The following is a 56223-nucleotide window of genomic DNA, read 5'->3' on the forward strand; positions in this document are numbered from 1 at the left end:
CAGCGGGACGCCGACCCGGCCGAGATCAGCCGTGCGCTGCACGCCTCCTCGGCGATGGCCGTGCGCTACGAGGGCGCCCGGCCATCGCCGGCGGCGGGGGAGGGCACCTGGCTGGTGCTCAGCGCGGAGAGCACCGGCCTGCCCGACGGCGCACTGCGTTCGATCATGGAGGAGGCCCTGGCCGACACCTCCGACCGCGCCCTGGTGGCCGGCTCCGGGAGCACCGCGGTCGGCGTGCTGCCCGCCATGGACGCCCCGGTGCCCGCCGACGCGCTGCGCGAGCTGCTCGCCCCGCTGGAGGCGGGCCTGGGCTCGGAGGGCCGGATCACCGTCGGGGTCTGCGCCCCGGCCGCCGAGGCCGGCGGCCTGCGCGGCGCGCTGGAGGAGTCCCGGCACGCCCGCCGGATCGCCGCCGCCCGGGTCGGCCGGGTCTGCGTGGCCGGCCCCGAGGAGCTCGCCTCGCACGTGCTGCTGCTGGCCGCCGTCCCGGACGAGGTCCGGCGGGCCTTCCGCAGCCGGCTGCTGGACCGGGTGATCGGGTACGACATCGAGCACCAGGCCGACCTGGTGCGGACCCTGGAGGCGTTCCTGCGCTCGGACGGCTCCTGGACCCGCTGCGCCGCCCAGCTGCACGTGCACGTCAACACGCTGCGCTACCGGATCGGCCGGATCGAGGAGCTGACCGGGCGTGACCTGTCCCGGCTGGAGGACCGGGTCGACTTCTACCTGGCGCTCGAACTCGCCTGAGGGCCGCTCAGCGGGTACCCGAAGCCCCGCTCGGCGGCGGCCTTGGTGACCGCCGCCGCCGCGGCGGCGGAGCTGTCCACCCGCCAGTCGGTCAGCTGCGAGCTGCCCGGCCACTTCTTCTGCAGGTCGTACCAGACCAGGCCGATCAGCCCGTCCGTCCCGGCGGCGCCGGTGAACAGGTCGGCGATCTGGGCGGTCTTGCGCGGGCCCTCGGCCACCCCGGTCTCGGTGATCAGCAGCGGCTTGCGGGAGAGCGTGCGCAGCACCTTCACGGTCGGGGCGAACAGATGGCGGTAGTCGGCGCCGTCCTGCGGCCCGTAGTAGCCGACCAGGCCCAGCCAATCGACGTACTCGTCCCCGGGGAAGTACGGCGGCAGCGCGGTGGGAGCCCCGGAGTCGGTGACGTGGGGTGCCCACACCCAGAGCACATTGGTCGCCTTCCGGTCGCGGAACACGTCGTGGACGTGCTGCCAGGCCCGGACGTAGTCGTCGGCGGAGGCGTGGCCGGGCCCCCAGGGGTTCCAGGGTCCGTTCATCTCCTGGGCGAAGCTGATCGCCAGCGGCCCCTGGTAGGACCGGACCTGGTCGGCGAACCGGCCGAGGTAGTCGTCCTGCGAGCCGGAGGCGATCGCGGGGAGCGCCGTGCCGGTCGGGTCCCAGGAGAGCAGCGGCAGCTGCCCGTGGCGCCACAGCTTGGTGTTCTCGTCCGGGTCGAAGTCGTCGCCCCACTCCTGGTAGTACTCCCGCAGGTCCGGCTGGTGCCCGGCCTTCGCGGCGAACGCGTTCACCGGGTCGAGGTCGTCGGGCGAGCCCGCCGAGGCCACCCCGAGCAGCCGGCCGCCGGGGCTGCGCAGCGCCGAGACGTCGTACGGCGCCGCGGGGGAGGGCGAGGCCGCGGTGCCGGAGGGCGCGGCGGCGTCGGTGCCGGCGGGGGTGCCGGTGGAGGTGCAGGCGGTGAGCAGCAGCGCGGCGGACGCCAGCAGGAGGGCCGGCCGGGGCAGGCGGGGTGCGCGGGCTGCGGTGGGGCGACTGATCACGGGTGGCCGTTCCTGAACGGGTTCCCCGGCCGGCTGCGGCCGAGCGTTCGGGCATCCTACGAGGTCGCCGAGTGTGAGCGCGCAGAGGGGGGCCGGACGTGGACCGACGATTTCGATCAGGTCACGGGAGACGGTCAGAACCACCCAAACCGAACATTGATGCCAATTCAGGGAGCGCTGGTGCACTACGGTCCCTATGACATCCCCGCGGTCTGCGCTGGTCCCGGAAAGGCCCGATCACTTCAGTGGCACCTTCACTCCTGCGGTCCGGCCGCCGTGAACGCGCGGTCGCGGTTCCCAGTGCCGGCCCGGCGCCGGTCTTCGTCGACCAGTCGGGCACCCGCGGGCGCCGGATGCGCGGTGTCGGCTGGCTGATCGGCGTGCTCACGGCGGTGCTGGCGGCCACCATGACCACCGGCCTGGTCGGCATGCAGTCGCAGGCACCGGCCCTGCGGATCCCGGTCCAGCCGACCCCTGGCGGCGCGGAGCCCGGTGCGTCCGCGCTCCCGGCGACCGTCCCGAGCGCCTCGCTCTCCCCGTCCCCCGCCACGTCGGGCTCGGCGTCCTCGCGGTCGGCGACCCCTCCCTCCGGCAAGGCCACCGGGCGGAGCTCCGCGACCGGCTCCGCCTCGGCCACCGGAAGCCGGGCCACCGCTCCGGTCGCCGGCAAGACCACGATCGCCCCGCCGGGCGCAGCAGCCACCCACACGGCTGCGACCGCCCGGTCCGGCAACCACTGACCCGCGTCACCGCCCGGCTCCAGGAACCGCCATGTCCCGCCATCAGCGCCCCAGACAGTCCGCCCGCCGGTCACGCCGCCTCGCCGCCCCGCCACTGAGGTTCTTCCTCCCGGTGACGGTGCTGGTCTTCCTGCTCGCCCTGCTCGTGCTGCGCGGCATGGCGACCAACGAGGTGTTCCACGACAACCAGATCGCGGTGTCGGTGGACAAGACCACCGTGCCGCCGAACCTGCTCACCGGCGGTCCGATCGTCGACGCGCGGGGCAAGCTGAACAACGCCCCGGTCAGCTACTCGATACCCGACCGGACCGTCGTCCTGAGCTTCGACGACGGTCCGGACCCGGTCTGGACCCCGAAGATCCTCGCCCTGCTGGCCGAGCACCACATCCACGCCAGCTTCTTCGTCACCGGCGCGATGACCGCGCGCCACCCGGACCTGATCCGCCAGATCGTGGCCGGCGGCCACGAGATCGGCCTGCACACCTTCACCCACCCCGACCTGGCGCTGCAGTCCCGCACCCGGCTGAGCTGGGAGCTGGGCCAGACCCAGCTCGCCCTGGCCGGCGTCGCGGGCGTGCACAGCTCGCTGTTCCGTCCGCCGTACTCCTCCACCGCGGACGCGCTGGACGACTGGACCTGGCCGGTGGTGAAGGAGGTCGGCCAGCGCGGCTACCTGACCGCCTTCATCGACGCCGACACCGACGACTGGCAGCGGCCGGGCGTGGACTCCATCGTCCGGACGGCGATGCCCAAGCAGCCGGGCAAGGGCGAGATGATCCTGCTGCACGACGCGGGTGGCGACCGCTCGCAGACCGTCGCGGCGCTCTCCCAGATCATCGACAAGCTGGAGGCCCAGAACTACCGGTTCGCCAGCATCGGCGAGGCCCTGGGCTCCTCCAACACCACCGTCCCGGTGCACGGTTACCAGCTCTGGGCCGGCCGGGCGTTCATCGCCGGCACCCAGCTCGCGGTCAACGTCCTGCCGTGGCTGATCGACCTGCTGGCCGTGGTCGGCGTGCTGGTGTTCGGCCGCTTCGCGCTGATGATCGTGCTGGCCACCCGGCACGTCCGCCGGACCAGGCGGGCGGACTTCGGCTGGGGGCCGCCGGTGACCGAGCCGGTCACCGTCCTGGTGCCGGCGTACAACGAGCGCGAGTGCATCGCCAACACGCTGAACTCGCTCGCGGCCAGCGACCACCCGATCGAGATCATCGTGATCGACGACGGCTCCACCGACGGCACCGCGGACATCGTCGAGGAGATGAACTTCCCGAACGTCCGGCTGCTGCGGCAGCCGAACGGCGGCAAGCCCGCGGCGCTCAACAACGGCATCGCCAACGCCTCCCACGACATCGTCGTGATGATGGACGGCGACACCGTCTTCGAGCCCTCCACCGTGCGCGAGCTGATCCAGCCGTTCGCCGACCCGGGCGTCGGCGCGGTCGCCGGCAACGCCAAGGTCGGCAACCGGGACACCCTGATCGGGGCCTGGCAGCACATCGAGTACGTGATGGGCTTCAACCTCGACCGCCGGATGTACGACACGCTCAACATCATGCCGACCATCCCCGGGGCGATCGGCGCCTTCCGCCGGGCGGCGCTGCTCGAGGTCGACGGCATGAGCGACGACACCCTGGCCGAGGACACCGACGTCACGATGGCGCTGCTGTGCCAGGGCTGGCGGGTCGTCTACGCGGAGAACGCCCGGGCCTGGACCGAGGCGCCGGCCTCCATGCAGCAGCTCTGGTCGCAGCGCTACCGCTGGAGCTACGGCACCATGCAGGCGATGTGGAAGCACCGGCACGCGGTCCTCGACCGCGGCCCGGCCGGCCGGTTCGGCCGGGTCGGCCTGCCGGTGGTCACCCTGTTCGGCGTGATCACCCCGCTGCTGGCGCCGCTGATCGACCTCTTCCTGCTGTACGGCGTGCTGTTCGTGGACGCCTCGCGCACGCTCTCGGCCTGGCTCGCCGTGCTGCTCGTCCAGGGGGCGCTGGCCTGGTACGCCTTCCGCCTGGACAAGGAGAAGCCCTGGCACCTGGTGACCCTGCCGATCCAGCAGGTGGTCTACCGGCAGCTGATGTACCTGGTGCTGCTCCAGTCGTCGATCACGGCCCTCACCGGCGGCCGGCTCCGTTGGCAGAAGTTGCGGCGCACCGGTGAGGTCGCGGCACCGATCGTGGAGGTCTGACGATGCCCGCTCCCACCGAGCCGCGCGGGCCGGTCGGCTTCGACGCCTTCCGGCGCCTGCCGCCGCCCCAGGACGAGACGATGCAGTTGCGGGTCCTGCGGCCGGGCGAGGCCGAGCGGGGCGGCTCCGAGGACGCCTCGGTGGCCGCGTCGGTGGCCGCCTTCGAGGCGGCCTTCGCCGCCAAGGACGCGGTGGCGCCCGCGGCGGGCCCCGAGCTGGTCGCCGACCCCGAGGCCGGGCCCGACCTCGAGGCCGAACCCGCCGCCGAGGCGCCGGTGCGCCGCAAGAGCGGCCGGGACCGTTACCTCGACCTGCTGCGCGCCCTGGCGCTGGTCCGTGTGATCCTCTACCACAACTTCAGCTGGGGCTGGCTGCCGCTGGCGTTCCCGTCCATGGGCGTGATGTTCGCGCTGGCCGGCTCGCTGATGGTCCGCTCGCTCAGCCGGCCGGCGCTCAGCGTCATCCGCGGCCGGCTGCGGCGCCTGCTGCCACCGATGTGGCTGTTCGGCGCGGTGCTGACCGGCTTCATGCTGCTCGACGGCTGGGGGCCGAACTCCGAGGGCCACCCGGGCTGGTGGTGGGGGCACCTGGCGTTCTGGGTGCTGCCGCTGAGCAACCCGCCGTACGGCGCCGACCTCTCCGGCTTCCACGGCATGCTGGAGCACAGCTGGGCCGAGAACGTCGCGGTGCCGCTCTGGTACCTGCGCGCCTACCTCTGGTACGTGCTGCTCTCCCCGCTGATGCTGCGCTGCCTGCGCAAGCAGCCGCTGCTGACGGTGCTCGCCCCGCTGGCCCTGTCGTGGCTGATCAACTCCGGGCTGTTCAGCCATGACGGCAGGATCGGCGAGGCCGCCACCGACTTCACCACCTTCGGCGCCTGCTGGCTGCTCGGCATGGCGCACCAGGAGGGCATCCTGCGCAGGATGCCGCAGTACCTCGCGCCCTCGCTGGCCCCGCTGATCATGGTCGCCGGGCTCTGGTGGCTGCTCAGCCGGCCGATCGAGGACCCGACCCTGATCGGGGACCTGGAGAGCGTGCCGTTCGCCCAGGCGATCTGGTCCTTCGGCTACGTCCTGCTGCTGCTCCACCTCAGCCCGTCCTGGGAGACCTGGCCCCGGCCGCTGGAGCGCTGGGACGGCTGGATCACCCTGCTCAACGCCCGGGCGGTGAGCGTCTACCTGTGGCACGTCCCGGCGCTGACCCTGGCCGTCCCGATCATGGACAACCTGTGGAACATCGACTTCCTGTTCGACCACGGGCAGTGGCTGCTGCGCAGCCACTGGACCCCGCTGCTGATCGCGCTGCCGCTGCTGGCCGGGCTGGTGCTCTGCTTCGGCTGGATGGAGGACCTGGCGGCCAAGCGCTCGCTGCGGCTCTTCCCCTACCCCCGGCGCTCCCGGGGCCGGCGCCGCGCGGCCTGACCCGCCGATGAGAACGGCCCGCTCCCGGGTGAACCGGGGGCGGGCCGTTTCGGCTTGCCCTGCGCGTCGTGCTGGCCGGTCGGTGCTGGACCGGTGGCAGTGCTGGACCGGTGGCAGTGCTGGTCGGTCAGTGCTGGTCGGTCAGTGCTGGACCGGGATGACGCCGGTCAGCCACTTGAACATGTCGGGGACCATCGGCCGCCAGACGTCGCTGGCGTGCGGGCCGGTGGTCTCCACCGCGGTGACGGTGGTCGGCGCCTTCGCCGCCTGCTTGAACGCCAGCGCGTCCTCGTAGCCGTCGCCCTTGTTGCCGCTGACGAACAGTGCGGTCTTCGGCGGGGTCTGGGCGTTCTTGAGGATGTTCAGCGGGTTGGACTTCTCCTTGAGCGCCGGGTCCTTGGCGGTCAGCGAGTGCGGCTCCAGCCCCGGGTCGTTGTAGCCGGAGAGGCTGACGCCGGCCCGGTAGCGGTTGGGGTGCTCCAGGGCGAGCTTGGCCGCGCAGTGGCCGCCGGCCGAGTAGCCGGCCACCGCCCAGCGGTCGGCGGACGGGTCGGCCCGGAAGTTGTCCAGGACCATCTGCGGCACGTCCCGGGAGAGCCAGGTGTCCGCGTTGACCTTGCCCGGGACGTCCGCGCAGCCGGTGTCCACCTCGTCGCCCAGCAGGTTGGTGCGCGGCGACACCAGGATGAACGGCGCCACCTCCCCGCGCTCCATCATCGGCTTCAGCTGCTCGGAGACCTTCAGCGTGCCGTACCAGGTCTTGGACGAGCCCGGCCACCCCGGCAGCAGCTCGACCACGGGGAAGTTCTTGTCCTTGTACGCCGGGTTGTTGTACTGCGGCGGCAGCCAGACCAGCACCTCGCCGTCGACCCCGGACAGCTCGCCCTTGAGCTCGGTGTGCTGCACGTCGGCCGGCACCTTCGGGTCGCCGACGCCCTTGAAGGACTGGATCACCTTGGCCCGGGTCTTGTTGTCCGAGCCGGGCCCGTTGTCCGCCGGGACCTTGGGGATGGCCCGCACGTGCTCGCCGGTGCCGAGCAGATCGTCCCAGTTGCCGTAGATCAGGTTGGCGTTGTTGACCATGACGAAGACCGTCGTGACAGCCGTGACCTGGCAGAACAGGATCATGGCGAGTCTGGACAGGACCTGCACGGGCTTGGGCCCGCGCACCCGCCCCCAGAGCAGCAACGCCGCCGCGATGGAGATCGGCACGAGGAAGATCGTGACGATGAGGAAGGGGGTGCCAGTCAGTTGCATGAAGGTTTTCTCGTATCCGGGTTTGCGTTCGCCGCGGGCTTCTGGGCGCCCGAGACGGGCTCCGAAGGATCAGACGGGGTGGGACGGGCGATCAGTTGCTGGGTGGACCCTGAGAGGAACATCACATTTCTGTGAGCTTCCGCCAAGCAACCACCCAAGTCTGCCACCCGACCGGACCAGCATTTGGATCGGACCCGATCCTTCCCCGTGCCCGTCCCGAGCTGGCCGAACACCGCCCGATCGGCTGGTGCTCCGTCAGCGCGTCTCACCCGGGCGGCCCTACGCGATCTCGACCCGCCGCCCTGCGGCGCCGACACTGGTAGCCATGGCCGGGCGAACAGGGTGGAGCGTCACAGTGCGGGCACGGACGAGGTGAGGGCGCGGACGGCGACGGTGCTGCTCGTGCTGCTCCTGCTGGCCACCGCCTGCAGCAGCACCGGGGGCCGCCGGGCCGAGCAGGCCAGGGCGCGGTCGGCCACGGCCGGCGGCGCGGTGGACACCCCGCGCTGGAAGGTCGCGATGGTGACCCACGCCGGGGCCGGCGACTCCTTCTGGGACACCGTCCGCAAGGGCGCCGAGCAGGCCGCCGCCAAGGACAACATCACCTTCCTCTACTCCAACGACGCGCAGACCCAGAACCAGGTCCAGCTGGTCCAGGCCGCGATCGACCAGCGGGTGGACGGGCTGCTGGTCACGCTGGCCAAGGGCGAGGCGATGGCCGAGGTGCTGGGCAAGGCCGCGGCGGCCGGCATCCCGGTGATCAGCATCAACTCCGGCCAGGAGTTCTCCGCCCGGTTCGGCGCGCTCACCCACATCGGCCAGGACGAGTCCACCGCCGGCCAGGCCGCCGGCCGCGCACTGGCCGGCCGCTCGCGCACCGCGGTGCTCTGCGTGATCCACGAGCAGGGGAACATCGGCCAGGAGCAGCGCTGCTCCGGTGCCCGGTCGGCCTTCGGCGGCACCTTCCAGACCCTGTACGTCGACGGGGTGAACCTGCCGGACGCCCGGGCCGCGATCACCGCCAAGCTCCAGGCCGACCCGTCGCTGGACACCGTGCTCACCCTCAGCGCCCCGCTGGCCGCCACCGGCCTGCAGGCCGTCCAGGACGCCCGCCGCCCGGTCGAGCTGGACACCTTCGACCTGGGCACCCAGGTGGTGGCCGGACTCCAGGCGGGCACCGTCGGCTTCGCCGTCGACCAGCAGCCCTACCTCCAGGGGTACGAGGGCGTCGACCTGCTCTGGCTGTACCGCTACAACCTGGACGTGCTCGGCGGCGGCGGCCCGGTGCTCACCGGCCCGCAGGTGCTGACCAAGGAGGACGCCGCCGCGCTCGCCCAGGACGTCGCCCGGGGCACCCGGTGAGCGCCCCGGCCGACCTGCTGGCGGACGGCCGGACCCGCCGGCACCGGCTGCTCGCCCGGCCGGAGTTCGGCGCCCTGCTGGCGGCGGCCGCGGTGTTCGTGTTCTTCGCCCTGACGGCCGACAGCTTCCTGCGGCTCTCCTCGCTGGGCACCGTGCTCTACGCGGCCTCCACCATCGGGATCATGGCGGCGCCGGTGGCGCTGCTGATGATCGGCGGCGAGTTCGACCTCTCGGCCGGCGTGCTGGTCACCACGGCCGCGCTGACCTCCTCGATGGTCTCCTACCAGCTCACCGCCGTGACCTGGGTCGGGGCGGCGGTCTCGCTGGCGGTGGTGCTCGCGGTCGGCGCGTTCAACGGCTGGATGCTCGCACGCACCCGGCTGCCCAGCTTCATCGTCACCCTCGGCACCTTCCTGATGCTGACCGGCGCCAACCTGGGCGTCACCAAGCTGGTCTCCGGCACCGTGAGCACCAAGCCGATCGGGGACATGCAGGGCTTCGCCTCCTGCCGCTGGCTGTTCGCCTCCGAGGTCACCGTCGGCGGGCTGACGGTCCGGGCCACCGTCTGGTGGTGGCTGGGGCTGGTCGCGGTCGGCAGCTGGGTGCTGCTGCGCACCCGCTTCGGCAACTGGGTCTTCGCGGTCGGCGGTGACGCGGCGGCGGCCCGCGCGGTCGGCGTGCCGGTCGCCCGCACCAAGACCTGCCTCTACCTGGGCGTCGGCTTCTGCGCCTGGGTGCTCGGCCAGCACCTGCTGTTCTCGTTCGGCACCGTGCAGTCCGGCGAGGGCGTCGGCAACGAGCTGATCTACATCGTCGCGGCGGTGATCGGCGGCTGCCTGATCACCGGCGGGTACGGCTCGGTGGTGGGCTCGGCCCTGGGCGCGCTGATCTTCGGGATGGTCAGCAAGGGCATCGTGTACGCCCAGTGGGACCCGGACTGGTTCAAGTTCTTCCTGGGCGCGATGCTGCTGCTGGCCGCCCTGCTGAACTCCTGGGTCAAGCACCGGGCCGAACTGGGGAGGGCCTGATGCCGCTGCTGGAGCTGGCCGAGGTCGGCAAGTGGTACGGCCCGGTGCGGGCGCTGGAAGGGGTCTCGCTCACCGTGGCGGCCGGGCGGATCAGCTGCGTGCTGGGTGACAACGGGGCCGGCAAGTCCACCCTGATCAAGATCATCTCGGGGCTGCACCAGCACGACGAGGGCCGCTACACGGTGGCCGGCCGCGAGGTGCGGCTCGGCTCCCCGCGCGAGGCCCTCGACCTCGGCATCGCGACCGTCTTCCAGGACCTCGCGGTCGTCCCGCTGATGCCGGTCTGGCGGAACTTCTTCCTCGGCGCCGAGCTCGGCTCGCTGCGCCTGGACATCCCCCGGATGCGGGCCGTCGCCCGCGACGCACTGGCCCGGATGGGCATCGAGCTCGCCGACGTCGACCAGCCGATCGGCACCCTCTCCGGCGGCCAGCGGCAGTGCGTGGCGATCGCCCGGGCGGTGCACTTCGGGGCGAAGGCGCTGATCCTGGACGAGCCGACGGCCGCGCTCGGCGTCAAGCAGTCCGGGGTGGTGCTCACGTACGTGGCCGCCGCGCGGGAGCAGGGCCTCGGGGTGGTCCTGATCACCCACAACCCGCACCACGCCTACCTGGTGGGTGACCACTTCACCCTGCTGCGAAGGGGGAAAATGGCGGGTAGCCACCCGCGCGCGGAGATCAGCCTCGAACGGCTCACCACCGAGATGGCGGGCGGTTCGGACCTGGCCGAGCTCAGCCACGAACTCGGCCGTCCCGACGACCCGAAGGAGCGTCCACCCCAGTGACCACCCCGAACGACAGCGCGCGGCCGCCGGTCCTGCCCACCCTGTTCGGCCTCGGCCCGCGCGGGGCCGACCGCCGTCGGCGCACCCTGCCCGCCGGGGTGCTGCGACTGCCGACCATCGGCGTCGACATCGGCGGCACCAAGGTGGTGGCCGGGGTGGTGGACGGCGAGGGAAGGGTGCTGGACCGGGTGCGGACCGAGACCCCGGACAAGAACAAGAGCGCCCGGGTGGTCGAGGACGTCATCGTCGAGCTGGTGCTCGAGCTCGCCGACAAGCACGATGTGCACGCGGTGGGCGTCGGCGCGGCCGGCTGGGTGGACGCGGACCGCTCCCGGGTGCTCTTCGCCCCGCACCTGAACTGGCGCAACGAGCCGCTGCGGGACGCGCTCAGCGAGCGGCTGCGGTTCCCCGTGGTGGTGGAGAACGACGCCAACGCGGCCGCCTGGGCGGAGTGGCGGTTCGGCGCCGGGCGGGGCGAGGACCACATGGTGATGATCACCCTGGGTACGGGCATCGGCGGCGCGGTGGTCCGCGACGGCTTCGTCGACCGGGGCAAGTACGGGCTGGCCGGCGAGTTCGGCCACATGCAGGTGGTGCCCGCCGGGCACCGCTGCCCGTGCGGCAACCGGGGCTGCTGGGAGCAGTACTCCTCCGGCAACGCGCTGGTCCGCGAGGCCCGCGGGCTGGTGGAGGAGGAGTCCCCGGTGGTCGAGCCGCTGCTGGCCAGGGCCGGCGGCACGGCGGCCGGGATCACCGGCCCGCTGGTCACCGAGGCGGCCCGGGACGGCGACCCGGTCGCCATCGAGCTGCTCTTCGAGGTCGGGCACTGGCTGGGCGTCGGCATCGCCAACCTGGCGGCCGCGCTGGACCCCGGGCGGTTCGTGATCGGCGGCGGCGTCTCGGAGGCCGGCGACCTGCTGCTCGCCCCCGCCCAGGAGGCCTTCCGGCGCACCCTCACCGGCCGGGGCTTCCGGCCCGAGGCCGGCATCGTGCCCGCCGCCCTGGGCAACGAGGCCGGCCTGGTCGGCGCGGCCGACCTGGCCCGCCAGGTGGCCCGCCGCTTCCGCACCGTCAAGCGCCGCCGGGCCGAGCGGGCTTCGCTGCGGTAGCCGCGGGCCGGCCGGCAGGGAGCCGGCAGGGGGCGGTGCGGGGGGCGCCCGCGGATCGGGTAATGTTCTCCACAAGCACTCGGGCGCGGGTGGCGGAATAGGCAGACGCGCTGGATTCAGGTTCCAGTGCCCGAAAGGGCGTGGGGGTTCAACTCCCCCCTCGCGCACCACACAGGCCGGTCGGATTTCTCCGACCGGCCTTGTCGTTTGCCGGGACTACTGGCCGGTAGTGCGACGATGCGCGGTTGTCCTGTCCACCACAGGTGTGAAAGAACGGGAAGCTGACGCCGCCTCAGGAGGTCCGTATGAGAGTCCTGGCCCGTTCCGTACCCGCCCTGGCCATCGCCGCCGCCCTGGTCTGTGCCGCGGTCACCCCGGCCACGGCCGCCGCGCCCCCACCGAAGACCCCTGAGGCCACCGGCTACGGCGGAGCCGTCGCCAGCGTGGACGCGGACGCCACCGCCGCCGGCATCGAGGTGCTCCGCAACGGCGGCAACGCGGTGGACGCGGCGGTCGCCGTCGCCGCCGCGCTGGGCGTCACCGAGCCGTACTCGGCCGGCATCGGCGGTGGCGGCTACTTCGTCCACTACGACGCCCGCACCGGCCGGGTCAGCACCCTGGACGGCCGGGAGGTCGCCTCCCGCCGCTCCGACGAGACGCTGTTCCTGGAGAACGGCAAGCCGCTGGCCTTCGCCGACGCCGTCACCAGCGGGCTGTCGGTCGGTGTCCCCGGCACCCCGGCGACCTGGGAGAAGGCGCTGCAGCTCTGGGGCACCCGCTCGCTCGGCGAGGTGCTGCGCCCGGCCGAGCGGATCGCCGACCGGGGCTTCACGGTCGATCAGACCTTCCAGGACCAGACGGCGCTCAACCGGGCCCGCTTCCAGGACTTCCCGGCCACCCGGCAGCTCTTCCTGCCGAACGGCGCGCTCCCGGTGGTCGGCTCCCGCTTCCGCAACCCGGACCTCGCCGCCACCTACCGCGAGCTGGGCCGCAAGGGCACCGACGCGCTCTACCGCGGCCCGATCGGCGCCGACATCGTGCGCACCCTCCAGCACCCGCCGGTCGACCCGGCCTCCGGGCGCAACGCCCGCCCCGGCCAGGTGACCACCGCCGACCTGGCCTCCTACCAGGCACTGGTCCAGCAGCCCACCAAGGTCGCCTACCGGGGGCTGGAGGTGAACGGCATCGCGCCCTCCTCCTCCGGCGGCACCACCGGCGGGGAGGCGCTCGGCATCCTCGCCCACAGCGACCTCGCCACGCTGGACGACACCCAGTACTACCACCGCTTCCTGGAGGCCAGCCGGATCGCCTTCGCGGACCGCGGCCGCTGGGTCGGCGACCCGCGCTTCGTCCAGGTGCCCACCGCCCAGCTGCTGTCGCCGGCCTTCGCCGCCGCCCGGGCCTGCCTGATCGACCCGGACCACGCGCTGACCAGCCCGCTCGCCCCGGGCGACCCGTACCACCCGGCCGCCTGCGCGAGCAGCGGGCCGGCCGTCGCCGAGAGCTACGAGGGGCCCAGCACCACCCATCTGACGGTCGCCGACCGCTGGGGCAGCGTGGTCTCCTACACCCTGACCATCGAGCAGACCGGCGGCAGCGGCATCACCGTCCCCGGCCGCGGCTTCCTGCTCAACAACGAGCTGACCGACTTCTCCTTCGCCCCCGCCACCCCCGGGGTGCCCGACCCCAACCTGCCGGGCCCGGGCAAGCGGCCGCGCTCCTCGATCTCGCCGACCATCGTGCTCAAGGACGGCCGGCCGCTGTTCGCCACCGGCTCGCCCGGCGGCTCGACCATCATCACCACCGCGCTCCAGGTGGTGCTCGGCCGGATCGACCGCGGCCTGACGCTGGAACAGGCGATCGCCGCCCCGCGCGCCAGCCAGCGCAACACCGCCGCGACCAGCGCCGAACCCGCCTTCCTGGCACTGCCCGAGCGGGCCCGGCTGGAGGCGCTCGGGCACGTCTTCGTGGACGGCGGGGAGATCGGCGCGGCCACCGGCGTCGAGCGGCTGCCGGACGGCCGCTGGCGGGCCGCGGCCGAGCCGGTCCGGCGGGGTGGCGGCTCGGCCGCCGTGGTGCGGCCCAGCCGCTGACGGACCGGCGGCCGACGGCCCGGCGCCGGGCTGAGCCTGCCGGTGTTGTCGGTGCCGGACGGTATGTTCGGGGTGGGTGCCCGGTGGTCCGCCCGCGCGGGCCGGTCCGGGCGCCCACCCCCTCGTTCCGTACCACCCCGGGAAGGCCGCCAGCCGTGACAGTCCGCATCGCCACCTGGAACATCAACTCCGTCACCGCCCGGCTGCCCAAGCTCCTGGAGTGGCTGGAGAGCGCCCGGCCGGACGTGCTCTGCCTCCAGGAGCTGAAGTGCTCCACCGACGCCTTCCCGTACGAGGCGGTCAAGGAGCTCGGCTACGAGACGGCCGCGCACGGCACCGGGCGGTGGAACGGCGTCGCCGTCGTCTCCCGGATCGGCCTGGACGACGTGGTGCGCGGCCTGCCCGAGCAGCCGGGTTACCTGGCCGACGGCGCGCTGCTGCCCGAGGTCGAGCCGAGGGCGATCGGCGCCACCTGCGGCCCGGTCCGGGTCTGGTCGGTCTACGTGCCCAACGGGCGCGAGGTCGGCCACCCGCACTACCAGTACAAGCTGGACTGGCTTGCCGCCCTGCGCGAGACCGTCCTGGCGGACGCCGCCGGCCCCCGCCCGTTCGCCGTGCTCGGCGACTACAACGTGGCGCCGACCGACGAGGACGTCTTCGACGTGGCCGCCTTCGAGGGCCTCACCCACGTCACCGCGCCCGAGCGCGCCGCCCTCGCGGCCCTCGCCACGGCCGGCCTGCAGGACGTGGTGCCCCGCCCGCTGAAGTACGACCACCCGTACACCTACTGGGACTACCGCCAGCTCGCCTTCCCCAAGAACCGGGGCATGCGGATCGACCTCACCTTCGCGAACAAGGCCTTCGCCGACGCGGTGACGGACAGCTACGTCGACCGCGAGGCCCGCAAGGGCAAGGGCACCAGCGACCACGCGCCCGTGGTGGTCGATCTCGACCTCTGAGCCGCCCGCCAGGGCCGGCCACCCGGTGACGCACCGTGACGGTATGGACCCGAACGGGCTCCGCCGGGTGGCCGCCCGGCGTGGCGCTGCCTAGCGTCGCGGGTAACCAGGTGTAGCTGTTCGATCACGCGGACGTCGGAGTCCGCCCGCTGCACCGGAGAACCTTGGAGGTACGGCATGCGCCGCACGTGTACGGCCGCCACAGCCCTGCTTGGCGCGACCACCCTGCTCGGCCTCGCCGGGCCGGCTGCCCAGGCCAAGGACGTCGCACCCGCCTGGGTCAGCCCGGCGGAAGGTGCCCCGGGCCAGACCGTGACCGTCAGCGTCACCTGCGACACCAGCTCCGTGAAGACCGTCACCGCCGCTTCGCAGGCCTTCACCGGTGGCTCCGCCACCCTCACGGTCGGCCCCGACGGCAAGTACAGCGGCCCGGCCAAGCTGGTCGCCCAGCAGGACCTGGTCGGCACGGTGAAGAAGGCGCTCCAGGGCAACTCCTGGGGCATCGACGGCAAGTGCCCCAACGGTGACACCTTCACCGGCGCGGTGGCCGTCACCGGCTCGGGCTCCTGGGGCGGCGGCACGCCTTCCGAGGGCTACAAGCCGTCCGCCCAGCCCGCCCAGTCCGTCCGGCCGGCCCAGCCCGCCGAGCCGGAGGAGCCGCACGGGGCGGTCAAGACCGGCCTCGGCGGCTCGATCCACACCGACGGGCGGGAGCTCGCGGCCGGCGGCGTGCTGGTCGCGGCCGGCATCGCGGGCTTCTGGCTGCTGCGCCGCCGGCCCGCCGACGGGCAGCAGTCCTGATGCCCGGACAGCCGACCCCTGCTCAGCGCCCCGTGGTCACGCCGGGGCGCTGAGCCGTGCGCCGGCTGCGCCGGTGTACTCGTCCCCGGGCTTGTCCGCCTCCTCCCCGGTGGGCTCCAGGGCCCCGAGCGCGCCGGTGGCCAGCAGGTACTGGGCGGCGATGTAGGTGGACATGATGAGCAGCTCGTGGCCGGGCAGCTCCTTCCAGCCGGCCAGCCGGGTGGCGATCAGGGTGTCCGAGAGCAGGAAGAGCGCTCCGCCGAGGCCCGTCCGCCAGCCCCGCCCGGCCGAGGTGACGGCGGTGGAGGCGAGCAGCAGGCTGTAGCCGGCCACCGGGATCTTCAGGTCGCCGAGGTCCGGCCAGAGCTGACCGATCATCGTGGCCCAGGCTGCCGCGTAGGCCGCCGCGACCAGGGCGGTGCGCCGCCGGTCGTCGAGCGCGCCCTGCTGGACGAACATCGTCACATAGCAGACGTGCGCGGCCGCGAAGGAGCCCATCCCCGCCAGGAAGGCGGTGTCGTCCCCGAGTTGGAGCGCCACGTCGCCGCCCGCGCTCAGCAGCAGGGCCGGCGCCAGCAGCTTGGGGGCCTGCGGGCTGCGGGCCAGGGTCTGCGCCGCGAGCAGCGGCATCAGGGCCGGCTTGGTGGCGTGCCGGAGCACGGAGGCACCGGTCGCGATCGCGCCGAGGTGGACGGCCGAGGTGGCGGCGAAGCCGGTCAGCAGGCCGCGGGCGGTGCGCAGGCGTCGGGTGATGGTCATACGGCGGTGCCCTCCGGGCGGTCGGTGGCGCCGGGCTGCCAGCCCGGCCCCTTGATGAGGTGGCGTACGCGGTCGCCCCAGCCGGCGGCGCCGGCGATGTCGCGGGCGATCGCCACGTACTCGTGGGTGGCCACTCGCAGCGGGTTGTAGGTGTGCAGGTTCTTCGTCAGGCCGTACACCGGCCTGGTGGTCTCCGGGGTGAAGCTGCCGAACAGCCGGTCGAAGACGATCAGGATGCCGCCGAAGTTGCGGTCCAGGTAGCCGCCCTGCGAGGCGTGGTGCACCCGGTGGTGCGAGGGGGTGTTGAAGAGGAACTCGACCGGCCGGGGCAGCCGGTCGATCCGCTCGGTGTGGATCCAGAACTGGTAGACCAGGTTGACCGAGGAGCAGAAGGCCAGCGCGGCCGGGTGGACGCCGGCGGCGACCATCGGCAGGTAGAACACCCAGTTGGTGGCGCCGGTCCAGGGCTGCCGCAGTGCGGTCGACAGGTTGTAGTGCCGGCTGGAGTGGTGCACCACGTGGCAGGCCCACAGGATCCGGATCACATGGTGGCCGCGGTGCGCCCAGTAGTAGCAGAAGTCCTGGGCCAGCAGCATCAGCGGCACCGTCCACCAAAGCACCGGCACCCGCAGCGGGGTCAGCTCGTACAGCGCCGAGTAGATCGCCAGGATCGGGATCTTCCAGCCGGCGTCGAAGAACAGGCTGCCCAGGCCCATCCCCAGGCTCGTCCCGGTGTCCCGGGCGGCGTAGCCCTGCTCCTCCTCGTCCGGGTGGAACCGGTAGGAGACCAGCTCCACCACGGTGAGCAGCACGAAGGCGGGTATCGACCACAGCACGACGTCGGGCAGGTTCGGCATGTCCGTGACGATAGGGGACCGCGCCCGAGCTGCGGAAGTGCTTGTTACCGGCGCGTACCCGCCCGGGCCGCTCCGGCGCCGGGCAGGCGGGCACGCCTGCGGCGGGCCGGGGCCACCGTCTAGTCTGGTGGGCGACATGGAGCAGCACGAGTACGCGACCGGCGCCGGGGAGGTGCCGGGTCGCACGGGGATCGGGCGCGCGGGCGGGGCGGGGCAGCTCACGGCCCAGCCGTCGGCCGACCTGTACCCGGCTGCCCAGGAGCTCGCCGCCCGGCTCGCCCAGGCGTCGCCGCAGGCCGCGCACGACCTGTTCACCGCGGCCTTCGGCCTCTACGGGGCGCGCCACTTCGGTGCCGCGCCGGAGCCGGCCGAGCCCACCCCGGCCGGCACCAGCTGGTGGCACGGTCCGACCGCGCACCGCTCCGCCGCCCTGCGCACCCGGCCGCCGCGCTACCGCCGGGGCCGGCGGGACGCCGCCGACCAGGGCCCGGCCGAGCCGCTCGGCAGCTCGGGGCGGCACCGCAAGCCCGAGCGCCCGCGCGGCGCGGCGGAGCCGCTCGCGGCCGTGGAGCGGCGCGCCGCGGCCCGGCTGCTGCTGGCCCACCCGCTGGTCACCGACTCCGGCCCGCACGCGGTGGGCTTCGCGCTGATCCGGCGGCACGCCGACTGGCTGGCCGAGCGCTTCCGGCAGGTGCTGGGCTACCGGCTGACGGTGGCCGCCCGGCACGCCCGGCTGCAGAAGGCGCCGCTGCCCGGCCGCACCCTGCCGGGCTTCACCCCGGCCTCGTACGCCTGCCTGGTGCTGGCGCTCGGCGCGCTGGCCGACGACCGGGCGCCCGACCTCGACCACCCGCAGGCCCTGGCGGTGCTGCGGGACTGGCAGGTGGTCGGCCGGGACGCGGACGGCGGGCCGGTGGTCGACCGGGAGCTGGCCGCCGCCCTCGCCCCGCCGGCCCCGCTGCCCGCCGCCGGGCCCGAGCTGACGGTGCGCCGGCTGCTGGTGGAGACGCCGGTGGTGCTGCTCGACGAACTCCCGCCCGCCCAGCGGGACTTGCTGCTGCCCCGGCGGGAGTCCGAGGCCGCGCTGTTCGCCGAGTTCCTCGGGCTGCGGGCCGAGGTCCGGGCCGAGGGGGTGGCCCTGCTGGACCCGGCGGACGAGCTCACCGATCTCGCGCTGCCCGGCACCGGCACCCTGGCCCAGGCCGCCCTGCTGCTGGTGCAGCGCCTGGTGGAGGACCTGCGCCCGCTGCCCGGGGAGGCGGCGCCGCCCGCGGTACTGATACCCGACGCCCTGATCGACGGCGCGCTCGGCGACGTCACCGACGACCACGGCCTGCGGGCCGGCTGGAGCCCCGAGTACCTGGCCGACCGCCCGGCCTTCCGGCGCGACGTGCTGGGCCTGCTGGAGGGGATGAGCTTGATCGCCCCGGCCGGGCGGGCCTGGCTGCTGCGGGCGCCGGCCGCCCGGTACGCCCCGGCGGCGGCGCCCGAGCCGGTGCCGGGTTCGGGCCGCCACTCCCGTCCGCCGGAGCGCGGCGGCGAGCACCCGGACGAGGACGAGGAGGGCCCCGGCCGACCGGGGTGAGCCGGAGCCGGGGCCGTGCTGGTGGGCCGCAGGGGGGGCTGCTGTCGCCTACTTGGGCTGGACGCGCTCCGCGACCGCGCGGAACTCCTGGACGGTGGACTCGTACTCGACCGACTGGCCGCTCTCCAGGACGTGGTCCTCGATCCCCATGATCGAGTCGTAGTAGACGGTCAGCTCGGGACCGCCGTCGTCGGGAACGATGTAGCCGTAGCCGTGGTCCGGAAAGTACGACCGTACGGTGCCGGTAGCCATGGTGCCTCCTCGGGCCGAAGACCTATGGTCACCTGCAGTATCCGCGCACGGCCCGGAGCCCACCACTCAGCGGGCGGCGGTACTCGCCGCGGGCACCTGCCGGACGGTCTCCACGGTCGCGCCGACCCCGAGGCAGCCGAGCGCGACGGAGGCGGCCACCGCGGTGCAGGCGATCAGACGGCGGTGCCGCTTGGGCAGCGGGAAGGTGTCCGGCCGGGCCGTCGAGGGCGCGGCCGGGGGCGGCTGGGCGTTCATGCGGGTGAGCATGGCAGCGCGGTGTTAACGGCCGATACGTCCGGGTTAAGTCGGGGCACGAGCTGGAAGTCAAGACATCGGAGTGACTGCTGTGCCCCCTGGGTGCCGCTCAGGCCGGTTCGTACGGGGTGAGCACCAGCCGGACCACGTCCTCCAGCCGCCGCCGGGCGTCGTCCAGGGTGGTCCGACCGGTCACCCAGGCGGTCAGCTCGCCCTGCCAGGCGTGCCCGACGATGTGCCGGACCAGCTCGCCCGCCGAGGCCGGGACCTCCGACATCACCGCGTCCAGCGCCGCCCGGTCGGCCCGGGCCATGCCCTGGAGCGCCTCGCTGGCGAACGGGTCGGTGGAGGTGGCGACCGCGACCCGGAGCCGGGCCAGCTCCGGCTGCCGCTGGTAGGCCCGCATCCCGTGCCGGACGAAGCGGACCGTCCGGTCGGTGTCCGAGGGCCCGTCCCGCGCGGTGCGCTGCTCGGCCACCAGGTCGGCCAGCAGCAGCCGGTGCCAGTCCGCGATCGCGGCGGCCAGCAGGTGGTCCTTGGAGGAGAAGTACCGGTACGCCGTCCCGAGCGCCACTCCGGAGCGTTCCGACACCTGTTTCATCTGGAGCCGCTCGACGCCGATCTCGGTCACCAGGGCGAGGGCGGCCTGGATCAGACTCCGGCGCCGTTCGAGCTGACGGGGCGACATCGCCTCCACCGGCCGTGGTGACAGGTCAACCTTGGTCACCCGCCCATGATACGGGGCCGGTGACCGGCTCGGTATGCGGCCTGATCAGGGCCGCCCCGGTCACTGGTCGCCGTTGGCGTCCGGATTGAGCAGGGTGTCGGCGGTCTGCATCGCGGCCACCGCCAGGGTGCGCAGCGGCTCGGGCAGCGGGTGCCGGAAGTCGGCGTCGTAGTGGTCGCCGCCGAACTGCGGCTGGGGAGAGGGCTGCTGCTGCCCGTACGCCTGCGGCGCCGTCACCTCGGCCGCCGCCGGGACCTCGGCCGGGGCCGGCACGGCCAGCGCGTGCTCGGTCCAGCGGGCGCCGTCGCACCAGCGCAACGCCCGGGCGCCATACGGGTCCTGGTACCGGCCTGGGGCGGCAGGCGTCCGGGTCACCGGTCGAGCCTACCTGGGCGGCCTACGTCGTTCGCGCACGAGGGTCTCCTGCACGGCGGAGGCGACCAGCTGCCCGTCGCGGTCGTAGAACTCGCCCAGGGCCAGCCCGCGTCCGTCCGAGACCGAGGGGCTGCGCTGGGCGAAGAGCAGCCAGCGGTCGGCCCGGAACGGGCGGTGGAACCACATCGCGTGGTCCAGCGAGGCGAGCGTGATCAGCGGCGGTTCGCTGCGCTGGAAGCGGTGCGGCTGGAGGTGCAGCGCGGTGGTCGAGGCCAGCGTGAGGTCGGACAGGTAGGTCAGCGCGCAGACCTGGAGCAGCGGGTCCTCGGCCGGCAGCGGGGTGCCGGTCCGCAGCCAGACGAACTGCTGCGGGACGCCCGGGATCTCGGGCGGCAGGCCGGGGGTGCCGGCGGGGATGAAGCGCAGCTCCAGGGTGCGGAAGTCGGTCGCCCGGGCGAAGTCCTCCGGGTCGGCCCGCGCCCAGGCGGTGAAGGGGTCGGGCAGTTCCTCCGGCCCCGGGACGGGAGGCATGGTGCGCTGCCGCTCGCCGGAGTGCTCCGGCAGCTTGAAGGAGGCGGAGAGGGTGAAGATCGCCTCGCCGCGCTGAACGGCCGTCACCCGCCGGGTGGCGTAGGACCGGCCGTCACGGACCTGGTCCACCTGGTAGACGATCGGCCGCTGCGGGTCGCCCGGCCGCAGGAAGTACCCGTGCAGCGAGTGCACCCGCCGGTCCGGGTCGACGGTCCGCCCGGCTGCCGTCAGCGCCTGCGCCGCGACCTGGCCGCCGAAGGCCCGCATCGGTGCGCCGGCATGGCAGCTGCCACGGAACAGGTTCTCGTCCAGCTCCTCGAGCAGCAGCAGATCGGCGAACGGCCGGACCGTGCCCTGGCCTGCCGTCTCCTGGTTCATCGCATCCGTCACAGGCCCATCCTGGCAGATCGAGCCGGTCGGCGGTGTGACCCGGGTGGCAGGAATGAAGCTGGAACATGTTGCAGAACCTGATCGCTGTCGGTGCCGGGCCCTAGCGTTCCGGCCATGACGCAAGCCGTACAGACGTACGCCTACCTGCGCTCCTCGGCGCTGACCGAGCAGCCTTCGGGTCGGGCCCTCGCCCTGGCGACCTCCGGCGGTTGCACGCCCACCGGGGCGGTCGCCAACCCCCGCTTCTTCAGCGGCTTCCTGACCGCCCCCGCGCCGGCCGCCGCCGCCCTGCTGGCGGTCGCCGACGTCGCGGCCGCCCGCTACCACCAGCCGCTGCTGCGGGCCTCGCTCGACCCGGTGGTCACCGCCGGCGGCGACCGGCTGCGGTTCGAGTCCTTCTCCGGCTGCTGCGGCGTGCACGCCCGCCTCGACGTGCTCGCCGACGGCCTGGACGGCGGCGAGATCGGCCACGGCACCACCAACGTCGACGTCAACAACCCGCTCCGGGAGGCGCTCAGCCGCGCCGGCGGCGCGGACCCGCTGCACCTGGCGGTGGGCCCGGACGCCCTGGCGGTCACCACCTTCGAGGGCACCGCGGTCGAGAAGAAGGTGCCGCTGCCCGACCGCTGGCTGCGCGGCTTCGCCGAGACCCAGGTGCTGGCCGCCGGCTTCGACCTGCGCGCCGAGGTGCCGGCCGCGGAGGCCGTCCGCTTCCTGCGCTCGCTGCCGCGCGGCGCCGGCCGCGGCGTGCACCGGGTGGTGCTCGCCGGCGGCACGCTGCGCCCGGCCGCCCGCCCGGTGCCCGGCGCGGTCTGCCTGCCCGGCCCCGAGCGGCTCGCCGCGCTCCAGCGGGTGCTGCGCCACGCGCTGGCGCTGCGCCTGTACGGCCCCCCGGCCGGCCCGCGGGCGACGGCCTCGGCCTGGGAGATCGTGCTGCCCGGCATGCGGCTGACCCTCACCCTCTCGCCGGACGTCGCCCGCGGCTTCTCCGGCGAGGGCGGCGTGCTCACCGCGCTGGCGAGCCCGGACGCGGCGGCCGACGCCGAGCTGGTCGCGGTGCTGCTGGCCTGGGAGCCCCGGATCGACGTGGCGGAGCTGGCCGAGCAGGCCGGGCTCACCGCCGAGCGGGTGCGCGCCGCGCTGACCGTGCTCGGCACGGCCGGGCAGATCGGCTACGACCCCGCCGAGGCCGCCTACTTCCACCGCCGGCTGCCCTTCGACGCCGGCCGCGCCGAGGCCCACAATCCGAGGCTCAAGGCGGCCCGCGCCCTGCTGGCGGCCGGCGCCGTCCGGCTCGACCAGGACGGCCCGCTGGCCACCGTGACCGTGGACGACCACGTCCAGCGGGTCCGCCGAGGGGCCGACGGCAGCCTCAGCTGCACCTGCCTGTGGTGGGCCAAGTACCGCGGCGGGCGCGGCCCGTGCAAGCACGCGCTGGCAGTCCGGCTGGCCGCGGACCCGGCGGCCGGCGCATGAGCGCCCTGCTGGCGGCGGTGCGGCGCGGGGACGTGGCGGGCACGGCGGCGGAGCTGGCCGGACTGACGGCCGAGCAGCGCCGCGCCGAGCTGCCCGAACTGACCGCGCTGCGCCGGGAGCAGCGCCCCGAGTGGTGGGCGGTGCCGGCGGACGTCCGCGCCGCGCTGATGATCGCCGGCACGGCCTGCCACAGCGCTCCCGCCGCCGCGGCCGGCTGGCTCGGCGGGCAGGACTTCCGCGCGGTCGGCAACTGGGACCGCCCCGAACTGCGCGCCGTGCTGGACGCCCTGCCGGTGCGGTGGCGCAGCGCGGTGGCGGCCCGGCTCGCCGAGCGGCCGGCCCGCAGCTGGGGCTGGACCGACTTCCAGCTGCTGGAGCACCTGGTGCTGAGCACGGGCATGGCCGTGCCGGTCTCCGACGCCTTCGTCACCGAGTGGCTGCGACACCGCCGCTGGTGGCACGCCCCGGCCCGGCCCCGGCTGCTGTGGGAGCGGCTGGAGCACGACCCCTTCGTCGCCGTCCTGGTGCCCCGGCTGTTCGAGGTGCCGGAGACCGGCGCCCAACTGGTCGACGAGCGGGTGGCGGCCGAGGACCGCTGGACCAGCTGCCTGGTCAGGCTCGCCGAGCGCGGCACGGTCGAGCGGGCCGACCTGATCGAGCGCTGCCTGGCCCGGCTGCTGCGGGGCGGCCGGGCGAACGACCAGCGCGGCTTCCTGGCGCTGCTCCAGGAGCTCGCCCCGACCCCGGCCGAGAACACCGGTCACCTGCGCAGCTACCTCGCCCTGCTGGACGGCCTGTCCACCGTGGCCGGCCACGCCCAGCGGGTGCTCGTGGAGCTGGACACCGCCGGGCTGCTCGGCCCCGACCTGCTCACCGAGGCGGCCGAGCGGGTGCTCTTCCGCACCGAGAAGAAGCTGGTCAAGGCCCAACTGAGCTGGCTGGACCGGTCCGCCCGGCGCGACCCGCGGCGGGCCGGCGCCGTGGTGCTGGCCGCGGCCGGCGCGTTCGGCCACCCGGACCGCTCTGCCCAGGAGGGCGCCCTGAAGGTGGTCGCCCGGCACCTGAAGGCGGCGGGCGACGCCGTCCTGCCCGAGCTGCGGGCCGCCGCCGGGCTGCTCGACCCGGCCCACCACGCCCGGGCCGCCGAGCTGCTGGGCGTCCGGGCGGACCGGCCCGAGGAGCCGTACCAGGAGCTGCTGCCACCGCCCCCCGTGCCCCGGCCGCTGCCCGGACCGCTCGGCAGCCCGGCCGAGGTGGCCGAGGAGCTCGCCGCGCTGCTCCAGGGCGATCTCGACCCGGCCGCCTTCGAACGGACCCTGGACGGGCTGGTGCGCCACGCCCACCTCGACCGCGCGGCGCTCGCCGACGCCCTCGAACCGGTGCTCCAGGGCCAGGCCTGGGCCTCCCGGCGCTGGGCCGACTGCACGCCCGCCGACCTGCTGTACGTGGCGGCCGCAGCCACCGGCCGGCTCGCGCCCGACCAGATCCTTTCGGCCCGGGGCGCGAGCCGCTCCCCGCTGCGCGGCCAGCGGCTGACCGTCTTCGGCGCCCAGCTGGCCGCCCGGCTGGAGGAGGCGGCCTGGCAGGTCCGCGGTGACCCGCCGCCGTACCTGCTCGCACCACCGACCGACACCACCGGCGCACTGGCGGCCGACGCTCTGGTGGAGCGGCTCGCCGGGTACGAGGCGGCCGGCCTGACCCCCGGCGAGGTCGACCTCGGGCAGGCCATGCTGCGGGTGACCCTCCCCGCCCCGGCGGCCGCCGAGGCCGCCGCGGAGCTGACCTCCCCGGCCGGGCGCCGGCTGGCGGCCTGGCTGCGCGAGGGCGGCCTGCCGCACCTGGACGCCGTCCTGCCGACCGGGCCCGCCGAGCCGGGGCACCGGCCGGGCCGGCTGCGCTGGTGGCACCGGGAGGACCGCCGCGCCAGCGCGCCGAAGGGCTGCGCGCCCACCTACGGGCTCCCCGCCGACGCCGCCCGGCTGGTCTCGCCGCAACCGGCCGGCCGCTGCCCGGTCGAGGGCTTCTGGTTCACCGCCGCCGCGCACTGGACGGCCATGCTGCCGGGGCACCGCGAGTCGGTGGCGGCCCGGCTGCGCGAAGGCCTCGCCGGCGCCGCCGGGGTCGGTGGGTACGAGGACCGGGGCGCTCCGCAGGCCCTGCCGCTGCTCGCCGAGTCGGGCGGCCCGGCCGGCCCGGCCCTGCACCTGGTGCTCGGCTACGGCCTGGGCACCCGCTTCCCGGAGGACCGGGCGGCGGCCGTGGACGCCCTGCTGGTGCTCGCCGCCCGGGGCGACCTGGACGGCGCCCTGCTCGGCACCGCGCTGGCCCGGCTGGCCCGCGCCGGGGAGCTGAAGACCAATCGGCTGGCCGCCGCCCTGCGTTCGGCCGCCGACACCGGCGCCTACCGCACGGTGTGGTCGGTGCTGGCCCCCGCCCTGCCCGCCCTGCTGGCCGACAAGCCGGTGCACGCCGCCGCCGACCTGCTCGCCCTGGCCGTGGACTGCGCCCGACGCTGCGCTGCCCGCGGCCCGATCCCCGAGGTCACCGCCCTGGCCGAACGGGGCGGCGGCGCCCGGCTGGTGAAGGAGGCCACCTCGCTCGCGCAGGTGCTGGCGGCCCAGGGGGCGCCGGAGTCGGCCTAGGGTGGGCGGGTCGCCGTCCGCCGTCCCGCCCGGAGCCACCGTGCTGCACCTGCGCCTGATCGTGCCCGCCGATCTGCGGGAGACCGTCCTCGACCGGTTGGACGAGGTGGTGGGGGTGACGCATGTGATCCTGCTGCCGGGCAGCGCCGTGCGGCCCGCCGGGGACGTGGTGCTCTGCGACGTCGCGCGGGAGGCCGCCGACGAGGTGCTCGGCGCCCTGCGCGGGCTCGGCCTCGCGGAGCGGGGGGCGATCGACGTCGAGGAGGTCGGGCTGACCATCTCGGCGGCGGCCGACGAGGCGGAGCGGTCGGCCCCGGGCGAGGGCGCGGACGCGCTGGTGTGGGAGGAGGTCTCGGAGATCACCCATGAGGAGTCCACGCTCACCGTGGTCTTCCTGGCCATGCTGACCGTGGCCACCATGCTCGCCGCCTGCGGCGCCGTGCTGGACAGCGCGATCCTGGTGGTCGGCGCGATGGCGGTGGGGCCCGAGTTCGGTCCGCTGGCCGGACTGTGCGTCGCGGTGGTCCAGCGCCGCGGCCGTCCGGCGGTGCGCTCGCTGCTCGCCCTGGTGGTCGGCTTCACGGTCGCGATGGTGCTGACCGTCGGCTTCAGCCTGCTGATGGACCGGCTGGGACTGTTCAGCGAGGTCCGGTTCGACGCGGCCCGGCCCAACACCGCGTTCATCTGGCAGCCCGACGCGATGTCGTTCGTGGTCGCCTTCCTGGCCGGTGTCGCCGGGCTGCTGTCGCTGACCTCGGCCAGGGCCGGCGCCCTGGTCGGGGTGGCGATCTCGGTGACCACGGTGCCCGCGGCCGCCAACGCCGCCGTCGCGCTCGGCTACGGCGACTACCGGCAGGCCTGGGGCTCGGCCGTCCAGCTGGCGCTCAACCTGGCCGGCATCGTGCTCGCCGGGGTGCTCACCCTGCTGGTCCAGCAGGGCGCCTGGCGTCTGGTGCTCGGACGGCGCTTCGGGCGCCGCTGAGCCCCGGCCGCCGCCCATGCCCACGGCCGGGGATCGGCGGCCGGCGGTCAGACCGTCACGCCGTCGTCCTCCACCGAGGCGGGCTTGGCCGGCGCGGCCACCGCGAAGTCCTCCGGCACCACGAGGTCGACCTGCTCCGGCGTCGCGGCCACCGCCCGCCACCAGAGCTTGAGCTCGGGCGGATCGGCCGGCTCGAAGGGCTTGCCGGGACGGGGTGCGGCGAGCCGGGCGCCCAGCGCCTTGGCCGCTGCGACGGTCCGCTCGGCGGGCTCCGCCCACGGGTGCGGTGCCAGGTTGAAGGTGCACCAGTGGACCGGCAACAGCACCGCACCGCCCAGGTCCAGGTGCGCCTGGACGCCCTCCTCCGGGGTCATGTGCACCTCGGGCCAGTAGTCGCTGTAGGCGCCGATCTGCATCATGGTCGCGTCGAACGGCCCGAGCCGCCGGCCGATCTCGGCGAAGCCCGGGAAGTAGCCGGAGTCCCCGCTGTGGAAGATCCGGTGCTCGGGGCCGGCCACCACCCAGGAGGCCCAGAGGTAGTGCGAGCTGGTGCGCGGGCCGCGGCTGCAGTAGTGCCGGGCCGGCGTGGCCGTCAGGGTCAGCCCGGCCACCTCGGACTGCTGCCACCAGTCGAGTTCGACGATCCGCTTGCTCGGCACGCCCCAGTGCTCCAGGTGCGCGCCCACCCCGAGCGGCACGGCGAACACCGTGCCGGTGCGGCTCAGGGCCTTCACCGTCGGCATGTCCAGGTGGTCGTAGTGGTCGTGCGAGATCACCACCACGTCCACCCGGCCCAGTTCGCGCAGCGGGATCGGCACCGGGTGCAGCCGCTTGGGGCCGATCCCCAGGAACGGGGAGCAGCGCTCGCCCCAGACCGGGTCGAACAGCACCCGCCGGCCGTCCAGCTCGGCCAGCACCGAGGCGTGGCCGAGCCAGGTGAGCCGCAGACCGGAGGCCGGCGCGGTGGCCAACTCCCGTGGCAGCAGCCGGTGCACCGGCACGGCCGCGGCCGGCGCCCGCCGGGTCTTGTCACCGGTGAGCTGCGCCCGGGTCGCCTCCAGCGGTGAACGCTCGTACACCAGCCGCCTGGTGGGGACGGGGTTGCGGAAGGCGCCGTCCGCGAAGTTGGGGGAGTTCTCCACCCGCCAGCGCCGGTAGCCGCGCGGGTCGGCGCCGAAGGCCTCGGTGCGCACCCGGTGCCAGGTGGTCCGGGGCAGCGCCTTGAGCCTCTTGACGTCGGCGAGTTCGGCACCGAGCTGGAGGGTCAGGTCGACCGCCCGACCGGCGGCCCGACCCGCGGTACGGGAGATCCAGGGGACGGAGCTGGGCACGGCACCTCCACGGTCGGAACATCCGTACGGCGGCACCGCCGGCCGTGGTGGGCGGTGGTCGGCATGCCGAGGCGCGTACGGATGCCGGAGGAACCCGGAGCCGCACGACAGCCGTCGAATCGGACATTACCGGCATGATGCCCGGCTCACACGGTGGAAACGGCCCAGGCGCACCGTTCGGCCTAGGCCGTGAGACCCGGCCCGGGGCGGGCCGGTGGCTCAGGCCGCGTAGAACCGGGTGATGGTCTCGGCGACGCAGTGCGGCTTGGGGCTGCCCTCGCTGGTGATGGTGAACCGCACCACGACCTGGAGACCGCCCGGCACCTCCTCGGCCGAGGCCAGTACGGCGGTGGCGCGGACCGCGCTGCCGACCGGCACCGGGGCCGGGAAACGGACCTTGTCCGAGCCGTAGTTGAGAGCCATCCGGACGCCGTCGACCTGGTAGCACTCCTTGGCCAGCACCGGGATCAGCGAGAGGGTCAGGTAGCCGTGCGCGATGGTGCCGCCGAAGGGGCTCTCCTTCGCCCGCGCCGGGTCCACGTGGATCCACTGGTGGTCGCCGGTCGCCTCGGCGAACAGGTCCACCCGCTGCTGGTCCAGGGTGTGCCACTCGCTGCTGCCGAGTTCGGTGCCGACCGCGGCGGCCAGGTCGGCGAGGGAGGCGAAGCTGGTCAAGGTGCGCTCCAGTGGGGAGAGGGGCTCCGGACACCGGTCGGACGGCCCGTGCGGGGCGCCGCCGGACGGCTTTTCGGAGAGTATGCCTACTCGCCGGTCACCTGTCAGCGGGGTGCCGGCCCGCCGGCCGGCTGCGCGGCACCCCGCCCGGCGCCGGGCGCGCGGGTGGCAGCACCCGGTGCCCGGTGACCAGCTCCGGGGTCAGCGACACGTACATCGGCGCACCGCCGCGCACCCACGGCGCCAGGCCGCCCGCCAGGATCGCGCCGTAGCGCGCCGGGTCGCGGACCACCTCGGCGCGCCCGCGCACCAGCACGCTCCAGCCGGTCCGGGTCGCCGGGTCCAGCTGGTCGGCCTGGAAGGCGGCCACCGTGCCGTCCAGGGCCCGCGAGACGGTGCCGCCCGCACGCAGCGCGAGCACCAGCCGCCCGTCCGTGGCGACCTCGAAGGCCACCGGGAGCACGGCGGGCAGGGCGTGCGCGGTGTACACCACCCGCCCCACGGGCACGGTGGTCAGCAGGCGGCGGCACTCGGCCTCGCCCAGCTTCTCCACCCGGTCGTCTCGGTCCATCCTCCGATGGTGCAGTGGGCGGGCGGGGCGCGATAGGGCCCATGGTCCTACGAACGGCACCGTCGCGGCCGCGGGCCCAGCTCACCGATGCGGTCGATGCGGGCCCGGCGGGGTCACGGCGGCGGTAGCTTGAGCGGCGGACCGCCGCCCCCGCCGCGGCCGGCGCGCCGTCGGGGGCGGCCGAGGGCACGGCACGGGCACGGATGGGGGCAGCACGGATGAGCGGCGGCGGGATCGAACTGGTGGTGATCGGCGCGGACGGCGGGCCCGAGCGCGGCCACGCCGGATCGGCGCGGGCGGCGCAGGGCGCGGCCGAGCTGGCCCGGACCCTGCCGGGCCGGACCTTCGACGCCGGCACCCGCGGCTGCCAGGTCAGCCACCTGCCGGCCGACGCCGACGCCAACACCATGCTCACGGCGCTGCGCCGGGCCTCCCAGCGCCCGGCCCGCTGGCTGGTGGTCTGCCTGCTCGGGCAGCTGGTGGCCGATCCGCGCGGGCGCCGGATCGCCCTGGTGACGGCCGGCTCGACCCCGGACAACGCCTACCGGCGCGGGCTCGCCTGGGACTGGGTGACCAGCGCGATGGTGCACGGGGACCAGGAGGAGACCCTGTTGCTGGTGGACGCGGTGGCGGACAAGGACACCTGGGCGGCGCTGGAGCGGGAGGACGGCGCGGGGGAGCTGCTGACCCACTCCCGGGTGCCGCTGTGGGGGAGGGTCGGCCGGTACGTGGGGGGCCGGCGCGGGCGGGAGGCCGTGCTGCCGGGCGGCGAGGGCTCGTTCAGCTGGGCGCTCGGGCGGGTGCTGGAGCACGGGGTGCAGGGGGCCGCGGCCGCGGTCGGGCCGCAGGAGCTGCAGGCGGCGGTGGAGGCGCAGCTGACGTGGGGTGAGATGGCGGGCGGCGCGGCGACGGCGAGACTGCTGGTGCCGGGGGAGGGCGGCCGGCTGTTGATGCGGAATCGGGCCGCGGTCCGGGGCGCGTTGGCCGGATTGTCGCTTTCCGAAGAACTGTTGGCAGTTCTGTGGCGAGAAAGTGCTCCAACCGATCCGCCTTCCGCGTAAGGTCAGAGGGCCCGGGGTGTTGCCGTGCCGGGGTGGGTTGGCGAAGAATCGATGGCCCCGAAGCAACACATCGGGACGGCGTACGAGTTCTGCGGCCATGGTCACTGATGTGGCGGCCGCGGCGAGGTGGGGCGATGCGGCAGCGCGGAAATGTGTTGCGCCCTGGGGTGGTTGGGGTTGGTGGGATGGCTCTGCTGATGTTGCTGAGCGGGTGCGGCAGCAGCGGATCGGCCGGTTCCGCAGAACGCCTGGGTACTCCTGCGGCGAGTGTTCCCACCGGGAATGGAGTCATCCCTTCGGGTGGTTCGGGTGCGGAGTCGGTGGTGCCGACGGACGGGCCGGAAGGCGCGGTCGGTGACACCGTTCTGAGCACCTATCAGCACTGGTGGGACGCCAAGGTCGAGGCGTACGGGCGGTCGGATTCGGACGGCGCGCAGCTGGGTGCGTACTCCTCCGGACAGGCCCTCAGCGACTCGGTGGCCGGCCTTCACCAGCTGCACGAGGCAAATCTGGTCATGGTGGGTGCCCCGCGAACTTCCCCCGTGGTCAAGAATCTCGATCTGCGGGCCGATCCGCAGACCGCGGTGGTCGAGGACTGCCTGGACGTGTCCGAATGGCATCAGGCCGATCCCGCCACGCATGCGCTCGAAGATCCCGCACAACGTCTCTCGCGCTATGTGTCCACCACGAAACTCCGGAAGAGCAGCGCCGGCTGGCTGATTGTCGAAACCTCTCGCGAAGTGGGGCGGACATGTTGAAATCGGTCGCACGCTGGCTGATTGCCTGCGTGCTGGTGCTCGCGGCGAGCACCGCCGCAGCCGCTGATCCCAGCCCTTCCGGAGGCGTCACCAAGTGCCGGAACTGGTACATCTGCGTCGGCGTCACCGAGCCCGGCTCGACCCCGGGCCCCGGGCAGCCCTCCGGCCCGTCCACCGGCGGTGGCGGGGGAGACGCGCAGACCTGCAGCTGGAACGGCAAGCAGTGGCCCTGCTGGGACGACGACCTGGGCTGGTTCAGCAGCTCGGACGGCTGCTACTACCAGCGTTCCGTCCCGGCGCCGCCGGCCGACGACCCGGCCTGGCGCGGCCACTCCCCGGCGGACGGCGACCTGTACGAGGTGAACTGCCGCGGCGCCGACGGCGAGTTGTCGACCAAGCCGCTCGCCTTCTTCGCGCAGGCGCCCGGCGGCCCGCCGCCGGACCGCCCCGCGGTGCTCGGCCGGCAGGCGCTGGCCGCCATCAAGTTCTCCTCGCCCGACCTGCACGCCGCCCCGCCCACCTCGGCCGTGGTCGGCCTGCCGGTGTGGCTCTGGTACACCCCGACCCCGACCACCTCGGGCACCCAGAGCGCCACCGCCCGCGGGGTCACCCTCAGCGTGACGGCGACGGCCACGCTGAAGGAGGTCCGCTGGAGCACCGGTGACAAGGGCCCGGACGGCAAGCCCGCGGTGGTCACCTGCAAGGACGCGGGCACGCCCTACCGGGCGGGCGCGAATCCGGACGCCACGGCCTGCTCGCACGTCTACCTGACCGGCTCGGCCAAGCTGCGCAACGACTCCTACTACCTGCAGGCGACGCTCGTCTGGCGGGTCGACGTGGTGCGGGCCGACACCGGCGCCAAGGTGTTCAACAGCTTCGACTACGAGCGGACCACCGATGTGCCGCTCGCCCTGCGGGTCGGCGAGGTCCAGGTCCTCAACTGACCGCCAGCGCACCCCAGTCCAGCTCCCGTACGAAAGGCCGAAGCCCGGTGGAGAACCGCACCATCCCGACGCCGAGCCCCGGCGGCGCCGCGCTCGCGCAGGACCTCGCGCGGCCGGTGCCCCGCACGCCGCCGCGGAATCTGGGCGCCCGCCGGCGACGCCCCGCCGTCCTGGCGATGGCAGTGGCGCTGATCGCGGCCGGCGGGCTGGGCGGGGCCGTGCTCTACAACAGCAGCGGGCAGCGGATCGCGGTGCTGGCGGTGGCCCGGGACATCCCGATGGGCCAGACCATCACCGCCGAGGACCTGGTGGTCGCGCACATCGCGGGCGATCCGGTACTCAAGCCGCTGGACGCCCGGGACGGCTCCCGGGTGGTCGGGCTGCGGGCCGCCGGCGACCTGCGGCGCGGCGCGCTGCTGGTGAAGGCGGACCTGACGGCCGATCCGGCCGTGCAGCCCGGCCAGCAGATCGTCGGGGTGGCGGCCAAGCGCGGCCAGCTGCCCGCCACCCGGCTGCAGCCGGGCCTGCAGGTGCTGATCGTCCACACCGCCAAGCCGGACCAGGCGGGCGCGCGCACCCCGGAGACCCTGACGGCGGTGGTCGCCGCGGTCGGCAAGGTGGACACCGACGGCGCCCAGGTGATCGACGTGGCCGTCGGCCCGGCGGACGGCCCGAAGCTGGCCGGCTGGGTGGCGACCGGCGACATCCAGCTGATCCTGGCGCCGCGCGCCGGTGCGGCGGGAGCCACGGGTGCTGCCGGTGCCACAGGCGCCCCGGCCGTTTCGGGCAGCCCGAGCCCCGGTGCCAGCGCCGGCAAGGGGAGTGGCGGCTGATGGCAGTGATCGCCGTCGTCGGCGGCACCGGCGCCCCGGGCGCCACCACCACGGCCCTCGCCCTGCTGCTCGCCTGGCCGCTGCCGCCGGGCCGCCGGGTGCTGCTGGCGGAGTGCGACCCGGACGGCGGCGCGGTGCTGGCCGGCGCCCTGGAGGGCCGGGTCGACGCCGTGTACGGGCTGCGCAACCTGGCCGTCGCGGACCGCCGGGGGCTGCTGGTGCAGTCGATCTGGGACCAGCTGATCGACCTCTCGCCGTCCGGCAGCGGCGACCGGCTGCTGCTGCCCGGCCTGACCGACCCGGCCCAGGCCCCCGGGCTGGCCTACACCTGGGAGCCGCTGGTCGAGGCGCTGCACGGGCTGGAGCCGCAGGGCTACGACGTGATCCTTGACCTCGGCCGCTCCGGCGCCACCGGCTCCAGCGCGGTGCTGGCCCGGCGGGCGGACGTGGTGGCGGTCACGGCCCGCACCACGCTGCGCGGGCTGAGCGCCGTGCGGCCCCGGCTGGCGGCGCTGCGCGAGGACCTGGCCACCGCCGGGTCCGGGGAGGACGCCGTGGGGCTGCTGCTGATCGCCGAAGGCCCGTACCCGGTCGCCGACATCTCGCGCGAGCTGGGCGTGCCGGCGCTCGGGCTGCTGCCGCACGCGCCCCGCGCGGCGCGGGTGCTCTCGGACGGCGGGGACACCGCGGACCGGCGGTTCATCCGCTCGGAGCTGATGCGTACCGCGCGCAGCGCCGTCGACCGGATCCAGGACCTGTCGGCCCGCCGGCGCGAACGGCTCGGCCGCACCGCCGCCCCGGCCGACGCGCCTGCGCCGGCCTGGCCGCAGCCACCGGGCCAGCCGTACACCCCGCAGCCCTACGCGCCGCAGCCCCTCACGCCGCAGCCCTTCACGCCGCAGCCGTACGCCCCGCAGCCCCAGCCCGCCCAGGGCTACCCGCCGCCGCAGTCGCCCCAGCAGTACCCCCAGCAGTATCCGCAGCAGTTCCCGCAGCCGTACGCCCAGCCGTACCCGCAGCCGGCCCCGGCCGCCGAGCCGCACCCGCCGGCCCACCCGCAGCACCCCGGACCGCAGATAGCACCCCCGGCGGTGCCGCAGCCGCCCACCCCGGCGCCGTTCCCCGCGCCGCAGCCACCGCAGAGCGGCCCGTACGGGGAGGTGCTCCGTGCGCGCTAGCCCCGTCAACCCCGGCGCCGCGACCGACCCGGCCGGCCTCCCCTGGAGCAAGCCGCTGCCGCCCCAGCCCCATCAGCAGCAGCCCCAAACCCATCAGCAGCCCCATCAGCCGCCGCAGTCCCAGGCGCAGCCGATGCCGACCGGCCCGGTGCGCCCGGCGCACGCCGTCGCCGCGCTGCAGCCGGTGGGCGTGCGCCCGGCCGTGGACCCGCAGGTGGCCCGCGAGCTCAAGCGCCAGGTCGCGGCCGAACTCCACCAGCAGCTCTCCCGGTTGAACGAGGGCTCGGACACCGAGGTGGACCGGGCCACCCGCCGCCAGCGCGGCCGGGCGCTGATCGAGGAGGCGGTGGCCCGCTGGTCGGACGCCTACGCGCAGACCCACGGCATCCCGCCCACCCGCGAGCAGGACCGGGCGCTCGCCGAGGCCGTCTTCGACCTGCTGTTCCGGGCCGGCCGGCTGCAGCCCTACCTGGACGACCCGGAGATCGAGAACATCCTGATCAACGGCTGCGACGACGTGTGGATCTCCAAGGTCCACCAGCCGCTGCGGCAGGTGCCGCCGGTCGCCGACACCGACGCCGAACTGGTCGAGCTGCTCCAGGACCTGGCCCGCCAGCACGGCGGCGGCGAGCGCTCGCTGTCCACCGCCAGCCCGACCCTCGCGCTGCGGTTGGAGGGCGGCATGCGCCTGCAGGCGCTGACCGAGGTCACCCCCCGGCCGTACGTGGCGATCCGCCGGCACCGGGTGGCCTCCGCGAGCCTCGGCGACCTGGTCGGGCTCGGCACCGTCGACCAGACCCTGGCCGCCTTCCTGGCCGCCGCCATCCGGGCCCGCAAGAACGTGGTGATCACCGGCACCCAGGGCGTCGGCAAGACCAGCCTGCTGCGCGCGATGGCCGCCGAGATCCCGCCGGACGAGCGGGTCGGCACCCTGGAGTCCGAGTTCGAGCTGTGGCTGCACACCCTCGGCCACCTGCGTCAGGTCGTCCCGATGGAGGCCCGCGAGGGCAACGGCGAGCGGGTCGACGGGCGGGCCGCCGGTGAGCTGACGATCGGCGAGCTGATCCCGGCCGCGCTGCGGATGACGCTCTCCCGGATCATCGTCGGCGAGGTCCGTTCCGCCGAGGTGGTACCGATGCTGCGGGTGATGACCAACGGCGAGGGCGGCTCGATGTGCACCCTGCACGCCCGTGGCCCGCAGATGGTGGTGGACCGGATCGCCGAACTCTGCCTGGAGTACGGCGCGCACATGACCGACACCCTCGCCTACCGGCTCACCGCCAACGCCGTCGACTTCATCGTGCACGTCGCGATGGTGGACGAGACCGCGGTCGGCGGCCGCCGGCACCGGTTCGTCTCGCACGTCCTGGAGGTCACCGGCCTCGGCGAGTCCGGCCGGCCGGCGATGAACACCGTCTTCGGGCCGCGCCCCGACCTGGGCGAGCCGCGGGCCGTCCCGCACACCCCGCCGAACTGCCTGGACGACCTGCGCCGGGTGGGCTTCGACGCCGGCCTGCTCCAGTCCGCGTACGGGAGTTGGGCCACCCCGCTGGCGCTGCGGATCGGAGGGCTGCGCTGATGCTGCTGTACGTGCTGTGCGGGCTGCTGGTGGCCGCGGGCCTGGTCACCCTGGTGATCGGGCTGCGCGGCAGCACGGCCGCCGGGCCCGCCGAGCCGAGCCCGCTGACCAGCCGCGCCCACGTGCTCTGGTACGGCGCGCCCGGCGAGGCCTCGCCCCGGATCGCCCGGCTGCGCCGGATCCAGCTGGCGGTGGCCCTGGCCGCCGCACCGTCGGCCTGGCTCTACACCGGCATCCCGCTGGTCGCGGTGCTGGTGGTGGCCGGCGCCTTCGGGCTGCCCTGGCTGTTCGGCGCGACCCGCTCCGACACCCGCCGGATCGAGCGGCTGGAGGCGCTGGCCGAGTGGACCCAGCGGCTGGCCGACGTGCTGCTGCTCGGCGTCGGGCTCAACCAGGCCATCGTGACAAGCCGCCGGACCGCGCCGGCCGCCCTGGAGGCGGAGATCTCCGACCTCTCCGCCCGGCTGCAGGCCCGCTGGCGGCCGGAGGACGCGCTGCGCGCCTTCGGTGACCAACTGGCCGACGCCACCGCCGACAAGGTGCTCGCCGCCCTGCTGCTGCGCGCCGGCGACAGCGGCCCGGGCCTGGCCCGCGCGCTCGCCGACCTGGCCGGATCGGTCCGCGAGGAGGTCCGCCAGCGCCGCGCCATCGAGGCCGACCGGGCCAAGCACCGCACCACCATCCGCTGGCTGGTCGGCATCATCCTCTTCGTGATCGTGGCCGGCAGCTTCAACACCGCCTACACCAGGCCCTACGGCACCGTGCTCGGCCAGCTGGTGCTGGCCGTGGTGGCGCTCGCCTTCGTCGCGGTGATCGCCTGGATGCGCTCGCTGGCCGCGCACAGCCCGCTGCCCCGGATCCTGGAGCCCGACCGCCGCAGCAAGGCCGGCCGCCCGGCCGCGGACCGGACGGCGCCCGCCGAGCCGGAGCCCGCCGCCGACCAACTCGCCAAGGAGGCCCGGTGATCTCGCCCTGGGCGGTGCTGGCCGGTGCGGCCGCCGCCGGCGGTCTCGCCCTGCTCGCCGCCGAACTGCGCCCGGCCCCTCCCGACCTGGGCCAGGCTCTGGACCGCCTGCACCGCCGGCCCGACCCGCGGCCGCAGGACGCGCCGGCCCGGGCCGCTTGGTACGACCGGCTCGGCGAGGGCTCGCTCGGCCGGACCGGCGTCCGGATCCCGCACCGGCAGCTCGCCCTGATCGGCCGCAGCCCGGCCCGGTTCATGGCGCACAAGCTGCTGTTCGCCCTGCTCGGCCTGCTGCTGCCCGGCTACCTGTCCGCGATGGCCGCCGTCGCCGACATCCAACTCCCGGTGGCGGTGCCGCTGGTGGCCGGTCCGCTGCTGGCCGCGCTGCTCTGGTTCGTCCCGGACGGCATCGTCGCCGGCGAGGCCCGGGAGGCCCGCACCGAGTACCTGCACGGCATCGCGGCCTTCCTGGAACTGGTCGCGCTCGAGCGGGCCGCCGACAGCGGTCCGGCCGAGGCGCTGCGCCGGGCGGCCGCCGTCGGCCGCGGTGCGGTCTTCCGGCGGATCAGGGACGCCCTGGAGCGCGCCGCCACCGACCGGCTCCCGCCCTGGGACGGCCTGGACGCGCTCTCCGTCGAGCTCGGTCTGACCCCGCTGCAGGACGTCGCCGACATCATGCGGATCTCCGGCAGCGACGGCGCGGCCGTGTACGACACCCTGCGTGCCCGGGCCGAGGGGTTGCGCGGTGAACTGCTCGCCGCGGAGCTGGCCCGGGCGAACACCGACAGCGAACGGATGGTCGCGCCCGGCACCGCGCTCACCCTGCTGATGACGGTGCTGATCGTCTTCCCCGCGCTGTACCAGATGCTCCAAGCGAGTTGACGTCCGTTTCCGCCCCCGTCCGCCCCCGTCCTGGAGACCACACCATGACCCGGATCAGACTCCTCCTCACCTTCCTCCTGCTGCCGATCCTGCTGCCCGTCCGGCTCGGCGGCCCCGTCCTGCGTCACCGGCTCGGCCGGCTGCGCACCGCCCGGGCCGCCGGCGACCGTGGTGCCATCAGCATCGAACTCGCGCTCGCCGTCATCGTGATGGTGGCGATCGCGGGCGGCGTGCTGCTCGCCGTCAAGGCCCTCGCGACCAAGGCCACCGACACCATCCCGGACGACATCCCGAGCGCCGCGCAGTGATCCGACGCCCGCGCGTGCTCCGTTCGCCCGAGCGGGGTGCGGTCGCCCTGAGCCTGGCGATCCTCTTCCCCACCGTGCTGTTCATCGTGCTGATGGTGGTCCAGGCCTCGCTCTGGTGGTACGCCAGCGAGGCCGCGGTGGCCGCCGCGCGCGAAGGGGTCGAGGCCGGCCGGGTCCGGGGCGCCACGCCGGCGGACGGAGACGCGCGGGTACGGGAGTTCCTCGGCCGGTTCGACAATCTCGCCCGGCTGGACTCGGTTTCGCACGACCGGTCCGACGATGCCACGATGGTGATCGTGGTGGAGGTCAGGACCCAGTCGGTGCTCCCGTTCATCGACGGGCGCACCATCACCCGGAGCGCCCGTGCGCCCCGGGAACGCTTCATTGCGCCGGGGGCCACTCCGTGAGCGCTCGGCCGGACGGGGGTAGCGACCGGGGCAGCGTGGCCGTCGAGGTCGCGCTGCTCGCCCCGGTGCTGGTGGCCTTCGTGCTCCTGGTGGTGGCCGCCGGCCGGGTCCAGACCACGGCCGGCGTGGTCGACGCCGCCGCCCGGGCGGCGGCCCGGGCGGCCTCGCTCGCCCGGGACGAGGACGGAGGGCGCCAGGCGGCGGTCGACGCGGCCACCGCGATGCTGGACGAGCGACAGGTGAGATGCACCGTGGACGGCGACCACCTGCTCGCGTACCGCGACCTGACCACCCCGACCGGGACGGTCAGGACCGTTACGGCGAGCATCAGTTGTGACGTCCCGCTGGGCCAGTTGATGTATGTCGACCGCGTGCCGGGTAAGACGACCGTGGTCGGGCAGTTCACCTCGGTGATCGACCGGTACCGCGGCAACTGAGCGGGGGGAGGGGGGAGTTCGATGAACATCAGGACCATCCGGGCGATCCGCCCGGGCCGGCGCGACCGGGGCGCGATCTCCACCTTCGTGGCGATCACCGCCGCCAGCCTGGTCATCCTGCTCGGTATCGTGCTGGACCTCGGCGGCCGGCTGCGCGTGATGGAGCAGACCGACGCGCTCGCCCAGGAGGCCGCCCGGGCCGCCGGCCAGCAGCTCGACCGGCGCGCCCTGCTGGAGGGCCGCTACCAGGTCCTCCCGGCCGAGGCCCAGGCCGCGGCCGACGCCTACCTGCGCCCGTACAACCTGACCGCGCACGTGGAGTTCCCCGACCCGGGGACGGTCGTCGTGCGGATCGACTCCGAGTACCACACCAAGCTGCTCAGCCTGATCAGAATCGACACCCTCCCGGTGCACGGGACCGGCAAGGCCGTCCTGGTGCACGGCGTCACGGAAGCGGAGAACGGCTGATGGCCGCGCGACGAGCCAACCACGATGCCCGCAAGCCCGGTTCGGCCCAGGACGGCCCCGGCGGACGCCGGCCCGTCCCGCTCCGGCCGGCCCGCCGCCGCACCGCCGGCTCGGTCCTCGGGGCCTTCGGCGCGCTGGTCGCCCTGCTCGGCCTGCTGGGCGCGGTGCCCGCCGTGCTGCTCTACGGCACCCTCGCGGTGATCGGCATGGGGGATCCGGTCGAAGCCGGTCTGGGCACCGTGCTCACCAGCCCGGACGACGGCCGGCTCTTCCTCTGGGCCCTGGTCCTGGTGGGCTGGGTGGCCTGGCTCTGCTTCGCCGGCTCGGTGCTGCTGGAGATCCCCGCCCAGCTGCGCGGCCGGGTGGCCCGGCGGATCCCCGCCCTCGGCTGGAGCCAGCGGATCGCCGCCGGCCTGGTCGGCTCGGTGCTGGCCCTGCTCCCGGTGGCCGGTTCGGCCTTCGCCGTCGCCCCGGCCCACGTCCAGGCCGCCGCGCCCGCGCAGTTGGCCGCGGCGCCGCAGTACCCGCAGCTGACCGCCGCCGCCCCGGCGGCGGCCCCGGCGGCCGACCCGCAGCCCGGCTACACCGTCCGGGACTCACGGCCGGCCGACAGCCTCTGGTCGATCGCCGAGCGCCAGCTGGGCTCCGGCGAGCGCTGGCAGGAGATCGCCAGGCTCAACGCCGGCCGGGTGATGGACACGTCCGGCACCAGGTTCGACGCCGACCGGCCGATCCAGCCCGGGTGGCAGCTGCTGATGCCCGCCGACGCCAAGGCCGACCAGGCCGCCGGCGGCACCACGCAGGCCGGCGGCGCCCCCGGCGGGGCACCGGCGCCCGCCGCCCCGCACGCGGGCGGATCGGTGACCGTCGCCCCGGGGGACACGCTGTCCGCCATCGCCCAGCGGGAGTTGGGCTCGGCCGAGGCCTGGCCGCAGCTGTTCGAGGCCAACAAGGGCGCCCAGGCGCCGGACGGCGAGCGGCTCACCGACCCGGACGTGGTGGTGCCCGGGATGGTGCTCGCGATCCCCGGCGCCCCGGCCCCGGCCCCTGCGGCCACCGAGCCGGCGCCCGCTTCGCCGGCCCCCGTCGATCCCGCGCCCGCGTCGCCGGCTCCCGCCGCCGAGAGCCCGGCCCCCTCGGCCCCATCGTCCTCTTCGTCCTCGGCGGGCGAGTCACCGGCACCCGCCTCCCAGGCCCCGGTGGACTCCGCCGCGGTGCCGGTCGCCGACCAGCACCACGCCAAGCCCAGTGACGACTACTCGGTGGCGCTCGCCGCCTCCGGGGTCAGCGTGCTGCTGGCGGCGGTGCTGATCGGCTCGGTCTCCCGGCGCCGGGTCGACCAGCAGCGGGCCCGCCGGCCCCGGCACCGGATCGCGCTGCCCGCCGCCCCCGCCGCCGCCTTCGAGGCCGAGCTGAAGGCCCGGCAGAGCAGCCCCGCCCTGGACCTGCTCAACCGGGCCCTGCGCACCCTCTCCCGCAACACCGTGCGCGGGGAGAAGCGGCTGCCCGCCCTGGTCGCCGCCCGGGTGACCCCGGGCCGTACGGTCGAGCTGCACCTCGCCGCGCCCGCCGTCCCGATCGCGCCGTTCCGCGCCGCGCACGCCCCCAACGTCTGGTGGTGCCCGGAGGACTCCTCCGAGCTGCTCTCCCCCAACCAGGCCGCCAAGGCCGCCTCCCCCTACCCCGCGCTGGTCACCCTGGGCAGCTCGCCCGACGGCTCGGTGGTCCTCGCCGATCTGGAGACGGTCCGGCTGGTGCACCTGGCCGGACACCCCGACGACGCCGGTGACGTGCTGCGGACGCTCGCGATCGAGCTGGCCCACAGCCCGCTGGCGGACCGCCTCCATCTGCACCTGGTCGGGTTCGGCGCCGAGTTGCCGATCGCCGGGCCCGCCGTGGAGCGGGTGCACCACCACGAGACCATCGAGGCCGCACTCGCCGTCCTGGGCCCCCGGACGGCCAAGGCACGCGCCACGCTGATCGCCGCCGACGCCACCAGCCCGCGCGACGCCCGCAGCCGGGGCCACGCCGACGAGAGCTGGGTGCCGGAGATCGTGCTGTCGGCCCAGCCGCCGTCCGGCGACGTCCCCACCGCGCTGGGCCGGCTGCTCGACGGCCGCCCGCGGACCTGCCTGGCGGTGCTGACCCGGGCGCCCGAGCGCGGCGCGGGGCCGGTCGCCCGCTGGACGCTGCCCAGCACCGGGCAGACCACGCTGCCCGGCCTGCACCTGTCGGTGGAGCTCCAGCGGCTGAGCCCGGAGGAGCTCGGCCACCTCGGCGAGCTGGTCCGCAGCTCGGGCGACACCACCCAGCACCCGGCGCCGGACTGGACTTTGGACGGGCCCGGCAGCGACCTCGAACCGGCCGAACTTCCGCTTCCGGTACCGGTGCTGGCCGGGGTCGGCGCGGGGCCGGTCGGCGGTCTTGGTGCGCTCGGTGGCGAGGCCGGGCCGCGGCTGGTGGCCCGGGTGGTCGGCACCGGGATGAGCCCGTTCGCGGGGATCGCCCCGACCGCGCCGGCCCCCGCGCCGGTGATCCCGCTCGCGCCGATCAGCCCGCTGACCAAGCAGCCGGCCCCGAAGCAGCCGGCCGCCGGCCGGCCCTCCTCGCCCCCGCCGCCGCCGGCACGGCACAGCGTCAACGGGCTCGGCCTGCACGCGGCCGCCACCCCGGTGCCGGCCGCCACCCCTGCGCCGACCCCCGTGCCGGAGCCGGCCGCCGATCCGGCCCCGGAGCCGGTCGTGGCGCACGAGCCGGCGCCCACCCCGGCCCCCGCCGCCGTCCCCCCGGCACCCGGCCCCGCCGCCGCCGAGCGGCCGGGCGCCACCCGGAGCGACAGCGACGACCTGCTGGCGATCCTGCGCTCCCCGGAGGCCCACACCCCCCGCACCGCCCCCCGGATCCGGCTGCTCGGCCCGGTCGACGTGCTCGGCGCGGTCGGCGCCGCCGACCAGGGAGCGGTCGCGCACCTCACCGAGCTGGCCGCCTTCCTGGCCCTGCGGCCGGGCACCGACCACACCGAGCTCGACCGCGGCCTGCACCCGGGCGCGGCCCACCTCGACCAGCACCCGACCGCGGCCGGCGCGGCCGTCAACCCGCTGCCCAACAAGCTGACGGCGCTGGCCTCCTGGCTGGGTGCTTCGGCCGAGGGCCGCGAGTTCCTGCCCGCGGACCAGGCGGACGGCTACCGCCTGGCCCCGACCGTCACCTGCGACTGGGACGAGTTCCGCAGCCTCTACCGGCGCGGCATGCGCAGCACCAGCAGCACCGCGGACGCCGCGCTGGCCCACGCCCTCGCCCTGGTCCGGGGCGCCCCGTTCGCCGAGGCCGCCGCCGGTGCGTACGGCTGGGCGGAGGCCGAACGGCAGGACATGCTGGCCGCCATCGTCGACACCGCCCACGAACTCGCCGCCCGCCGGCTCCAGTACGGCGACCACCGCACCGCCGAGGCCGCCATCTTCCGGGCCCTCGCGGTCGCCCCCGAGGTCGAACTCCTGCACCGCGACCTCTTCTACGCCTACGCCTCGGCCGGCGCCCGCGACCAGCTGGTGCGGGCCGTCAACCGGCTGGACGCGCTCAGCCGCCGCACCGGCCGCCAACTCGACCCGGACACCGTGGCCCTGCTGCGTGACCTGCTGTCCGGGGGCTGAGCCACCCGGCGCTCCCGGGCGGTGCGCAGTACGATCCGGTCCATGGCAGCCAAAGTCGATCTGACCCTCGACTGTGCGGACGCAGGGCTCCTCGCCGTCTTCTGGAAGACGGCGCTGGGCTACACCGACGAGCCGCCGCCCGCTCCGTTCGCGACGCGCGAGGAGTGGCTCGCGCAGTTCGACCTGCCGGCGGACGACTCGGCGGACGGCGGGGCGTGGCTCTGCGACCCCGACGGCGCCGGCCCCCGCCTCTCCCTCCTCGAGGTCCCCGAGCCGAAGACGGCGAAGAACCGGCTGCACCTCGACATCCGGGTGCCGGGACACGGCGGTCCCGATGAGCGGTGGCGCCGGATCACGGCGGAGTCCGAGCGGCTGGTGAGGGCGGGCGGAGCCGTCCTGGAGGTGTTCGACGGGCACCACATCGTGATGGTCGACCCGGAGGGCAACGAGTTCTGCGTCGCCGCCGGCCCGCCCTGAGCCGGCCCTCGCACGGGTGACCGCGACCGGCCGCGTCGCGCGACTCGGTTCATCACCGGGGATCTGACGGTCTATCATCGCGCCATGTCCAGTGCCGAACTGATCCGGATCGTCTCCCGCTCCTCCCCGATGGCGCTCGCCCAGGTCGAGCGGGTGCGGGCCGAACTCGCCGTGCTGCACCCGGGGATCGCCACCGAGGTGGTGCCCGTCACCACGTCGGGCGACCGCTGGATGGGGGATCTGTCGGCGCTCGGCGGCAAGGGGGCGTTCACCAAGGAGGTGGACGCGGCCCTGCTGGCCGGCGAGGCCGACCTCGCCGTGCACTGCCTCAAGGACGTGCCCGCGGACCGGCCGCTGCCGGCCGGCACGGTGTTCGCGGCCTACCTGCGGCGCGACGACATCAGGGACGCCCTGGTGCACCCCGGCGGGCTGACCCTGGACGAGCTGCCGCGCGGCGCCCGGATCGGCACCTCCTCGGTGCGCCGGATCGCCCAGCTCGCCGCCTCCCACCCGCACCTGGAGTGTGTCCCGATGCGGGGCAACGCCAACAGCCGGCTGGCGAAGCTGGACGCCGGCGAGGCCGACGCGCTGCTGCTCGCGGTCTCCGGCCTGGAGCGGATCGGACTGCCGGAGCGGATCAGCCAGATCCTCCCGGTGGACATCATGTGCCCGCCGATCGGCGCCGGCATCCTCGCCCTCCAGTGCCGCGAGGACGACCCGGCCACCATCGAGACGGTCTCCGGACTCGGCCACCGCGAGACCTGGCGCGAGGCCACGGCCGAGCGGATGTTCCTGCACGTGCTCCAGGGTCACTGCAACTCGCCGATCGCGGGCTACGCCAAGGCCGAGCCGGACGGTCGGCTGTCGATGCGCGGCCGGGTCTTCGCACCCGACGGCAAGCGGATCCTGGACGCCCACGAGTGGGCGGGCGCGCTCGGCCCCGAGGACCTCGGCACCGCCACCGCGCTGGCGCTCAAGCGGCAGGGTGCCCAGGAGCTGATCGACGGCATCCCGCACTGAGACCCGGTCGACCGCTCCCCGGCCGCCCTGACCGGCCGCCCTGACCGGCGGCCCCGACCCGTCGGCGCTTGACCTCAAGCGAGGTTGAAGTCCGAGGATGGCCGGAACGGAGCGGCAACGAGCGAGTCGAGGACGTCATGCGCGCAGTGTGGTTGAGGGAGTTCGGCGGCCCGGAGGTCCTGGTCGAGGGCGAGGCGCCGGAGCCGGCGCCCGGGCCGGGGCAGGTGCTGATCGAGGTGGCGTACGCCAACACCACCTTCGTGGAGACGCAGTTCCGGGCCACCGGCCGCGGGCCGTTCCCGGCGCAGCCGCCGCTGATCTTGGGCAACGGCGTGGGCGGGGCGGTGGCCGCCACCGGGCCCGGGGTCGACCCCGGGCTGGTCGGCCGGCGGGTGGTGGCCGGGACGGGCGGCTCCGGCGGCTACGCCGAGTACGCCCTCGCCGCCGCCGAAGCCCTGTACCCGGTGCCCGAGGGTCTGGCGCTGGACGACGCGGTGGCCCTGCTGGCCGACGGCCGGACGGCCGTGCTGCAGCTCGACGCCGCCGCCGTCAAGCCGGGGGACCGGGTGCTGGTGGAGGCCGCGGCCGGCGGGGTCGGCGGTCTGCTGGTGCAACTGGCCGCGGCTGCCGGGGCCACCGTGGTGGCGGCGGCCGGTGGCGAGCGCAAGCTCGGGCTCGCCCGCGAGCTGGGCGCGGCCGAGACCGTCGACTACCGCGAGCCCGGCTGGGAGGAGCGGGTGGCGCCGGTCGACGTGGTGCTCGACGGGGTCGGCGGGGCGATCGGCCGGGCCGCGTTCCGGCTGCTGCGGGCCGGCGGCCGGATGGTCAGCTTCGGCCTGGCGAGCGGGGAGTGGGCCGGGATCGAGGAGGCCGAGGCCGAGGCCCGGCAGGTCACCCTGCTGCGGCCGGTGCCGTCCCCGGTCCTGCTCCGCCGGGCCACCGAGCAGGCGCTCGGCGAGGCGAGGGCCGGCCGGCTGCGCCCGACGGTCGGTCAGCGCTTCCCGCTCGCCCGCGCGGCCGACGCGCACCGGGCGATCGAATCCCGGGCGACGGTCGGCAAGACCCTGCTGGAGGTCCGCCCCGCCGCGCGGTGACCCTGGTCGCTGCCGGGCCGTCAGCCGTCGGCCCCGTCGCCGCCCGTCGCCGCCCGGACCGGCCCGGGCGGCCCGTCCGCCGTCGCCCCGCGCCCGTGACCGGCGAGGATTCGTCCGGCGGCCAACCCGGCGGACGCCCCCGGACATCCGCCGCCCGCTCGTCCGTCACCCGGGCCCGCTAGCGTCCTGGTTGCACCGTACGGTCCACCGGCCGAGCCGGCCGGATCTTCCGGGTGATCGCCGACCCGGCCTGGCTCGCGGCCGGGACGACCCCTTATGGTGGCGAAATCGGGCGTGGTGAGCGTGCCACAGTGGAGCGGGACGTCGCGCGGCGGCGGGCGGGGCGGTGACCGGTAGTGGCGGACGTGACGACGACGCCTGGCGGCGACGAGTGGCGGCCCTTCGGCCTGGACCTGCCTGCGCAACCACCCGGTGGTGGTCCTGACGAGACGTCGGCCGAGCGCAATGCTCCGGCCGCGCCGGGCCGGATCCCGCCGCCGCCGCAGTCCGCGCCGGGCCCGGTGGCGGGCACCGGCTGGACGGTGACGATGCCGGTGATCCAACTGGCCGCGCCGCCGCTCGGGGCCGCCCCGGAGCAGCCGGCCGGGCGCGGCGCGCGCGGCCGGATCCTGGTGGTCGAGGGCGGGTACGGCGGGTCGGGGCGCCGCTCGTGGGGCCGCGGTGGCTCGGGCCAGGGCCCGGTGCTGTCCTCGATGCTCGCCGCGGTGCCGCCGCAGATGCTGCTGGTCGCGGACGGCGTCGACGCCGTCCACCTGCCCGGCGCCAGCGACCCGCAGAGCGTGCTGGCCCACCTGCGCGCCGCGGCCCGGCACGCCGGTCCGCTGCTGGTCCACCTCGGCGGCCATCTGATCGCCGACCGGCGCAGCGGCCAGCTGCACCTGACGCTGCGTGATGCCAAGGCCGGTGAGAGCCTCCCCTGGCAGGCACTGGCCGCGGAGCTCCGGCACCGCCCGGCCGAGTGGGACACCCTGGTGATCGCCGATCTCAGTGCCGACCACGCCGCCATGCCGCAGGTGCAGAGCGCGATCACCCCGCTGGTCGACGGCGTCCCGCTGTGGGCCGCGGTCAGCGTGGACCCGGAGCAGATCGGTACCTTCACCCGCGCCCTGATCGAGGCGCTGCACGGCGGCCGGCCCGGGCTGGAGCCGGTGCTGACCCCCGAGCAGGTGCGCCAGCAGGTGCACTCGGTGCTGCGGCCGGACGTCGTCACGGTCACCGCGCACGCGCCCGACCGGCCGATCTTCCGCAACACCGCCCGGAAACTCGCCGGTGACGGGGTGCCTCGCCCGTACGAGGGCCCGCGCCCGGCCGCGGTGATGCCCAAGCCGGCGCTCCGGGCGCCCCGGCCGACGCCGCGTCAACCCGAACCGGGGCCCGCGCAGGCCGGGCAGCCGGGTCAGGCCAGGCGGGCCCAGGTGCCGGTCTCGCTGTTCAAGCCGGACGTCCCGCTGACCCCGCGGCGGATCCGCCCGGTCACGCTGCTCAAGACCGGTACCCGGGCACCGGAACCGGTCGAGCAGGTCGAGCAGGTCGAGCCGGTGGTGCGGGCCGAGCGGGCCGAGCGGGCCGAGCCGCCGGTGTCGCTCGCCAAGCCGGCGCCGGGCGCAGGGCCGGAGCCGTTGGTCAGCCTGGACAAGGCGGCCGGGCCCGGGCCCGCGCCGACCGGCGACCCGATGGCCGCCTACCGCGACGAGATCGGGGTGATCGTCCGCACCGCGGACACCGGCGACCACCAGCGGGCCAGCACCCTGGCCCGGGCACTGGAGGACCGCGTGGTGGCGGCGTACGGGCCGGTCGCGCCGGTGACGCTGCAGGTGCGCCAGGTACGGGCGCACGTCTCCCGGCTGGCCGGACGCCCGGCGGTCGCCGCCGACCTCTACCGCGAGGTGGCGCTCACCCTGCTGCGCACCCAGGGCCCCGAGCACCCGGAGACCCAGCAGGCGGCGACCAACGCCGAGGCCTGCTGGCGCGGGATCAGGAGCCCGGCCGAGGCGATCGGCGTCGCCCCGGACATCATCGAGCTGCGGGCCCACCTGCCCGGCCCCGACGGCCGCAAGCTCCGCGCCGCCGAGCGGTACCTGCGCCAGCTGGTCGAGGCGAAGGCGGCCGCCGAGGTGGCCGCCACGGTGGACTGAGCCCCGGACGTGCCGCGGGACGGCCGCGCACCGGAGTGCGCGGTCGCCCCGCGGGTTCGGTTCACCGGGCCGGTCGGCTCAGCGGCCGGCGATCGCGTGCACGAAGCGGGCGCCGTCGATGGTGCCGAGGCCGGAGGCCAGGTCGTAGCCCTTGGCGGCCTGGTAGCCGGTCACCGTGTCCCAGGAGTTGTCACCCGTGGTCACGTCGGTGATGCCGCTCCACTGCGAGGGCAGTGCGGCGAGCCCGTAGAGGCGCCAGTTGAGCTGCCCGAGCCGGTGCCCGGCCAGCTGGTCGGCCAGCGCGACGACCCCGGAGAAGATCGGGGTGGCCTCGCTGGTGCCGCCGGTGAGGTGCCAGCCGACCCGGGCCGGGTCGTAGGACTCGTACGTCCAGGCGGCGCCGTCCACGGCCGCGCTCATGCTGATGTCGGGGGTGCCGCGGTGGTTGCCGGTCACCTTGGCGACGCCGAGCTGGTACCAGGGGCGCTCGAAGACGCCGGAGACGCCGCCGCCGGCCGCCCCGTAGTCGTCGTGCCAGACCTTGTCAGGCGCGGTGCGCCTGCCGTCGTTGTCCAGGGTCAGCTGGGTGCCGCCGATCGAGGTGACCAGCGGGTCGGAGGACGGCCAGGAGTTGACCTTGTACGGGTACAGGTCGCTGCCGTTCTCCATCGCGTCGGTGGCGCCCGCGTCACCGGAGGCGGCGAGCACGGTGACGTCCTTGGCGGCGGCCGCCTGGAAGGCGTAGCGCAGGTCGGTCAGCGACTTGAAGTCGCCCTTGTCGAAGCCGGGGAAGGTGTTCTCGGTGGCACCGAAGCTCTGCGAGATGACGTCCGCCCGGCCGGCCTTGATCAGGGCCTTCTCGGCGTCCATCATCTCGGGCAGGCCGGTGACCCCCTCGGTCTCGGCGACGCCCGTCTCGACCAGGACGATGTGCGCGCCGGGGGCGACCGCGTGCGCGTACTCGACGTCGAGGGTGGTCTCCCCGGCCCAGCCGGTGTGGTCGCCGTTGGTCGGGTCGAAGGGCGGGACGTTGCCCCACTTGACCACCTCGACCTGGGTGTCGGGGATGCCCCACTGCTTGTCGAAGACCTCCAGGTCGTGCTGGATGGTCGGGGAGCCGAACGAGTCGACGATGACGATGGTCCGGCCCTTGCCGGTGACACCCTCCCGGTAGAGCGGCCCGAGGTTGTACGCGCTCCGGTACTGCAGCGGCGAGTAGCAGTGGATGGCGAGCTTCGCCACGCAGTCGGAGGTCGATATCGGCGCGGCCAGGGCCGCCCGGCTGATGTGGCCGCTGGAGGCGGGCCGGACCTGGACGGTGGCCCGGCCGGTCGGCCGGTCGGCCACGGCGGCCGCGGTCTGCGCGGTGACGGTGGCGCCGGTGAGGGCGGTGGCCCCCACGGCGAACAGCGCCAGGGTGCGCGCGGTGACGGAGCGTCGGGTACCCGCGGTGACGGGGGTGATGCCCATGGGACTCCTCGGAAGGATGGGAGCCGGCCGAGCCGGCCGGCTCCCATATCCCATCGGCAGCGGGGCGGGCCTTCCATAGTCAGACCGGGGCCGTTGGGATGGTCTTCGCAGGCCACGGAATCAGGTAAAGGGCAGCCCTGCTCCAGGTAACTCGGCTGATCAGACCATCAGCTGAGGTAAAGATCAGCGCGCTCCGCCGTTCACGTAGAGCGTCTGGCCGCTGACGTACGAGGCGTCCTCACTGGCCAGGAAGGTGACCACGGCGGCGATCTCCTCCGGCTGCCCGACCCGGCGCAGCGGGGTGCGCTCGGCGACCTGGGCCTGGTGCTCCTCGGGGGAGGCGCCCACCCGCTCGGCGGTGGCGGCGGTCATCGAGGTGGCGATGTAGCCGGGGGCGACGGCGTTGACGTTGATGTTGTACGGGCCGAGCTCGATCGCCAGGGTGGCGGTCAGGCCCTGGATGCCGGCCTTGGCGGCGGCGTAGTTGGCCTGGCCGCGGTTGCCCAGGGCGGAGCGCGAGCTGAGCGAGACGATCTTGCCGTACTTCTGCTTCACCATGTACTTCTGCGCCACGTGGCTGCAGTTGTAGGCGCTGGTCAGGTTGACCGTCAGGACGGCGTCCCAGTCGCCCTTGGCCATCTTGAAGAACAGGTTGTCGCGGGTGATCCCGGCGTTGTTGACCAGGATGTGGAGCCCGCCGAGGTCTTCGGCGACCCGGGCGAAGACGGCCTCCACCGCGTCGTAGTCGGCCACGTCGCAGCCGTACGCCCGCGCCGTGCCGCCCTTGGCGGTGATCGCGTCCACGGTCTCCTGCGCCCGCTCGGGTGCCAGGTCGAGGACGGCCACGGCCGCGCCCTCCTCGGCGAGGCGCCGCGCGGTGGCCGCGCCGATGCCCTGGGCGGCGCCGGTGACCACGGCGACCTTGCCTGCGAAACGAGTCACTGCACTCTCCTTGGGGATGTACCGGCACCGGGCCGGGGTGGACCGGATCGGGTGTTCTCGCGGTCGGACGCGGCCGGGGTCAGACGCTCTCGACCAGGACGGCGGAGCCCTGCCCGACGCCGACGCACATGGTGGCCAGGCCCCGGCGGGCTCCGGTGCGGCGCATCCGGTGCAGCAGGGTGGTGAGGATCCGGGCGCCGGAGCCGCCCAGCGGGTGGCCGAGCGCGATGGCGCCGCCGGAGGGGTTGACCAGCTCCGGGTCGAAGCCCAACTCCCGTACGCAGGCCAGGGCCTGGGCGGCGAAGGCCTCGTTGAACTCGGCCTCCTCGAGGTCCTCGACCGACCAGCCGAGCCGGCCGAGCACCCGGCGGGTGGCGGGCACCGGGCCGATCCCCATCTCGTCCGGGTGGACCCCGGCCGAGGCGCCGGCCGCGTACCGGCCGAGCGGCTCCAACCCCAGCTCGCCCAGGGCCTGTTCGCTGACCAGCAGCAGGGCGGCGGCGCCGTCGTTCATCGGCGAGGCGTTGCCCGCCGTGACGGTGCCGCCGGGCCGGAAGGCGGGCTTGAGGGCCGCGAGCCGGGCCGCCGTGGTGTCCTCGCGGATGGACTCGTCCTGGTCGACCGTCACCCCGTCCGGCCGCTGCACGGGCAGCAGCTCGGCGTCGAAGTGGCCGTCCTTGCGGGCCGCCGCGGCGCGCTGGTGGCTGCGCAGGGCGAAGGCGTCCTGGTCCTCGCGGCTGACGCCGTACCGGGCGGCGACCTCCTCGGCGGTCTCGCCCATCGACAGGACGCCGTGCAGGTCCTTCATCCGGGGGTTGGTGAGCCGCCAGCCGAGCCGGGTGTCGAAGGTCTCCATCCGGTGCGGCAGGACCTCGTCCGGGCGCGGCAGCACGAAGGGGGCCCGGCTCATCGACTCGCAGCCGCCCGCGACCACGATCTCGGCCTCGCCGGAGCCGATCGCCCGGGCGGCGGTGGTGACCGCCTCCATGCCCGAGGCGCACAGCCGGTTGAGGGTGGCGCCGGGCACCGAATCGGGCAGCCCGGCCAGCAGTACGGCCATCCGGGCCAGGTTGCGGTTGTCCTCGCCGGCCTGGTTGGCGGCGCCCCAGTAGACGTCGTCGATCCGGGCCGGGTCGAGCTGCGGCACCTGGTCGAGCAGGCCGCGCAGCACGGCGGCCGACAGGTCGTCGGGGCGGACGGTGGACAGCGCACCGCGCAGCCGCCCGATCGGGGTGCGGCGGGCGGCGGCGAAGTAGACAGGGCGCACTTCTTCGGGCTCCTTATCCGGACGGACTCTTCTGGACGGACTCTTCTGGGGGCGGTGCTGGATCGGGGGCGGTGCAGGATCGGGGGCGGTGCCGGATCGGGGCGTGCGGTGCTCAGAACGCGTTGACGCCGGTGAGGGCCCGGCCGATCAGCAGCTTGTGGATCTGGCTGGTGCCCTCGTAGAGGGTCATCACCCGGGCGTCGCGCAGCAGCTTGCCGACCGGGTACTCGTCGATGAAGCCGTACCCGCCGAAGACCTGCAGCGCGTTGTTGGCGGCGCGGACGGCGGCCTCGCTCGCGTACAGCTTGGCCACCGAGGACTCGGTGGCGAACGGCAGCCCGCGCTCGATGTGGTCGGCCACCCGCCAGGTCAGCAGGCGGGCGGCGTCGACGTCCACCGCGATGTCCGAGATCAGCTCCTGCACCAGCTGGTGCGAGGCGATCGGCTTGCCGAACTGCTCGCGCTGCCCGGCGTAGCCGACCGCCGCGTCCAGGCAGGCCTGGGCGATGCCGACACAGCCGGCGGCGACCGACATCCGGCCCTTGGCCAGGGCGGCCATCGCCACCCCGAAGCCCTTGCCCTCGGCGCCCAGCCGGGCGCTGTCGGGCACCCGGACGGCGTCGAAGCTCAGCTCGGCGGTGGCCTGGCCGCGCAGGCCGAGCTTGCCGTGCACCGGCCGGCGCTCGAAGCCGGGCAGGCCGGTCGGGACCAGGAAGGCGGTGATGCCCTGGTGGCCCGGCCCGCCGGTGCGGGCGAAGACCAGGGCGACCTCGGCCCAGGTGCCGTTGGTGATGAACATCTTGGCGCCGCTGATCAGCCAGTCCGCGCCGTCCCGGACCGCCCGGGTGGTTAGGTTGGCGGCGTCCGAGCCGGTGCCCGGCTCGGTGAGCGCGAAGCAGCCGAGCGCCTCGCCGGAGGTCAGCCGGGGCAGCCAGTGCCGCTTCTGCTCCTCGGTGCCGAACGCGTTCACCGACTTGGCGACCAGGCCGAGGGTGACCGAGACGATGCCGCGCACCGCGGAGTCGCCGCGGCCCAGCTCCTCCAGCACCAGGCAGTACGAGAGGTGGTCGCCGCCGCTGCCGCCGTACTCCTCCGGGATGGTCAGGCCGAGGAAGCCCAGCTTCGCCAGCTTGCCGACCACGGCGCCGTCCACCGACTCCGCCCGGTCCCACCCGGCCGCGTACGGCGCGATCTCACGGTCGGTGAAGGCGGCCGCCAGCTCGCGGACGGCAGTCTGTTCCTCGGAGAGCTCCAGGTTCACGGCGGCGGCCACCTCGATAAACTAGCGCTGCAAGTTTTATCCGGACTCTAGCCCGCCCGGCCCGCGCTGCAAAGGGGCCCCCTGCCAGAATGTCGGTCGGAGTGTCGGACGGCCGGCGCCCGACCCGCTGAGGCACCGACCGCAGGAGGCGAGCATGGCCCGACCGCGCACCCCCCTGCTGAGCCGGGGCCGGATCGTCGCCGCCGCGCTGGCGCTGGTCGACGCGGAGGGCCTGGACGCGCTCTCCACCCGCCGGCTGGCCACCCTGCTCTCGGTCAGCGGGCCCTCGCTCTACAACCACTTCGGGACCAAGGACGAACTGCTGGACGCGGTGGTGGACAGCGTGATGGGCGAGGTCGACCTGTCGATGTTCGACGGCTCGGCGCCCTGGCGCGAGGCGCTGCGCGACTGGGCCCGCTCCTACCGGGCCGCGCTCGCCGCCCACCCGCACATCGTGCCGGTGCTGGCCCAGGGTCCGGGCCGCCGGCCGAACGCGCTGAAGCTGGCCGACGCGGTCTTCGGCTGCCTGGTCGAGGCCGGCTGGCCGCGCGGCCAGGCGACCAGGATCGGCGCCCTGATGCGGTACTTCATCACCGGTTCGGCGCTCGGCTCGTTCGCCGCCGGCTTCCCCGAGGACGCCAAGCTGTACGCCGCCGACTACCCGCACCTCGGCGAGGCCCACCTGCTGGCCGAGCACCAGCGCCGGATCGACGAGGGTGCCTTCGAGACCGGCCTCCAGGCGCTGCTGGACGGGCTCGACCTACGCTTCCAGCGGCTCGCCGTCGCCGACTGAGGCCAGCGCCGCCCGGATCTCCGAGGCCGGGTCGCCCTCGTGGTAGATCCGCTCGCTGGGCTCGACGCCGTCCAGGAACTCCTGGTAGCGCACCGCCAGGTGCAGGTGCAGCAGCGGCTCCGCGAGCTCCAGCGCCCGCCCCGGGTCCGAACCGGGCACCAGGGCCGACCAGGCCGCCACCCATCGCGCGCGGACGTCCGCCCAGCGCCGCTCGGGCAGGAAGCCGCGCGGTCGCAGGCCGTCGAAGGCGGGGTGGCCGAGACAGGCGTCGGAGAAGTCCAGCACCACCGTCCGTCCCTCGTGGTACCGCCAGTTACCGGGGTGGAAGTCGCCGTGCAGCAGCGTCGGCGGCAGCCCGCAGGCCGTCAACTCCTCCGTCAGGGCGGGGAGTCGGCCGATCAGCCGGTGGGCGCCGGCCAGCTCGTCGGCGGTCAGCTCGGCCACCGCGCCGCTCGCCAGCAGCTCCGCCGCGCGCCGGGCGACGGTGCCCGGGAGGCGATCGGCCAGGCCGATCCCGGCCTGCCACCCGGCCGTGGGCCGGTCCGTGGGCCGGTCCGTGGGCCCGGCCAGCCGGGCCTGCGCCGCCGCCCATCGGTCGACCACCTCGAGCATCGCGTCCTGGGGGACGCCCCAGCAGTCCTGCCCCGGTACGTGGTCCAGCAGGACGCGGTGCTCCGTGCCGGCCAGCACCGCCGGGACCAGCCCCTCGTCCACCGCGGCGACCGCTCGGCACACCTCGGCCTCCGGGGCCCCGAACCGCGGGGTGGTCTTCAGCCAGGCCGCACCGCGGGCGGTCGGGATCCGGAACAGGCCGGACAGGTTCCAGCTGCGGACCTGCTCGGGGGCGCCGACCGGCGGGCGGCCGGCGACCGTCAGCTCCCGGTCGGCCCAGTCGAGCGCGGCGCGCAGCCCGGCCGGGGTGGCCCACGCCGCCCGCAGCGCATCGTCGGCCGGGTCGAACTCCGCCGGTGCGGGCGCCAGTTGGTGGAGGTCCTGCTGGTCCGGGCGGTGCAGGGCCTCGGCGTGGTAGGTCACGGACCCGCCTCGGTCGCCGTCCCCGCCCTCGGTCGACACCAGCCGCAGGACCATCACCGGCACCCGCAGCAGCCCGCTCAGCCGCGCCGCCACCGGCCTGACGTCGTGCCGCCACGGCGTCTCCACCGGGAACGGCTCGACCGCCCCCAGGTACTCGCCCCGCCAGGTCACGACGGCGGTGACCACCCGCCCCGGTTGCGCACGCATCCGGGCATTGTGCAGGCCGACCGTGCCGGCCACCACCCGATTTCCATGGACGCGGGCGGATCACCAGGGACCGCGGGCCAGGAAGGCGGGGCGCAGCTCCGGATCGACCGCGTCGTAGTAGCGGTGGTAGACGGGCGTGAGGCCGCCGGAGACCGGGGGCACGATCCAGCTCCAGTCCGCCGGGGTCGGCCGGCCGAGCCGCTTCTCCTGGGCGATGTGCCTCAGGAACCGCTCGGACTCGGTGTGGTGGTCCGCCATGGTCACCCCGGCCACCTGGAAGGAGTGCAGCACCGCGACGTTCAGCTCGACCAGGGCGCGGTCACGCCAGAGCGACCGCTCGGTCGAGGTGTCCAGTCCGAGGCGCTCGGCGACCGTGGCCAGCATGTCGTACCGGTCGGCGTCCGCCAGGTTCCGGGCGCCGATCTCGGTGCCCATGTACCAGCCGTTGAACGGCGCGGTCGGGTAGCGGAGCCCGCCGATCTCCAGCACCATGTCGCTGATCGCGGGCACCGTGTACCAGCGCAGTCCGAGGTCGGTGAACCAGCCGTGCTCGGGGTGGCTCAGCCACACCTCGGAGACGGCGTCGTCCGGCAGTTCGTACCACTGCGGATCGGCTCCGGGCGCCGGCTGGATCAGCAGCGGCAGCACGTCGAACCGGCCGTCGCCGCCCTTCCACCCCAACGCCCGGGCCTGCTCGGCCAGTTCGGACCCGGCCGGATCGCCCAGCAGGCTCCCGTCCGGCTGCCGGTGCCCGGCGTAGCGCACCAGCTGCTGGTTGAGCACCCGGGGCGCCGGCCGGCCCGGCCGGTCGGGGGCGAACACCGAGATCACCGGCCGGATCCGGCCGCCGTTGCCGGCCACCCGCAGGTGCTCGAAGCAGTGCTCGGCCATCTCGTCGGGGGAGTCGACGTGCCGCAGGTCGCGCACCACCAGGCTGCGCCAGTAGAGCCGGCCGATGCAGCGCGCGGAGTTCCGCCAGGCGACCCGTGCGCCGAAGGCCAGCTCCTCGGGCGTGTGCCGGTAGCTGCCGGTGCGGTCGATCTCCGCGAGCACCTGGCGGATCCGCTGCTCCGGGTCGCCCGCGCCCGGCCGTTCGTGGTGGAGCTGGCGGACGAAGGCCACCGCCTCGGCGGCCAACCGGCTCTGCGTGGTCTGCGGGCTCCGTGCGGGTGCAGGTCCGGCGCCGGGGGGAATGCCGGGGTGCGCGTAGGGGCAGACCCCGGCCGGTGCGGGTTTGCGGGTGCGAAGGCGACTGAAGATCAAGAGCACATCCCTCCTGACCACATGGGTACCGGAGGTGTGTTCCCGGCCGCAGGGAGTGCGCGATTCGGGCCCCGGGCCCGGTCGAACGGCGCTAGGGTGCGACGCCGGAGGGCGCCCGCCCGTCACGGCGGGCGCCCAGCTGCGGCACGTCTGCGCGGCCGCGACCGGCTACCGCGGCTGCGGCTGCGCGGTCAGTGCGGTGAACGCCGTCAACGCGGTACGGCCAGCGACAGCCCGAACCGGCCCTGCTCATCCGTCCACCACTCGGCCAGCTTCAGGCCCGCCGCCTCCAGTTCGTCGGCCACCCTGGTGTGGCGGAACTTGGCCGACACCTCGGTCCGCAGCTCCTCGCCCTCCTCGAAGTGCACCGCGAGGTCGAGTGCCTGGATCTTCACCGTCTGGGTGCGGGTCGAGCGCAGCCGCATCTCGATCCACTCCTGCCGGGCGTCCCAGAGCGCCACGTGCTCGAAGGTCCCCGGGTCGAAGTCGGCGTTCAGCTCCCGGTTGAGCACGTTCAGCACGTTCTTGTTGAACGCCGCCGTCACCCCGGCCGCGTCGTCGTACGCCGCCACCAGCACCTTGGGGTCCTTCACCAGGTCGGTGCCGAGCAGCAGGGAGTCCTGCGGCCCCATCAGCTTGCGCAGCCCGCTCAGGAACTCGGCCCGCTCCGTCGGCAGCAGATTCCCCAGCGTGCCGCCGAGGAAGGCCAGCACCTTGGGGCCCGCGCCGCTCGGCAGGCCCTGCCCGTGGGTGAAGTCGGACAGCACGGCGTGCACCGACAGCCCCGGGTACTCCCTGGTCAGCGCCTTGCCGGCCGCGTTCAGCGCGCTCTCGCTG

52 protein-coding genes and 1 tRNA gene (2 of these 53 running past the window's edge) are annotated in these 56223 nt (G+C 74.9%); 34 read left to right on the top strand and 19 right to left on the bottom strand.

The window, feature by feature from the left end:
* Positions 1 to 747, top strand: the final stretch of a protein-coding gene (locus tag AB0K43_RS01255; RefSeq protein ID WP_363634484.1) for a PucR family transcriptional regulator. It extends 846 nt beyond the left edge of the window; 747 of the gene's 1593 nt are visible here — the last part of the coding sequence; its start codon lies off the left edge, out of view; the stop codon is at positions 745 to 747.
* Here AB0K43_RS01255 and AB0K43_RS01260 read toward each other — a convergent pair.
* Positions 723 to 1784: a glycosyl hydrolase gene (locus AB0K43_RS01260; protein WP_363634485.1), complete on the bottom strand. Its 1062-nt coding sequence runs from the start codon at positions 1782 to 1784 to the stop codon at positions 723 to 725. The genes AB0K43_RS01255 and AB0K43_RS01260 overlap by 25 nt on opposite strands.
* Before the next feature lie 245 nt (positions 1785 to 2029).
* Here AB0K43_RS01260 and AB0K43_RS01265 point away from each other — a divergent pair, with 245 nt between their 5' ends.
* The 3 genes from AB0K43_RS01265 to AB0K43_RS01275 are packed head-to-tail and all read left to right on the top strand — an operon-like array spanning position 2030 to position 6133.
* Positions 2030 to 2524 carry a hypothetical protein gene (locus AB0K43_RS01265; RefSeq protein ID WP_363634486.1) on the top strand — a complete coding sequence of 165 codons (495 nt, stop codon included), beginning with the start codon at positions 2030 to 2032 and terminating at the stop codon, positions 2522 to 2524.
* A 31-nt stretch (positions 2525 to 2555) separates the two neighbouring features.
* The gene (locus AB0K43_RS01270) at positions 2556 to 4712 is read left to right on the top strand and encodes a bifunctional polysaccharide deacetylase/glycosyltransferase family 2 protein (RefSeq protein WP_363634487.1); all 2157 of its coding nucleotides are present in this window, start codon (positions 2556 to 2558) and stop codon (positions 4710 to 4712) included.
* A 2-nt stretch (positions 4713 to 4714) separates the two neighbouring features.
* On the top strand, positions 4715 to 6133 hold the full coding sequence (locus AB0K43_RS01275) for an acyltransferase (RefSeq protein WP_363634488.1): 1419 nt from the start codon (positions 4715 to 4717) through the stop codon (positions 6131 to 6133).
* Positions 6134 to 6274: 141 nt separating this feature from the next.
* Here AB0K43_RS01275 and AB0K43_RS01280 read toward each other — a convergent pair whose 3' ends face one another.
* Positions 6275 to 7390 carry an alpha/beta hydrolase-fold protein gene (locus tag AB0K43_RS01280; RefSeq protein WP_363634489.1) on the bottom strand — a complete coding sequence of 372 codons (1116 nt, stop codon included), beginning with the start codon at positions 7388 to 7390 and terminating at the stop codon, positions 6275 to 6277.
* A 396-nt stretch (positions 7391 to 7786) separates the two neighbouring features.
* On the opposite strand from AB0K43_RS01280, the gene AB0K43_RS01285 reads away from it, so the two are divergent.
* From AB0K43_RS01285 to AB0K43_RS01320, 8 genes are all read left to right on the top strand, one after another.
* A complete protein-coding gene (locus AB0K43_RS01285; protein ID WP_363634690.1) occupies positions 7787 to 8752 on the top strand; it encodes a substrate-binding domain-containing protein in 966 nt (321 codons plus the stop codon).
* Positions 8749 to 9780 carry an ABC transporter permease gene (locus AB0K43_RS01290; protein ID WP_363634490.1) on the top strand — a complete coding sequence of 344 codons (1032 nt, stop codon included), beginning with the start codon at positions 8749 to 8751 and terminating at the stop codon, positions 9778 to 9780. The genes AB0K43_RS01285 and AB0K43_RS01290 overlap by 4 nt, the downstream gene beginning before the upstream one ends.
* On the top strand, positions 9780 to 10562 hold the full coding sequence (locus AB0K43_RS01295) for an ATP-binding cassette domain-containing protein (protein ID WP_363634491.1): 783 nt from the start codon (positions 9780 to 9782) through the stop codon (positions 10560 to 10562). The genes AB0K43_RS01290 and AB0K43_RS01295 overlap by 1 nt, the downstream gene beginning before the upstream one ends.
* Positions 10559 to 11671, top strand: a complete 1113-nt coding sequence (locus AB0K43_RS01300) for an ROK family glucokinase (protein WP_350635248.1) — start codon at positions 10559 to 10561, stop codon at positions 11669 to 11671. Before AB0K43_RS01295 ends, AB0K43_RS01300 begins: the two co-directional genes overlap by 4 nt.
* Before the next feature lie 83 nt (positions 11672 to 11754).
* A tRNA-Leu gene (locus tag AB0K43_RS01305) sits at positions 11755 to 11841 on the top strand.
* A 135-nt stretch (positions 11842 to 11976) separates the two neighbouring features.
* Entirely contained in the window at positions 11977 to 13764 is a 1788-nt protein-coding gene (gene ggt, locus AB0K43_RS01310) for a gamma-glutamyltransferase (RefSeq protein WP_363634492.1), read from the top strand.
* Positions 13765 to 13919: 155 nt separating this feature from the next.
* Complete coding sequence (locus tag AB0K43_RS01315) at positions 13920 to 14723, top strand: exodeoxyribonuclease III (RefSeq protein ID WP_363634493.1); 804 nt, start codon at positions 13920 to 13922, stop codon at positions 14721 to 14723.
* A gap of 177 nt (positions 14724 to 14900) precedes the next feature.
* Positions 14901 to 15524, top strand: coding sequence for a hypothetical protein (locus AB0K43_RS01320; protein ID WP_363634494.1), 624 nt, complete (start codon positions 14901 to 14903; stop codon positions 15522 to 15524).
* Between the two features lie 36 nt (positions 15525 to 15560).
* Here AB0K43_RS01320 and AB0K43_RS01325 read toward each other — a convergent pair whose 3' ends face one another.
* Both AB0K43_RS01325 and AB0K43_RS01330 read right to left on the bottom strand, forming a co-directional pair.
* A complete protein-coding gene (locus tag AB0K43_RS01325; protein WP_363634495.1) occupies positions 15561 to 16283 on the bottom strand; it encodes a lysoplasmalogenase in 723 nt (240 codons plus the stop codon).
* Positions 16280 to 17140 (bottom strand): sterol desaturase family protein, encoded by an 861-nt coding sequence (locus tag AB0K43_RS01330; protein ID WP_363634496.1) that lies wholly within the window; start codon positions 17138 to 17140, stop codon positions 16280 to 16282. Before AB0K43_RS01330 ends, AB0K43_RS01325 begins: the two co-directional genes overlap by 4 nt.
* A 136-nt stretch (positions 17141 to 17276) precedes the next feature.
* Here AB0K43_RS01330 and AB0K43_RS01335 point away from each other — a divergent pair, with 136 nt between their 5' ends.
* Positions 17277 to 18725 carry a DUF2398 family protein gene (locus AB0K43_RS01335; RefSeq protein ID WP_363634497.1) on the top strand — a complete coding sequence of 483 codons (1449 nt, stop codon included), beginning with the start codon at positions 17277 to 17279 and terminating at the stop codon, positions 18723 to 18725.
* A 48-nt stretch (positions 18726 to 18773) separates the two neighbouring features.
* Here AB0K43_RS01335 and AB0K43_RS01340 read toward each other — a convergent pair whose 3' ends face one another.
* The 5 genes from AB0K43_RS01340 to AB0K43_RS01360 form a co-directional block, all read right to left on the bottom strand.
* On the bottom strand, positions 18774 to 18977 hold the full coding sequence (locus tag AB0K43_RS01340) for a cold shock domain-containing protein (RefSeq protein ID WP_363634498.1): 204 nt from the start codon (positions 18975 to 18977) through the stop codon (positions 18774 to 18776).
* 66 nt (positions 18978 to 19043) lie between these two features.
* Positions 19044 to 19232, bottom strand: coding sequence for a hypothetical protein (locus AB0K43_RS01345; RefSeq protein ID WP_363634500.1), 189 nt, complete (start codon positions 19230 to 19232; stop codon positions 19044 to 19046).
* A 109-nt stretch (positions 19233 to 19341) separates the two neighbouring features.
* The gene (locus AB0K43_RS01350) at positions 19342 to 19959 is read right to left on the bottom strand and encodes a TetR/AcrR family transcriptional regulator (protein ID WP_363634501.1); all 618 of its coding nucleotides are present in this window, start codon (positions 19957 to 19959) and stop codon (positions 19342 to 19344) included.
* Between the two features lie 60 nt (positions 19960 to 20019).
* Positions 20020 to 20334 (bottom strand): DUF2510 domain-containing protein, encoded by a 315-nt coding sequence (locus tag AB0K43_RS01355; RefSeq protein WP_363634502.1) that lies wholly within the window; start codon positions 20332 to 20334, stop codon positions 20020 to 20022.
* Between the two features lie 9 nt (positions 20335 to 20343).
* Positions 20344 to 21243 (bottom strand): acyl-CoA thioesterase II, encoded by a 900-nt coding sequence (locus AB0K43_RS01360; RefSeq protein ID WP_363634692.1) that lies wholly within the window; start codon positions 21241 to 21243, stop codon positions 20344 to 20346.
* Between the two features lie 126 nt (positions 21244 to 21369).
* Here AB0K43_RS01360 and AB0K43_RS01365 point away from each other — a divergent pair, with 126 nt between their 5' ends.
* The 3 genes from AB0K43_RS01365 to AB0K43_RS01375 are packed head-to-tail and all read left to right on the top strand — an operon-like array spanning position 21370 to position 26355.
* Entirely contained in the window at positions 21370 to 22731 is a 1362-nt protein-coding gene (locus tag AB0K43_RS01365) for an SWIM zinc finger family protein (protein WP_363634503.1), read from the top strand.
* Entirely contained in the window at positions 22728 to 25373 is a 2646-nt protein-coding gene (locus AB0K43_RS01370; protein ID WP_363634504.1) for a DUF6493 family protein, read from the top strand. The genes AB0K43_RS01365 and AB0K43_RS01370 overlap by 4 nt, the downstream gene beginning before the upstream one ends.
* Positions 25374 to 25413: 40 nt before the next feature.
* Positions 25414 to 26355 (top strand): DUF389 domain-containing protein, encoded by a 942-nt coding sequence (locus AB0K43_RS01375; protein WP_363634505.1) that lies wholly within the window; start codon positions 25414 to 25416, stop codon positions 26353 to 26355.
* 47 nt (positions 26356 to 26402) lie between these two features.
* On the opposite strand, the gene AB0K43_RS01380 is transcribed toward AB0K43_RS01375, so the two are convergent.
* From AB0K43_RS01380 to AB0K43_RS01390, 3 genes are all read right to left on the bottom strand, one after another.
* Entirely contained in the window at positions 26403 to 27572 is a 1170-nt protein-coding gene (locus AB0K43_RS01380; RefSeq protein WP_363634694.1) for an MBL fold metallo-hydrolase, read from the bottom strand.
* A 333-nt stretch (positions 27573 to 27905) separates the two neighbouring features.
* Positions 27906 to 28361, bottom strand: a complete 456-nt coding sequence (locus tag AB0K43_RS01385; RefSeq protein WP_363634506.1) for a MaoC family dehydratase — start codon at positions 28359 to 28361, stop codon at positions 27906 to 27908.
* A gap of 97 nt (positions 28362 to 28458) precedes the next feature.
* Positions 28459 to 28932 carry a pyridoxamine 5'-phosphate oxidase family protein gene (locus AB0K43_RS01390; RefSeq protein ID WP_363634507.1) on the bottom strand — a complete coding sequence of 158 codons (474 nt, stop codon included), beginning with the start codon at positions 28930 to 28932 and terminating at the stop codon, positions 28459 to 28461.
* A 218-nt stretch (positions 28933 to 29150) separates the two neighbouring features.
* On the opposite strand from AB0K43_RS01390, the gene AB0K43_RS01395 reads away from it, so the two are divergent.
* From AB0K43_RS01395 to AB0K43_RS01475, 17 genes are all read left to right on the top strand, one after another.
* The gene (locus AB0K43_RS01395; RefSeq protein WP_363634508.1) at positions 29151 to 29993 is read left to right on the top strand and encodes a hypothetical protein; all 843 of its coding nucleotides are present in this window, start codon (positions 29151 to 29153) and stop codon (positions 29991 to 29993) included.
* A 185-nt stretch (positions 29994 to 30178) separates the two neighbouring features.
* Positions 30179 to 30751 (top strand): hypothetical protein, encoded by a 573-nt coding sequence (locus tag AB0K43_RS01400; RefSeq protein ID WP_363634509.1) that lies wholly within the window; start codon positions 30179 to 30181, stop codon positions 30749 to 30751.
* Positions 30745 to 31695, top strand: coding sequence for a hypothetical protein (locus AB0K43_RS01405; RefSeq protein WP_363634510.1), 951 nt, complete (start codon positions 30745 to 30747; stop codon positions 31693 to 31695). The genes AB0K43_RS01400 and AB0K43_RS01405 overlap by 7 nt, the downstream gene beginning before the upstream one ends.
* 47 nt (positions 31696 to 31742) lie before the next feature.
* A complete protein-coding gene (locus AB0K43_RS01410; protein ID WP_363634511.1) occupies positions 31743 to 32528 on the top strand; it encodes an SAF domain-containing protein in 786 nt (261 codons plus the stop codon).
* A complete protein-coding gene (locus AB0K43_RS01415; protein WP_363634512.1) occupies positions 32528 to 33706 on the top strand; it encodes a hypothetical protein in 1179 nt (392 codons plus the stop codon). Before AB0K43_RS01410 ends, AB0K43_RS01415 begins: the two co-directional genes overlap by 1 nt.
* Entirely contained in the window at positions 33696 to 35285 is a 1590-nt protein-coding gene (locus tag AB0K43_RS01420; RefSeq protein ID WP_363634513.1) for a CpaF/VirB11 family protein, read from the top strand. Before AB0K43_RS01415 ends, AB0K43_RS01420 begins: the two co-directional genes overlap by 11 nt.
* Positions 35285 to 36250, top strand: coding sequence for a type II secretion system F family protein (locus AB0K43_RS01425; protein WP_363634514.1), 966 nt, complete (start codon positions 35285 to 35287; stop codon positions 36248 to 36250). The genes AB0K43_RS01420 and AB0K43_RS01425 overlap by 1 nt, the downstream gene beginning before the upstream one ends.
* Positions 36247 to 37131, top strand: coding sequence for a hypothetical protein (locus tag AB0K43_RS01430; protein WP_363634515.1), 885 nt, complete (start codon positions 36247 to 36249; stop codon positions 37129 to 37131). The genes AB0K43_RS01425 and AB0K43_RS01430 overlap by 4 nt, the downstream gene beginning before the upstream one ends.
* Positions 37132 to 37175: 44 nt before the next feature.
* Positions 37176 to 37439, top strand: a complete 264-nt coding sequence (locus AB0K43_RS01435; RefSeq protein ID WP_363634516.1) for a hypothetical protein — start codon at positions 37176 to 37178, stop codon at positions 37437 to 37439.
* A 14-nt stretch (positions 37440 to 37453) separates the two neighbouring features.
* Entirely contained in the window at positions 37454 to 37846 is a 393-nt protein-coding gene (locus tag AB0K43_RS01440; protein WP_363634517.1) for a TadE/TadG family type IV pilus assembly protein, read from the top strand.
* Entirely contained in the window at positions 37843 to 38283 is a 441-nt protein-coding gene (locus AB0K43_RS01445; protein ID WP_363634518.1) for a TadE/TadG family type IV pilus assembly protein, read from the top strand. Before AB0K43_RS01440 ends, AB0K43_RS01445 begins: the two co-directional genes overlap by 4 nt.
* A 21-nt stretch (positions 38284 to 38304) precedes the next feature.
* Positions 38305 to 38751: a hypothetical protein gene (locus AB0K43_RS01450; protein ID WP_363634519.1), complete on the top strand. Its 447-nt coding sequence runs from the start codon at positions 38305 to 38307 to the stop codon at positions 38749 to 38751.
* Positions 38751 to 42401, top strand: coding sequence for a LysM peptidoglycan-binding domain-containing protein (locus AB0K43_RS01455; RefSeq protein ID WP_363634521.1), 3651 nt, complete (start codon positions 38751 to 38753; stop codon positions 42399 to 42401). The genes AB0K43_RS01450 and AB0K43_RS01455 overlap by 1 nt, the downstream gene beginning before the upstream one ends.
* Before the next feature lie 42 nt (positions 42402 to 42443).
* On the top strand, positions 42444 to 42878 hold the full coding sequence (locus AB0K43_RS01460) for a VOC family protein (RefSeq protein WP_363634523.1): 435 nt from the start codon (positions 42444 to 42446) through the stop codon (positions 42876 to 42878).
* A gap of 84 nt (positions 42879 to 42962) precedes the next feature.
* Positions 42963 to 43898 (top strand): hydroxymethylbilane synthase, encoded by a 936-nt coding sequence (gene hemC / locus AB0K43_RS01465; RefSeq protein WP_363634525.1) that lies wholly within the window; start codon positions 42963 to 42965, stop codon positions 43896 to 43898.
* A 137-nt stretch (positions 43899 to 44035) separates the two neighbouring features.
* The gene (locus tag AB0K43_RS01470) at positions 44036 to 44992 is read left to right on the top strand and encodes a zinc-binding dehydrogenase (protein ID WP_363634527.1); all 957 of its coding nucleotides are present in this window, start codon (positions 44036 to 44038) and stop codon (positions 44990 to 44992) included.
* Between the two features lie 365 nt (positions 44993 to 45357).
* Positions 45358 to 47148 carry a hypothetical protein gene (locus AB0K43_RS01475; RefSeq protein WP_363634529.1) on the top strand — a complete coding sequence of 597 codons (1791 nt, stop codon included), beginning with the start codon at positions 45358 to 45360 and terminating at the stop codon, positions 47146 to 47148.
* A gap of 78 nt (positions 47149 to 47226) precedes the next feature.
* Here the strand turns inward: AB0K43_RS01475 and AB0K43_RS01480 are convergent, their stop codons facing one another.
* From AB0K43_RS01480 to AB0K43_RS01495, 4 genes are all read right to left on the bottom strand, one after another.
* Complete coding sequence (locus tag AB0K43_RS01480; protein ID WP_363634531.1) at positions 47227 to 48618, bottom strand: S53 family peptidase; 1392 nt, start codon at positions 48616 to 48618, stop codon at positions 47227 to 47229.
* A 183-nt stretch (positions 48619 to 48801) separates the two neighbouring features.
* Positions 48802 to 49560 carry a 3-oxoacyl-ACP reductase FabG gene (fabG, locus tag AB0K43_RS01485; RefSeq protein WP_363634533.1) on the bottom strand — a complete coding sequence of 253 codons (759 nt, stop codon included), beginning with the start codon at positions 49558 to 49560 and terminating at the stop codon, positions 48802 to 48804.
* A 79-nt stretch (positions 49561 to 49639) separates the two neighbouring features.
* Entirely contained in the window at positions 49640 to 50827 is a 1188-nt protein-coding gene (locus tag AB0K43_RS01490; protein ID WP_363634535.1) for an acetyl-CoA C-acyltransferase, read from the bottom strand.
* Between the two features lie 112 nt (positions 50828 to 50939).
* Positions 50940 to 52088 (bottom strand): acyl-CoA dehydrogenase family protein, encoded by a 1149-nt coding sequence (locus tag AB0K43_RS01495; RefSeq protein ID WP_363634696.1) that lies wholly within the window; start codon positions 52086 to 52088, stop codon positions 50940 to 50942.
* A gap of 154 nt (positions 52089 to 52242) precedes the next feature.
* Between AB0K43_RS01495 and AB0K43_RS01500 the strand changes: the two genes are divergently transcribed.
* Complete coding sequence (locus AB0K43_RS01500; protein ID WP_363634537.1) at positions 52243 to 52881, top strand: TetR/AcrR family transcriptional regulator; 639 nt, start codon at positions 52243 to 52245, stop codon at positions 52879 to 52881.
* On the opposite strand, the gene AB0K43_RS01505 is transcribed toward AB0K43_RS01500, so the two are convergent.
* The 3 genes from AB0K43_RS01505 to egtD form a co-directional block, all read right to left on the bottom strand.
* Positions 52849 to 54123 (bottom strand): aminoglycoside phosphotransferase family protein, encoded by a 1275-nt coding sequence (locus tag AB0K43_RS01505; RefSeq protein ID WP_363634539.1) that lies wholly within the window; start codon positions 54121 to 54123, stop codon positions 52849 to 52851. The genes AB0K43_RS01500 and AB0K43_RS01505 overlap by 33 nt on opposite strands.
* A 60-nt stretch (positions 54124 to 54183) precedes the next feature.
* A complete protein-coding gene (locus AB0K43_RS01510) occupies positions 54184 to 55260 on the bottom strand; it encodes a nitric oxide synthase oxygenase (RefSeq protein ID WP_363634698.1) in 1077 nt (358 codons plus the stop codon).
* Between the two features lie 335 nt (positions 55261 to 55595).
* Positions 55596 to 56223, bottom strand: partial view of an L-histidine N(alpha)-methyltransferase gene (egtD, locus tag AB0K43_RS01515; RefSeq protein ID WP_363634541.1) — the 3' portion only. 344 nt of this gene lie beyond the right edge of the window; only the last 628 of its 972 coding nucleotides appear in the window; the start codon falls outside the window, past its right edge — the gene reads right to left on this strand; its stop codon occupies positions 55596 to 55598.

The organism is Kitasatospora sp. NPDC049258 (assembly GCF_040678895.1).
In the GTDB taxonomy this organism is placed as follows: domain Bacteria; phylum Actinomycetota; class Actinomycetes; order Streptomycetales; family Streptomycetaceae; genus Kitasatospora.

Coding starts and splice junctions, on each gene's coding strand:
- AB0K43_RS01270 (WP_363634487.1), top strand. CDS start 2,556: ATGTCCCGCCATCAGCGCCCCAGACAGTCCGCCCGCCGGTCACGCCGC.
- AB0K43_RS01275 (WP_363634488.1), top strand. CDS start 4,715: ATGCCCGCTCCCACCGAGCCGCGCGGGCCGGTCGGCTTCGACGCCTTC.
- AB0K43_RS01280 (WP_363634489.1), bottom strand. CDS start 7,390: ATGCAACTGACTGGCACCCCCTTCCTCATCGTCACGATCTTCCTCGTG.
- AB0K43_RS01295 (WP_363634491.1), top strand. CDS start 9,780: ATGCCGCTGCTGGAGCTGGCCGAGGTCGGCAAGTGGTACGGCCCGGTG.
- ggt (WP_363634492.1), top strand. CDS start 11,977: ATGAGAGTCCTGGCCCGTTCCGTACCCGCCCTGGCCATCGCCGCCGCC.
- AB0K43_RS01320 (WP_363634494.1), top strand. CDS start 14,901: ATGCGCCGCACGTGTACGGCCGCCACAGCCCTGCTTGGCGCGACCACC.
- AB0K43_RS01325 (WP_363634495.1), bottom strand. CDS start 16,283: ATGACCATCACCCGACGCCTGCGCACCGCCCGCGGCCTGCTGACCGGC.
- AB0K43_RS01330 (WP_363634496.1), bottom strand. CDS start 17,140: ATGCCGAACCTGCCCGACGTCGTGCTGTGGTCGATACCCGCCTTCGTG.
- AB0K43_RS01335 (WP_363634497.1), top strand. CDS start 17,277: ATGGAGCAGCACGAGTACGCGACCGGCGCCGGGGAGGTGCCGGGTCGC.
- AB0K43_RS01340 (WP_363634498.1), bottom strand. CDS start 18,977: ATGGCTACCGGCACCGTACGGTCGTACTTTCCGGACCACGGCTACGGC.
- AB0K43_RS01345 (WP_363634500.1), bottom strand. CDS start 19,232: ATGAACGCCCAGCCGCCCCCGGCCGCGCCCTCGACGGCCCGGCCGGAC.
- AB0K43_RS01360 (WP_363634692.1), bottom strand. CDS start 21,243: ATGAACCAGGAGACGGCAGGCCAGGGCACGGTCCGGCCGTTCGCCGAT.
- AB0K43_RS01365 (WP_363634503.1), top strand. CDS start 21,370: ATGACGCAAGCCGTACAGACGTACGCCTACCTGCGCTCCTCGGCGCTG.
- AB0K43_RS01370 (WP_363634504.1), top strand. CDS start 22,728: ATGAGCGCCCTGCTGGCGGCGGTGCGGCGCGGGGACGTGGCGGGCACG.
- AB0K43_RS01390 (WP_363634507.1), bottom strand. CDS start 28,932: ATGGACCGAGACGACCGGGTGGAGAAGCTGGGCGAGGCCGAGTGCCGC.
- AB0K43_RS01395 (WP_363634508.1), top strand. CDS start 29,151: ATGAGCGGCGGCGGGATCGAACTGGTGGTGATCGGCGCGGACGGCGGG.
- AB0K43_RS01400 (WP_363634509.1), top strand. CDS start 30,179: ATGGCTCTGCTGATGTTGCTGAGCGGGTGCGGCAGCAGCGGATCGGCC.
- AB0K43_RS01405 (WP_363634510.1), top strand. CDS start 30,745: ATGTTGAAATCGGTCGCACGCTGGCTGATTGCCTGCGTGCTGGTGCTC.
- AB0K43_RS01415 (WP_363634512.1), top strand. CDS start 32,528: ATGGCAGTGATCGCCGTCGTCGGCGGCACCGGCGCCCCGGGCGCCACC.
- AB0K43_RS01425 (WP_363634514.1), top strand. CDS start 35,285: ATGCTGCTGTACGTGCTGTGCGGGCTGCTGGTGGCCGCGGGCCTGGTC.
- AB0K43_RS01435 (WP_363634516.1), top strand. CDS start 37,176: ATGACCCGGATCAGACTCCTCCTCACCTTCCTCCTGCTGCCGATCCTG.
- AB0K43_RS01450 (WP_363634519.1), top strand. CDS start 38,305: ATGAACATCAGGACCATCCGGGCGATCCGCCCGGGCCGGCGCGACCGG.
- AB0K43_RS01455 (WP_363634521.1), top strand. CDS start 38,751: ATGGCCGCGCGACGAGCCAACCACGATGCCCGCAAGCCCGGTTCGGCC.
- AB0K43_RS01460 (WP_363634523.1), top strand. CDS start 42,444: ATGGCAGCCAAAGTCGATCTGACCCTCGACTGTGCGGACGCAGGGCTC.
- hemC (WP_363634525.1), top strand. CDS start 42,963: ATGTCCAGTGCCGAACTGATCCGGATCGTCTCCCGCTCCTCCCCGATG.
- AB0K43_RS01470 (WP_363634527.1), top strand. CDS start 44,036: ATGCGCGCAGTGTGGTTGAGGGAGTTCGGCGGCCCGGAGGTCCTGGTC.
- AB0K43_RS01480 (WP_363634531.1), bottom strand. CDS start 48,618: ATGGGCATCACCCCCGTCACCGCGGGTACCCGACGCTCCGTCACCGCG.
- AB0K43_RS01500 (WP_363634537.1), top strand. CDS start 52,243: ATGGCCCGACCGCGCACCCCCCTGCTGAGCCGGGGCCGGATCGTCGCC.
- AB0K43_RS01505 (WP_363634539.1), bottom strand. CDS start 54,123: ATGCGTGCGCAACCGGGGCGGGTGGTCACCGCCGTCGTGACCTGGCGG.